This window comes from Halohasta salina (assembly GCF_024178165.1).
Taxonomy (GTDB): domain Archaea; phylum Halobacteriota; class Halobacteria; order Halobacteriales; family Haloferacaceae; genus Halohasta; species Halohasta salina.
In genome coordinates, this window is record NZ_JAMZIE010000002.1 from 334103 (window position 1) to 388811 (window position 54709).

The following is a 54709-nucleotide window of genomic DNA, read 5'->3' on the forward strand; positions in this document are numbered from 1 at the left end:
ACGCCGATGCTGGTGAGCTCACAGACCTCTGGGTCGCCGGTGTGGATCCGGAGCCGGCCGAACCCCACCCGCTCGTTTGACTCCTCGTCGACCGCGAGCACGTAGTCGCGCGACCGAAACGCCTCGGCGTCGACGCCTAGCGCGTCGATCCGGTCCAATAGCCACGCCTCGTCCCGGTTTTTGGCATCGCGGACGTACATGTGGTACTCGTAGACACCCCCGGACAATAAACCTCTCCGGTGGGTAAAACCGGCCCGTCCGGGCCGGCATACGACGGCCGCGAAACTGGCGGAATACTGTGGTAACATTTATCATGGATGGTGACGTACGCCCAACTGGATGGCCCCTGTTACCATACCACCGACCGAAGCGGCCAGGACCGTGTTCCGACGGCTCGGCTACGCCATCAGCGAGGAGGGCAGCGAGTTCGTCGCCGAGCGAAAGTGGCGTCGCGTCCGAGTCACACCGCTGTGTGTCGACGACGCCGTCGACCCCGAATCGGCCCTCGACGACGAGGACGACGACGGGCTTCGACTGCGATGTTTCGTCACTTGGATGGAGTGTACAGGGGAGTTGCGCGAGTATCTCCGGTCGGCCAAACCGCCGTACGACTGGGCGATTATCGGCATCGAGGAGGACGACGACGAGACGTTCGAGGTCGTCCATCCCGACACGACACTCGCACCGGCATAGCTGTCAGTAGCGGGTGATTTTTTGAGGGCGTGCGTCGAAGGAATAGCTGCGATGGTACACAAAAAGGTCACACTGATCGGGAAGAGTACCGAGAGCTTCGATGCAGCCGTCGACGACGCCATCGACCGTGCCCAGGCCACCCTCGATAACGTCCACTGGATCGAAGTCGAGGAGCTTGGCGTCGAGTTGGCGACCGTCGACGACCGGGAGTATCAGGCGGAAGTCGAGGTCGCCTTCCAGCTCGAAGAGTAGCCGAACCGCCGCCGCGGACCCCTCTCGCGGCTTGCAGCCTCCGTTTTATTGGAACGATACTCTCTTTGCCCGGAGCCGTCGATACCGAGACAGATGACGCTCGTCGTGGTCCCGGTCCGGTACCCGCTTACTGCCCACTCGAAGGCGACACTCCGCGAGGCGATCCGCATCAGCGACGACCGCGGTGGGGAGCTGTCGGTGCTCCACGTCGACCTCTATCAGGATAGCAACCACGTCAGCCGGACCGAACTGAAACGGGCGGTCGAACGCGAGTTCGGCGACCTCCAGCAGGCCCGTTACGTCGTCCGCCGTGGCTTCCTGGTCGAGGAGACGATCCTCGAAGAGATCGCCGCCGAGAATGCCGATATCGTCGTGATCGGCTCCGGACAGGCCAGCCAGTGGAAGCGGATGGTCCGCAAACTCCTTTCGGACCCCGACATCGGATCCTACCTCCGCGAGAAACTCGACTGTACGGTGATCACGGTCGACGCGGACGGACACACCGACGAGTAGCCACCAGCTACGGCGGCGGTAGCCGCCGCCTACTTATATACCGTCTTCAGACGCCGAACGTCGCCCGGAGCATGTCACGGGTGCCGGGGCCGAGGCCGACCGCGACGACCGCGACCAACAGGAGGTAGGTGTACCGCGGACTCTCCTCGAACAGTTCCTCGTTGAACACCCACACGAGGACGGCTGCCGCCGCCAGCTTCACCAGCAGGAACGGCCACGCGTCGCCGGTTACCTCAAGCACTGACGCCGGGAGCACCAGTCCAGTAATGTCGACGACGGCGGCGTTGACCGGGTGTTTCGGCACGAGGTTCGCGCCCGCACCGAGGGCTGGCATCCAGTCGAGGCCGACGACGTTGGCCACCCCGTCGACCGCGTGGGCCCAGATGACGACGAAGCCGATGAATCCGGTGCCGGCGTGGAGTGCTGGCCGGCCGATATCGATGGCGTACCAGACGGCCACCGTCGAGAGCGTCGCCCCGACGAGGACGACCGCCGCGACCTGTGGGTAGATCGTCACGTACGTGGTTGTGACGCCGAGGAAGGCCAGATAGCCGACCGAACCCGCCACCAGCGCAGTGCCGATAGCAGCAAGCGGATAGGGGTAGGCGTCGACGAGACCGGCCGATTCGAGTCGGACGCTCACCAGTACCGCCGCGAGGGTGAGCACGAACACCGTGACGTAGATGAACGGGCTGATGATCAGCGCGCTCCACGGAAAGGCGACGAGCGGTTCGGCGCCGGCCCGGACCGCCGCGACGCCGGCGTCCTCGATGGTCCGGAGCGCGCCGCCGAACAGCATGAACGGGAACAGCGCGTAGAAGAACCGCCGGTCGGTGGCGAGATCGAGTCGGCGGAGCAGCAGGATGACGCCGAACAGCGCGAACAGCAGGGCGACGATGTAGCCGACCTCCGAGACCAGCGTGTAGCCCGGATAGGCGACGATCTCGCCGGCGGCCTCGGCCCGCGAGCAGGCGGCCGCACTCCCGGCGAACTCGACAGTGCCGCCCGAGCGGATCGCACACTGTGCGCCGTTGCCGTCGGCGACGACCGGTCCCCAGAAGTACTGCCAGAGGAACCGACCGTAGAAGAGGTCCCGGAACAGCAGCGACCCCAACACCAGCAGGGCGACGAGGGTGCCCGTGGCACCGATCCACAGGCGTTCAGGGGAGGAATCGAGTCGATCGGAGACAGTAGCCATTGGGTTTCCCTGTGGCCGTCAGTAAATTGAGCGTTCCGGTCGACTGTACGTTGGGTGGCCGACAGGCTCGATCGTCCTAGTCGCCCGCACCGTCGACGATCCCGTCGGTGGCCGCCTGCACCGCCTCGTGGACCTCGCCGTTCGAGATGACCAGTCCCGTCGAGTCGTGTCGCCACCGATCGCCGTTGACGTCGGTCACCCGGCCGCCGGCCTGCCGAACCAGATGGACGCCGGCGACGCTGTCCCACGGATGGGCCTGCAGATCGGTGATCCCGCCCTCGATCGAGCCGTCGGCGATCAGTGCGAGGGTGGCCTGTGCGGAGCCGAACCGACGGAGGTCGTCGAACCGCTCGACGATCTCGCGGGTCGCGGCGGCATAGGCCCCGCGGCTGTCGGTGTCCCACCACAGCATCGGTGCGACCGTCGACAGCGCGGCCTCGTTCGTCTCGCTTACTGCTATCTCGGTGCCGTTCCGATAGGCGGCCGTCCGGTCGGCGGTGTAGCTGTCGTCGAGCGCCGGCAAGACGACCGCCGAGCCGACGGGCTCGCCGTCGATCACCGCCGCGACCGCGGTGCCCCACACCCGGATCCCGTCGACGAAGTTGTTGGTGCCGTCGATCGGGTCGACGATCCACGCCGGCCCCTCGTCGGGCACCGTTTTGGCGGCGTCCTCCTCCTCGCCGACGACCGGTTCGGCCGCGAACTGCGATTCGATCACCTCGATCACCCGGCGCTGGGCCGCCCGGTCGGCCTCGGTGACGAGATCGGTCGCCGAGGTCTTCGTCTCGACGGCGATCCCGGTTCGGAACTGCTCGTAGGCGAGGGTCGCACCAGCGGTCGCGGCCCGCTCGGCGACGGCTGCCCGCGTCTCGTTGTCACTCACAGTAGCTACCCTGGACCGACCGCCCCTATAGCCGTCGGTCGACCCGCCACGATCCGACAGCCGGCTGCAACGCTCGTCAAAATTTACTCGATTACGAATTCGAGTAACTATTTAACCCCGTCTCCTGTACGTCGTCGTGTATGCAACCCGAAGACGCCGTCAAACAGGTCCAGTGTGTCGCCAACGCATCGCTTGCCGAAACCGGTCAGCGGGTTGCGCCGCTGTACGAGCCGACCTTCCAGCGGGTCGCCGACGAGGGAACGGGGACGGACGTGACCCAGCTGGCCGATCGACTGTGTACGGCGATCAGTTCCGGCGACCGACCGAACGTCGACGAGGCCGAGGGGATGGCCACCGACCTGCTCAGCCAACAGCGCGCACTGACTGACGGCGGCCGACAGTAGTCCGTATCTACTCGAGTCGGTCGTCGACCGCGGTCGCGGTCCTTTTTATCCTACGGCACCGGTGTGTAGCTATGCGCATCGGCCTCGTCGTCAATCCGATCGCCGGGATGGGTGGTCGCGTCGGCCTCAAAGGCACCGACGGGAAGGTCGACGAGGCTCGTGATCGCGGGGCCGAACCGCGAGCCCCCGACCGTGCCGCCCGGATGCTCGATCGGCTGGCCGACCTCGCAGACGGGATCGAACTGCTGGCCGCCGGCGAGCCGATGGGGGCGGTGCTGGCCCGCGAGGCCGGTTTCGAGCCGACTGTCGTCTCCGAGCCGGCCGGGACCGAGACGACCGCCGCGGACACGGCGGCGGCGGTGGCGGCGTTCGTCCGCGAGGCCGTCGACCTCGTCTGCTTCGTCGGCGGCGACGGGACCGCCGCGGACGTGGCCGAGGCCCTTTCGGAGACGGAGATTCCGATGCTCGGCGTGCCTGCGGGTGTCAAGGTCTACTCGTCGGTGTTCGCGGTCTCGCCGGAGGACGCCGCCGACGTCATCGTCGGCTTCGACCGGACCGAGCGCCGGGAAGTGATGGACATCGACGAGGACGACTACCGCGAAGGCGAGGTCAATCCGCGACTCCGGGCGGTCGCCCGCGTCCCCGTCACCGACGAGCTCCAGTCGTCAAAACAGTTGGGGGGCGGTACCGTCGACGCGCTTGCGGCGGCGGTCGCCGACGGCGTCGACCCCGGTCGGACTTACGTGCTCGGGCCGGGGTCGACGGTCGGAGCGATCAAGGCCGCCTTGGGCTTCGAGGGGTCGCCAATCGGCGTGGATGTCTGGCGCGACGGCGAGGTCCTCGCGCTGGACGCCAGCGAAACCGACATTCTCGACGCGCTCGGCGAGGACAATGTGATCGTGGTCTCGCCGATCGGCGGGCAGGGGTTCGTCTTCGGCCGCGGGAACCCACAGCTCTCGCCGGCGGTCATTCGGCGATGCGAGGTCGAGATCGTCGCCTCCCGCTCGAAACTCGACGGGCTGTCGGTGCTCCGGGTCGACACCGACGACCCCGATCTCGACGCGGCGCTTCGAGGGTGGCGGAAGGTCCGGGTCGGCCGGTTCGAGCGACGGATGATGAAGGTGGTTTAGGTCACCGCGGGGCGGCGGGCGGCTATACAATCACATACCCATCGCGCGGGTCGGGTGGTCGTCTGTTCTGTTTTTCGCCCGAAATACTATGTGTATGAACAAGATTAAGGAGATACAAAGCCCACAGCAGGTATGGAAACGCGGAAAGTCCAACGGCTCGGTCCCTCGACGCTGGCGATGACGCTCCCGGCGGCGTGGGCCAAGGAGCACAACGTCGAGAAGGGAGACGAGGTCTCGATTCGCATGGGCGGTAAGGGAACGCTCACCGTGTTGCCGGAGTCCGCCAGCACCGAGGAAAGCGAGGCGATCATCCGCGCCGACAACCTCGATGCCGGCGCGCTCGAACGCGCGATCGTCGCCCAGTACGTGTTGGGCCGACGCGTGATCCACGTCGAGAAATCCGAGGGCGCACTCGACTCCGAACACATCAACGCCGTCTACAAGGCCGAAACCCAGCTGATGGGACTGGGCGTGATCGAGGAGACCCCCGAGTCGATCGCGATCCGGTGTTCGGTCGACCCCGAGGACTTCACCCTCGACAACCTCTTAGAGCGACTGGAAAATACCGGCAGCACGATGCGCGGGGAGGCGGTCAAGGCGCTGGCCCACGGGAACACGGATCTCGCCCAGCGGTCGCTCAACCGCGAGCGGCAGGCCAACAAGATCTTCGTGCTCCTGTTGCGGCTGATCTTCTCGGCCTACCAGAACCCCAACCTCTGCCGGGCGGTCGGTTTGGAGTCGAGTTTCCCGCTGATCGGCTACCGGTCGGTGGCCAAGAACCTCGAACTCACCGCCGACAACGCCGAGGATATCGCCGACATCGTAATGGAGACCGGCGGCGAGGAGCTCGACATCGACTCCTCGACGATGCGACGGATCCGGGAGTTCACCGATCAGGTCGACGAGATGACCAGCCTGGCGGTGCGGGCGGTCGTCGAGCGGGACTACGACCTGACGATCAAATGCCGGTACATGTTCCACGAGATCAAGGACCGCGAACAGGAGATCCTCGACGATCTACCGGAGCTGTCGAACACCAACCTCCTCCGTGTTCGAGAGGTACTCGTGAGCCTCCAGCAGACCGCCGAGTACGCCGTCCGGAACGCCGAGATCGCCGCCAACCTCGCGCTCGACGAGGCCTCCGAACACGTCGAGATCATCTAGCCGGTCGACGAATGAGTTAAGTGGTCGCCGTCGAAGCCTTCGGTATGGAAACCGGCTCTGTCAGCTCCGACAAGGCGATCGGCGTCTCGATGGCCTTCGGCGCGCTCGCGGTGATCGGCGCACTGCTCATGTTCGGCGGCTCCTCACAGCTCATGAAAGCCTGGGGGTTCGCCGCCGCGATGATCACGGCAGCGCTCTGTGTGGTCGCCGTTCAACTGTACGAGTAGGCTCCTGTCGCCGGCTGTGGGACGCAATCGTTAAGCCCGTCACAGCCCAACATGGGAGCAATGACATCCTACACCGACGAGGAACAACGGATCGTCGCCTACCTCCGTGACAGCGTCGCGCGTGGCGAGCGCTACTTTCGGGCGAAGACGATCGCCGAGGCCATCGGCCTCTCCTCGAAGCAGGTCGGTGTGCGGCTGCCGCAGCTCGCCGAGAAGTCCGACGACGTCCAGATCGAAAAGTGGAGCCGCGCGAAGTCGACGACCTGGCGTGTTACCCCGGAGTAGCCGCGTGGCGACGTTTCCGCGCCCTTTTTACCCCCACCAGTCGACCAGTTACCAATGACAGTCCGTGTATCACGGACCTTCGAGTTCGACGTGCCCGGCGATCGGATCTGGGCGTTCATCTCCGACCCCGAAAAGCGGGCCGGCGCGATCAGCGTCGTCGACTCCTACGAGCTTCGCGGCGACAATCGGGCGGTCTGGCAGGTCAAGCTACCGATCCCGCTGATCAACTCCACGGTACAGGTCAAAACCGAGGACGTCAGCCGGGAGCCACCCACCCGCGTCAAGTTCTCCGGGCGCTCGAAGGCCCTCGATGTGACCGGCGAACACACCATCACCGAGACCGACACCGGCTGTACGCTCACAAACGAGTTCGTCGTCGACGGTAAACTGCCGGGGGTCGAACGCTTCTTCAAGCGGAACCTCGATACCGAGATGGACAACCTCGAAACCGCCCTCCGAGCGGATCTCGCTGAGAACTGAGGATGGAACTCGCTCTCGCACAGCTCGCGATCGAGCCGGGCGACGTCGACGGAAACCTCACTCGGGCCCAGGAAGCTGTCGCGGCCGCCGCGGCCGACGGCGCGGATCTGGTCGTCCTCCCCGAACAGTTCGTGGTCGGTTTTTTCGCCTTCGACGACTACCCGACCCACGCTGCGGGACTCGACGACCAGCTTTTCGACCGCCTCGCGAAGATGGCCGCCGACAACGACGTCGGGTTGGTCGCCGGTACCACCGTCGAGGACCTCGCCGCCAGCGCGGCGGCGGGCTACGAGGTCCCGGCCGACGACGGCTACGCGAACACGGCCGCCTTTTTCGACCGCGAGGGGAGCCGGCGCGGCATCTACCGTAAACACCACCTGTTCGGCTACGAGTCGGCGGAATCCGAGCTGTTGGTCGCCGGCGATCGGCTCCCGACCGTCGACTTCGAGGGGCTCACCGTCGGGATAACGACCTGCTACGACCTGCGGTTTCCCGCGCTCTACCGCCGGCTGGTCGACCGGGGTGCGGAACTGATCGTCGTCCCGAGCGCGTGGCCCTACCCGCGGATCGAACACTGGCGGACCCTCGGCCGGGCCCGTGCCATCGAGAACCTCTGTTATGTGGCGACTACTAACGGGGCTGGAACGTTTCCCGACGCCGACGCCACCCTCTGTGGCCGGTCGACCGTCTACGACCCGTGGGGGACGACACTGGCCAGCACCGGCGACGAGCCCGGCCGGCTCACTGCCACCGTCGAGGCCGACCGCGTTCGATCGGTCCGGGAGGGGTTCCCCGCCCTGCGGGACCGCCGCAACTGACCACCGTTGCCGGAGGACGGTGGGTTTATTAATGGCAGCGGTTAATATCGAGTGCCGACGAACCGACGCTTTTCTCGTCGACGTCGGCACGAACGCTGCCGCGCCCACCCCACTCGCTGTCGGGTTTGGTCGGACCTGACGTAACGGGTCGAGGGATCGGGGGCCACCTCGGCTCGTTCTCGCCCATCGAACTGTACTCCACTCCCGTAGCGTTCGCCGTCGACATCCGAAACTATTGTTTACATTTGTCTATCTAAACACAGTATATATTGTTTAATGTAGTTCACAACAGGTTATAACCCAGAGTATATATTGCAGAATGCCGTGATACCATACAACATCGACACAAGGAGGTGAGAACACGACGAAACACGTTCGGTACGACAGTACCACTACTGGGTCACCGGCACCCCAGACGATGCGTCATACTGTTGTAGATGGTCGTTTCCGACCCCCCACCATCAGTGGCCGTTCGACGGGGTCGGTCGTCCGTCCTGCGGCGGTCGACCGGACCCGCGTCCGGCGGCCACCGTCGGATCCACCGTCGACGTGGCCCCTCCGGGCGGTTCTCCCGGCGGCGGAACCGTCCCGTACCGCGTCACCGACCCGACCGCCGCCGCCCACCCCTGACTTTCGGCCCGCGGCTCGTTTTCGGCTACCACCTGACCTCGAACCCCTCGACTCCCTCGGGCGGTTCGGTCGTCACGTCGACGGCCTCGACCTCGGCGGCCCGGCTACCGGTCTCACACCACTCGATCATCGCCTCGACTGCCTGCTGGGGGCCCTCGAAGACGGCTTCGACGCGGCCGTCGTCGAGGTTGCGGACCCAGCCGTCGACGCCCGTCTCGCGGGCCTCGTCGCGCGTACTGGCTCGGTAGTAGACGCCCTGTACGCGGCCACTAACAAAGACATGCGCACGAACGCGGTCTTCGTCGCTCATCGCCACCGGGTTCGGCCGCCGATTACATAAACGGTCGACACCCGTGGCGGTCGCACACGCCCCCAATCGAGCGGGAACCCGGCAGTCGACCGGCGGCTTCTAAACCCGGCCCCCGAATGGTAGCGTATGGTTCAGTTCGGAACGGCGGGTGTGCGAGGGAGCGTCGTCGACCGCGTCACCCCCGCGGTGGCGCTCGCAGTCGGGCAGGCAGTGGGGCGACTCGTCGTCGAAAGCCAGTCTGCGGAGTCCTCGGTTCCACAGGTGGTCATCGGCCGTGACGGCCGAACGACTGGCCCGGCGCTGGCCGCAGCCGTCGAGGCCGGGGTGGCGTCGACGGGCGCGCGGCCGGTCCGGATCGGTCAGGTCCCGACGCCGACGCTCGCGTTCGCCTCCCGCGGTCGACATGGGGTGATGCTGACCGCCTCCCACAACCCACCGACCGACAACGGGATCAAGTGTTTCGCCGACGGCTCGGAGTTCGACCGCGAACAGGAGCGCCAAATCGAGGCGTTCGTCGAAACCGAGGCCCCACCCGCCGACTGGGATCGGTGGCAGTCGCCGACACGGAGCGATCCGCTGCCGGAGTACCGTGAGGCCGTCATCGACTACGCCAGCCGGTTCGGAGCCGCCCTCACCGAGCTGCGGATCGCGGTCGACTGCGGGACGGGGATGGCTTCGGTGGCCACACCCGCAGTACTCGATAGGCTCGGTGCATCCGTGACGGCGGTCAACGCCAGCGTCGACGGCCACTTCCCGGCCCGCCCGAGCAAGCCGACCCCCGAGACACTCACCGAGTTCCGGTCGTTCCTCGGGGACGGCGCGTTCGACCTCGGCATCGCTCACGACGGCGACGCCGACCGGATCGTGATCCTCGACGGCGACGGCGAAATCGTCCACGAGGATACGATCGTTGCGATCCTTGCGGGCTACTACACGCGTCGATACGTCGACGAACACGGCGAGGACGCACCGACGCCGGTCGTCGTCACCACGCCGAACGCCTCGGGCCGGATCGACGAGCAGGTGACCGCCGCGGGAGGACGGGTCGACCGCGTCCACCTCGGCGGGCTCCACGAGGGGATCGCCGCGGTCGAAGCGGGACCGGTCGTCTTCGCCGCCGAACCGTGGAAACACATCCACCCCGAGTTCGGTGGCTGGATCGATGGTGTCGTCAGCGCGGCCCTCCTCTCGCGGCTGGTCGCCGCCGAGGGGCTGGCCGCACTCCGCGAACCGATCACCGAACGCCCCTACCGGAAGGTGAGCGTCGACTGTCCCGACGAACGGAAATCACCCGCAATGGAACAGCTCGAAGACACTCTTCCCGAGACGTTCCCCAAGGCCGACGTCTCGCTCGACCACGGCGTTCGGCTGACGTTCCCCGACGACTCGTGGCTTCTCGTTCGCCCGTCGGGGACCGAGCCCTACGTTCGGCTCTACGCCGAAAGCGACGATGTCGACGCACTCGTCGCCGAGGCCGAAACCGTGATCCGATCAGTAGTCGACGCCTAACGGCGATTAGAAAGCGTCTACGATGTCGACCGCCGCATCGAGATCCGCGGCCGTGATATCGCCGTGCCGGAGGATGGTCGGCTCCGGCGAGGTGAGGTCGACGATGGTACTCGACTGTGTCGTCCCCGCTGGTTCGGCCTCAAGCACGTAGTCGACCCGGTCGCCGACCTGTTCGGTAGCGAGATCGAGGTCGACCAGTTGGTCGTCGGCCTGACCCGTGAGATTGGCGGAGGTCATACAGAGCGGCTGGTCGACGGCTGTCGACAGTTTGCGCCACGTAGGGTTGCCCAGACAACCGAGCGCGACCGTCTCACCACCGGCAACGACGCGGTCCGGTACAGCCGCAGTCTTCTCGACGATGATGTTGAGCGGACCGGGCCAGAAGGCATCGATGAGCGCGTCGACGATGTCGGATCGCTCGGTCGTTCCCCACGCGGTCCAGTCGTCGGGATCGCGGATGAACAGCGTCAGAGGGTCGACCGGCTCGCGGTTCTTGATCCGAAAGGCGCGTTCGATGGCCGCCTCGTCCCACGGATCGATCGTCAACGCGAGGTTGGTGTCGCTGGGGGCGACGATCACGCCACCACCGCGGATACAGTCGGCGGCCGTTTCGATCCCCTTCGGCGTCGGCTCCAACAGTGTGGCCTCCATCGCCTCCCATATCTGGCTGACTGGTAATATGAGTTTGCTGTCAGCTTCGCAGTCCCAACACGGTCGAGTCGGGACATCGTCCCGTTTTCAGAACCAGCATCGAGTCCAAACAGTCAAGAAACCCGATCTGACAGTATCTGTATGGGGGGCGAAACCACCAGCCAGCAGGGCGACGCGGCGGGCTCGGAGTCGACCACGTTCTCGCTCGCGGGGGCTTGGAAGGGCTTTATTGCCTGTGTACCGGTCGCGCTCGGCGTCGCGGGCTACGGCGTACTGTTCGGCGTGCTCGCCCGGCAGGCGGGGTTGAGCGTCGCCGAGTCGACGCTGATGAGCGCCACCGTCGTGGCGGGCGCGGCCCAAGTGATCGCCATCGGGGTGTGGGACCAGCCGATTCCCGTCGCTGTGGTCGTCGGCACGGTGTTCGTCGTGAACCTCCGATACCTGTTGATGGGCGCGTCGCTCCGCCCGTGGTTCGAGGAGCTGTCGCCACTGCAGGCCTACGGCAGCGTGTTCGTCATGGCCGACGAGAACTGGGCGCTGACGATGCAGGAGCTCCGATCCGGGAACTCGGCCGGCGCGTTCCTGCTGGGCTCGGGAATCGCGATCTGGCTGTTCTGGGTCCTTTCGACGGTGCTGGGTGCGGCCGCCGGCGGCGTGATCGACGAGCCCGCGACCTACGGGCTCGACTTCATGCTGACGGCGGTGTTCGTCACCATCGCGGTCGGGCTCTGGGAAGGGCGGTCGGATCTCGTCCCGTGGCTCGTCGCCGCTGGCGTCGCGGGTGGGACCGCACACCTGCTCGGCGGTCAGTGGTACATCCTGTTCGGCGGGCTCGCGGGAGCGGGCGTGGAGATGATCCGGTATGATGGGTGAGCTGGATCCGTTTGTCGTCGCGGTCATCGCCGCGATGGGCGTCGCTACCTACGTGACGAAAGCCGGGGGGCTGTGGCTGCTTGGACGCGTCGACCTCTCGCCGCGGGTCGAATCCGGGCTGGAAATCCTGCCCGGTGCGATCATCGTCTCGATTCTGGCTCCCGAACTGATCGGCGGCACGCTCGCGACGTGGATCGCCGCCGGGATCGTCTTCCTTGTCGCGTGGCGAACCGACAGCATCACGATCTCACTGGGGACTGGTGTCGTCGCGATCCTCGCGCTTCGGGCGATGCTGTAGGTCGACGCAGCAGTGGCCGCGGCACGGAGCAGTCTGTTACGATTCGAGACGCCCAAAGACGAACTCGCTGCTGGAGCCGAGTGGATCGGCCGCGGTCTCGGTGCGGAGATCGGTGAACCCAGCCTCGCGGAGTTGGGCGAGCGTTTCCTGCCGGCCCGGCGCGGCAAAGAACATCTGGCCGCCCATCCAGCCACGGCGGACGGTCTGGAACCGGCCCGATGGCAGCGTCATCAGCAGCGTGCCGCCGGGCTGGAGTATCCTCGCAAACTCCCGGTAGACGGCCGGCTGGCGGTCTCGGGGAACGTGAAACACCGCATAGTAGGCGGTGATCCCGTCGACCGACCCCTCAGCCAGCGGGATCGCCGTCATGTCGGCCTGCAAAAGTCGACTGTCAGGGACGGTCTCGGCCGCAAGCGAGAGTCCCTCGCGAGCGAAATCGAGTCCGAGACTGCCGGACGGGAGGTTGGCGAGCGTCCGCGCGCCGTCGCCACAGCCCACGTCGAGGACAAGCGGATCGGGCGGCAGTGCCGCCAGTAGGTCGTCGATCAGGTCGGCGTCGGTCCCGGTCGGATCCCGGCGCTCGGCGTACGTCTGCGAGAGTTCTTCCCACGCCTCGCGGCGCTGGTTGCGGTCCATGTCGACCCGACGACCCCCACAGCAATCAGTGTGTTTGCGACCGGATATGCGTCGGATAGGAGACGACTAATTTCGAGATAAAGAGTTTTCGCCACGGAGTGTGGATTTGGGCCAATGACTACCCACGAGTACGATATCGCCGTTGTCGGCGCTGGGACCTCCGGCTGTTATGCCGCGGCGACCGCCGCCAACGCCGGCCTCGATGTCGTCGTCGTCGAGCGGAAAGACGCCGAGGAAGCCGGCCACATCGCCTGTGGCGACGCCCTCAAAGGCGCCAACGACTTCCCCGAGTCGATCCCGAAATCCAAGATCGAACCCGCCTTCACCAACACCGACGTCGACCACGGCCGCTTCGAGATCCCGAGCCACGACACGGTGCTGGAGATCCCGGTGCCCGGCGAACTCGCCGTGATCGACCGGCTGAAGTACGGGAAGCTTCTCATCGAGGGGGCGGAGGAATCCGGCGTCGAGTTCCACTACGACACCGTCGTGCAGGACGTCACGCAGGCCGACGACGGCACCGTGACGGGCGTGACGGGAATTCACAAGGGCGAGCCCGTGGAGTACGACGCCGAAATCGTCATCGACGGCGCGGGGGCGCTGTCGCTGCTGCAGGACAAAGTCGACTTCGAGGGGTCGACCTTCGACACCAACGTCCAGTACTCGCAGTTCTGTTCGGCCTACCGGGAGATCGTCGAAGTCGAAGAGGAGGTCGAGTGGGACGACGCCCTCGTCTTCAAGCCGACCAAGCGGGCGGCGGGCTATCTCTGGTACTTCCCGCGGACGTCGACCACGATCAACGCCGGCCTCGGCTTCCAGATGTACGAAGAGCCGATGCAGATGATCGACGATCTCAAAGAGGATCTCAAGAACCGCGAGGAGTTCGAGGGCGCGGAGGTCACCGACAAACTCGGGGCGGCCCTCCCCACACGGCGGGTCTACGACTCGGCGGTCGCGCCGGGCTACATGGCGGTCGGCGACGCCGCCGCCCACGTCAACCCCACTACCGGCGGCGGGATCGCTGGGGCGGCCTACGCCGGCCAGTACGCCGCCGAGCAGGCCATCGAGGCCATCGACGCCGGCGACGTCAGCGAGGACGCGCTGTGGCACTACAACGAGCGCGTGATGGACCACTTCGGGGCCAAGTACGCCGCCCTCGATGTCTACAACATCCTCTCGACGGCGGTCGACATCGACGATTTGATGGGGCTGTTGGCTGCGCTGCCGGGTGAAAAACTCGCCGAGGCGCTCTACACCGGCAAAACCTCGATGGGGCCACTCCTCGCAGCGCGGACCGCCATCGACAGCTTCGGCTACTGGCGGCAGATCCTCGATTTCTACCGGATCAAACAGCTCGCCGAGAAACTGATCAACCACTACCACCGGTATCCGTCGACGCCCGCAGCGCTCGAAGCGTGGCAGCGCCAGCGCGACGAACTGATGGACGAAATCTACGAGACGACCGGCGCAGAGCCGAAATACTGATTTTCGAGATACGGGCAGGTTGCACCCCGTCTCCGAAGCCCCTCGGGTGTGATCCCGAGTGGGTCACACGGGGAGAACAGTAGCGAACGAGTGTGGCTCGTCGACCGAGTGCCGGGAGCCGGCTACGGGCCGGGAATCTGTTCGAGCGCGTGGGTCAACTCGTTGCGATCCGGCAGCACGTAGATCCGACACTGTGTCTCGCGGCCCCCGATTTCGATGGCGGAGTCGATCGTAAACGCGGACTCTTGGCTGCCGTCCAGCCGGTCGACGATGTCGTGGATCACCGCGGCTCCCTCGTCGCGGACGTACTCCGGCGGCGAGTGTTCGATGGTCGTCTTGAGCGTGTTCGCCCAGCCGTCGACGAACCCGCTGGTGAGGATGTTGCCGAGCTCCTCGATCGCCGGCTTCATCGCCGACTCGTCGACCGCGCCGTCGCCGGGCATCATCGCCGAGGCGACGGATTTGGCCGACCCCAGATCGAACAGCAACAGGAAGTAGCCGCTCGGGAGGCCGTCCATCTCGAAGACCGAGCCGACGTGGGTCTCGGTGCCGATGTTGTCGGCCATCTCCGATAACGACATGAACCGCAACTGGCTCACGTCGACGTCGGTGGCGAGCCCGGTGAGCATCGCGATCTGCTCGGAGGCGCGGTTCGCGCTCTGCTCGGCGAAGTCGTTGAAGATGGTGAGTTTTTCGGCCGGCACTGACGGGCCGTTCGACCGCCCGGCGAGCAGACTGACGAACTCGTCGTACTCCGGGATCAGGTACATCGGCACCGAGAGATCGGTGTCTTTCGCCTCGAGTTGGCTCTGGAAGAGGAACACGCCCTCGTCGGCGGCCTCCCGCCGGGTCAGCCGCGGGAGGATCCGCGTGCCGGTCGCTTCGAGGTACGTCGGCGGCGTGATATCGACCGTGACGCCGAGATGGTTGGCCCAGCCGTCGACGAAGCCGCCGATCATGATGTTGCCGATCTCGGCGAACGCGCTGCCGGTCATCGAGCCGGCGGCCGACGCGCCGGGGATCTGTTGTTTGATCTGGGCCGCCGAGTCGGGTTCCAGAATCAGCACGGTTTCCCCCGAGAGCCCTCCATCGAGTCCGACCTGTACCCCGACGTACTGCTGGCCGGTGAAGATCTCCTGCAGCGCCGACTCCGTGACGAGGCTGACGCTGGTCATCTCGTCGCGAATCGTGAGACCGGTGAGCTGTGTGAGCGACGACGCGGCCTGACTGGCTCCGCGGGAGGCGAGGTGGTTGAACTGTTCGAGTTGGTTGATTTCGATTCTCATCGGTAAGCGCCTCCCCCAAGCGGTTGCCAGCTACCGACCGGCGGGAAACCCACGGTAGATCGGGAGTAACGACTCCGCCTCCGCAGACGAGAACGGCCGATGTAGCCAATTTGCATGATCGTCCGTTACGCCGGAGGGTAAATCAACATATTGGTCGCCACACACACTCCACCCATACAGCGGAAACCGGGAGGCCGCCCGGTATCCCACGGGAACCGGCCGGAAACGGCCACCTGAGGACCTTCCGAGACGCGTAACGACGCTGGCACGGCACTCCGCCGTCAGCAACCGTCGACCGGATCACGTCGTCCGGTGCTCCCACTACTCGTCGTCGGCATCGAACAGCCCGGCGACGTCCTGCCGCTTCCGTCGTCGACGCTCGACCTGCGCGGCCAACCGGTCGTAGACGATCCCTCGATGGGTCGACTCGTCGACGAACGTCGTCAGCAGCCCGGCAAAGCGGGTTCGCCCGCTGTCGACCTCCCGTCGTGCGTAGTCGGCCGCGGTGTCGACGACGCTCGCGTCGTATTCCTCGCCGTTCGCGGCGACCACGTCCGCCGCGACGACGATCCCGTCGAGTTCTAGGTCGGCCGCCGACAACGATCGGCCCCGGTACCTGAGCGCGGGCGGCGAGGCGCGTTCGATCCGCTCGGGATCGTTTTGGAGCGCTTGTAAGTAGTCGGTGACTACCGACAGGTCGACGCCGCGGTAGGTAGGGGGTAACTCGGCGAGATACCCCCGTCCGCTCTCGGAGAGGCCGACCGCTCCGCTCCAGTTGCGCTGCTGGGCGTGGAAGACGGCAGCGGTGAACTGGATCAGGCCGTGGAGCAGTCGCTCGTCGTCCGATCCGGTGGGGAGATCGAGCCAGCGGTCCTCCCAGGCGTCGTGAGCCGCGTGGGTAGCCCCCGCGTTGTAGACGGCGACCCCGGCCCGGAGGTGTGTCTCCATACCGACAGGGGGCTGTCGGCGGGGAAAAAGCCGTGGACTCCGCACGGCGATAGTAACGCTGATAGCGCCGTCGGCCCTCCAGTCGACCGTGACTACGTGGGTCGAGACGCCGGGCGGCGGCCGTGACCGTGGCCCGAGCGGCATGGTTCGGGCGTGGGTCGAGGTTCTCGTTCGCCCGCGTCGATTTTTCCAAAACGGCGTCGCGCCGGGCGATCAGGCACCGGGGCTGAGTTTCGCCATCGCGATCGCACTGATCTACGTCGGCGGCCTGCTGTCGACCCAGCCCGCCAGAGTGCTCGGCGACGACCGGATCCCGGTGTTGGCCGACAGCGTCGGGCTCACCGCCGTCTTTATCGGTCTGGTGACAGCGGTCGTCGCCGCGCCAGCCATGCTGCATCTCGTGTCGGCGATCCAAACCGTGCTGTTGATGTTCACCGTCGACGACCGGGCGGGCGTCAGCGAGACGGTCCAGGTGGTCGGCTACGCCACCGCGCCCTGTGTGTTCGCGTGGCTGCCGATACCGGGCGTGGCGGCGGTCTGTGGGCTGTATGCCACCGGACTGCTGATCGTCGGGCTCGCGGTCGTCCACCGGACGACGCTGCTACGGGCCGGTCTCGCCGGGGTGCTGCCGGCGGTGCTGGTGTTCGGCGTCGTCTTCGGCGGCCTCGTCGACGCCAGCGCGGTCGCCGAGCTGGTGGCCGGCTAACACCTGAGCGCGTTTCGACAACCGTTAAAGGGTGGCCCCATATCGTTCTACCAAATGGGTTCGTGTATCATTTGTGGCATCCCTGTCGATGGCGGTCACGTCTGTGACAGCCACCAAGAGGACGTCCTCTTCGAGTTCCGCGGCAACCACGCATCGCAGCTTATCGACAACCGGTTCTACGAGGGAACGGTCGACGGCTACGCCGATTTCGGCGTCTTCATCGACCTCGCGCCCGGCGTTACCGGACTCCTGCACCGCAGCGAGTTGGACCGCCGCCTCGAGAGCCTCGACTGGGAGCCCGGCGACACCGTCTGTGTCCGGGTGAACAACGTCCGTGACAACGGGAACATCGATCTCGGCAAGTCGATCCGCCAGTCCGACCGCGAGTTCCGCGGCAAACTGATCCTCGACGGCAGCGAGGAGAAACTCCCCGCCGAACTCGACGGCGACGACGAGGCCGTCGACACAGGGTCCGAGACCCCCGACGAGGCGACGGACGGTTCGGACGAGCCGAGCGAGACCGCAACCGAGCCGACTGACTCCGAACCAGCCGACTCCGAGGAGGCCGACACAGAGACGGACGCGGCACCGGCCGACGACTCGGTGACCCCGAGCCACGGTGCCGACACCGCAAGCGAGACCGAAGCCGCCGTCAGCGAGACAGTCGACGCCGGCGGCTCGGGCGGCAGCGCGGGCGCAGTCACCGTTACCGAACGCGACGCCGACTCCGAGACCGCAGAGGCGTACGCCGACGCCGAGATCGGGAGCCTCGAGGACCGCGTCGACGAGCGCGTCCGGCTCGACGGCGAGATCGTCTCGATCCGCCAGACCGGCGGCCCGACCGTCTTCGAACTCCGCGACGAAACCGGCGTCGTCGACTGCGCAGCGTTCGTCGAGGCCGGCGTTCGGGCCTATCCCGAGGTCGAACTCGGCGATATCGTCCGGCTCGACGGCGAGGTCGAACGCCGCCGCGGCGAACTGCAGGTCGAAACCGACGACCTGGTCGTCCTCGAAGCCGACGACCGCGAGGCAGTCGAACAGCGACTCGCCGACGCGTTGACCGACCGCGCCCGACCGGACGGCGTCGACCCGATCGGCGACCACGACGCCGTCGCGGCGATGGAGGAGTCGCTGCTCGACGTGGCCGAGGCGATCCGCCGCGCAGTGCTGGAATCCCGGCCGGTGGTCATCCGCCACCCCGCGACCGCCGACGGCTACGTCGCCGGCGCGGCCATCGAGCGCGCCGTCCTCCCGCTGGTCCGTGAGGAACACGCCCGCTCGGACGCGGAGTACCACTACATCGTCCGTCGACCGCTCGACGACGCCGTCTACGGGATGGATGCGGCGACCAAGGACGCCACCCGAATGCTGCAGGACCGCGATCGGCACGACGAGAAACTGCCGCTGTTCTGCTTCGTTGGGGCCGCAAGCACCGCCGATTCGGCCGACGGACTCGGCCTGCTGGGCGTCTATGGGGCCGAGCGGATCGTCCTCGATTCGATCGCTGCCGAGACGGACGTCGACGACGCCGCCGAACAGGTCGTCACCGCCGGCGGGGACGCCGCGGATCTCTCGGTCGGCGCGTTGACGGCGACGCTCGCCGCGGCGCTCAACCCCGAGGTTAGCGAGGACATGCAACATCTCCCCGCAGTGAGCTACTGGGAGGACACGCCCGAAGCCTACACTGCGGCGGCCGAGGCGGCGGGTTACGACGCCGAGCAGGTGACGAACATCCGTGAGGCGGTCGCCCTTGAGGCCTACTACCAGTCGTATCAGGACAAACGCGAACTCATCACAGATCTGTTGTTCGACGACGCCGGCGGCGTCGCGGGCCACATCGCCGAGCAGTTCCGCGAGAAGCTCGATACGGAGCTGTCGACGGCCCAAGCCAACCTCGAAACCGAGGAACGGGACGGCGTCGGGATGGCGGTGCTCGACACCGAGCAGTTCAGCCATCGCTTCGACTTCCCGTCGACCGAACTCCTGTTGGACGAACTCCATTTCACCGAACGCGAGGGTGAGGCGTTCGTCACCGCCGGCGTCGGGATGGACGAGCTCTATCTCCGGAGCAGCCGGCCGCTCGATATCCGTGCGGTCGCCGAGGCTGCCGCCGAAGCCGTTCCGGAGGCCGGTATCGCCGCCCGCGGGATCCGCGAGGGCCGCATCGAGTTCCTCGCCGGCAGACGCGAGGCCGCGCGTGATGCGGTGCTCGATGCCGCCGCCGAACAGTTCGACTGAGCGACCCGACGCGGTTCTCTTCGTCCGTCGACCGGCGAGCGACAGCGCCGACACGATCGACCGACCGCCGAGCGGGAGCGCTAGCCGAGCCGAGAGAGCAGAGACGACGGCCGTCGACCGCCCGCCCATCCATCGGGGTATCTACCGCAATTTATTAATAATAATTCCAATAATACATTGGCGTAATACAGTACGGTAGACATGTATGGCTTCACGTAATCTACGGGCCGCCGAGCCAGCCGCGGCGTCGATCCGGCCGGCTGCGGCGCTCGAACCGTCGGCGTTCTACAGCGTGTATCGGGGCGGGCTGTCGTTGCCCGACGATCAACAGCGGCTCCGGGCCAGCGCCGTGGTGCTGTTGAGCGGGCGACTCGGGCTGTATCCGGGCGAGATCCAGCATCTCCACGAGGCGTGGGTCGACTGGGGTCGCGGTGAGCTGGTCGTGCCGGAGCGTGATCCCTGTGCCTGCCAGCAGTGTTGGGAGGCCGCCCGACGCGCCCAGCGGCTGGGCGACGGCCGGTCGCTGCTGGAGATCATCGGCGAGTCGACGTGGTCGCCGCCGGGCGGTGGCCGAACGATCCCCTTCGGCTGGTCGGAGCGGCTGACCGCAGTGATCGGGGCGTTGGTCGAAGAGGCCGACCCGCTGGCGCTCTCGGCGGAGGCGATGACCCGGCTGGTCGACCGGAGCGCCCGGCGGGCCGAAGGGGTCGACCACGAGGCGGTCGGCTTCGACAGCCTGCGGGCGACGGCGATCTCGTTTTTCGCCGACGCGGGGTTCCCGGCCGCACGGATCGCCCACCTCGCTGGCACCGACCCCGAGACGGCCCGGGCGTTCACCGGCCGGGAGGGTGGCGACGCCCGCGAACGGCTGTCCGAACTGTTCGACGGCGGGATCGCCGACCCCGGCGGGAGCTACGGGCTCGTGGCCGACCCCGAGCCGTTCGACGCCGAACCGGTCGATCCACGGGAGTACGACGACGAGTGGCGACAGCGGCGGATGCGACAGCGAGCCAACGCCCCCGAGGCGCTACAGAACCCCCGGCCGGTCGCCGACGCACTGAACCGGCGGCTCGATCCGAGCGACCTCGGCACGCGGCGGGCGCTCGACGCCGACAGCGACCTCGTCGACCCCGACAGCGCCACCGCGCGGCTCGACGAATGGGTCCACCGACGGGAGGCCGACCGCCGGGGGACCGCGGGAACCGCCCACACAGCGGAGGCGTCGGCCACCCCATCGACGGGAAAGGAGTCGGGCGGTTCCAGTGGGACCACCGGCGAGCCGGCCGGTGTCGGCGCACGCAGTGCCGGAGCGGCCGATAACGCTGCGGCCGCCGACACAACGGCCGCCGCAACGGGTGGAAGCGGTGCGGCCGGGTCGACCGCCGATTTGGGAGCCAACGCGGAGGAGACGGCCGTCGAGGAGGCGGCGGTGTTCAACCCACGGGAGGAACTCAGCGGCCCGCCGGAGCTGACCGTCGAGACCACCGTCGCCTGCTCGGAGTTCGCCGGCGGTCGGCCGACCGAAACGCGGGTGTTCCTCGGACCAGAGGAGCTGCTGTTGGTTCAGGCTGACGACTCGATGGCCCCCGAGTACACCCGGATCGAGCTGTCGGGGGTCGTCGACCTCTCGCCGGACTACATCCCCGAAGAGCTTGCCGACAGCATCGAGTCGGCGGTCACCGTCGCCTACGAACGGGGCGGCGACCAGCGGCTCGCGGTGGTCGAACTCCGGGGCAACAGGCGGGTCGGCTTCGCCAACGCCGTCTTCAAGGCGATCCTCACGGGATGTGACGCCATCGTCACCCACCCCGCCCGGCGTGGGGGTCGCGTGCTGAACACCGAGCCGGTCGAGGCGCGGCTCTCGGTCGACGACCGGTCGGTGTCGATCACCCCCGACGACGGCGAGCGGCTCGGGATCACGCTCTCGGAGATCATCCATTTCGAACTTGAAAAACAGGACTTCGAGGACAAACGGTATCGGGGGCTCTCCGTCCGTCACCTTGGCGACGGCGGGATGGCGACCAAGACGACGATCGCGCTCGAAGACGACCGGAAACACAAGCTCTTCCAGCGGTTCGTCCGGCGTGGCTACCGGGAGCGGAAGGCGAAGATCGAGGAGATCAGCCTCGAAGACGCACACAAGGAGGTGTTGGTCGCACTCTACTCGGCGGGCGATCAGTTCGACATCTCGATGATCGTCGACAAGTCGGCCGACAAACTCCAGCAGCTGTTGGGCTCGCTGGGCGAGATGGGACTGGTCCGAATCGGCGACAGTGGAGCCACTCTGACCGGGCTCGGCCGGATCGTCGTCAACGAGAAACTCGACGACGTCAATATGTAGCTCGCCGCCGGTTCAGTCGTGAACTGTGGGGGTCAGACCGCCAGTCCGACGTCGACGCCGACCATGATCCCGAAGCCGAGGATGAAGGTGATCGTCGCCGTATCGGCGTAACCGTGACTGTGACTTTCGGGGATGAGTTCGCGGAAGACGACCGCCATCATCGCGCCGGCAGCGAACCCCGCGGCGACGGGGAAGATCCCGGTGACAACGGCGACCAAGGCGAACCCCGCCGCCGCGGCGATCGGTTCGGGAACTGCCCCCGAAAGCGTCGTATAGAGGATCGTTTTGGCCTTCGAGAGCCCGGTCTGGCTCGCGGGGACCGCCATCGCAAAGCCGTCGGGGACGTTCTGGACGGCGATCGCCCCCGCGAGTGCGATGCCGACCTCCTCGAAGCCGCTGGCGAAGGCGATACCGATGGCGAGTCCCTCTGGCACGTTGTGGATCGTGATCGAACTGCCGATGAGGACCGCCTGCCGGAGATCGTCGTCGACGGCTTCGACCGGGCTCGATTCCGGAAACTCGTCGCCGTTGGAGCCGCCGAACAGCATGTGGGCGTGGGGGATCGCCCAGTTCGCTGCGAGCAGAAAGCCGCCGCCGACCAGCAGTCCACCGGTGACCTCCGGGAGCGTCCCGAGTTCGAGACCGGGGACCACGAGCGCGAAGACGGCCGCCCCGACCATGATCCCCGCCGCGAGGCCGAGCGCGCCGTCGTAGAGCCGGTGGCTCACCCGACCGGTCACGAGGATCGGCAGCGCGCCGATACCGGTGGCCGCGCCGGCCAACAGGGCGATGAGCGTCACGTCGACCACCGTTACCATCTATACTCCGACTGGCGTATTCACGTGGTAAAAAACGTCTGATACAGCCTGTCGGAGCCGGCTCACACTCGACCGCCCGACGGTGTCAGCCGAGCCGAGACCCGTCCGAGACGGCGACCGGAGCGACACCCCTTTTGTACGCCGTGGTGAAGCCACGCCATGGACCCCAAGCGGGAGCTTTCGAGCATCGACCTCGCCGCACTCGTCACCGAGTTGGGCCGGTACGAGGGCGCGAAGGTCGACAAGGCGTATCTCTACGGCGAGGATCTGTTGCGGCTCAAGATGCGGGATTACGACCGAGGCCGAGTCGAGTTGATGATCGAGGTCGGCGACGTCAAGCGCGCCCACATGGCCGACCCCGACCACGTCTCGGACGCGCCGGGTCGACCGCCCAACTTCGCCAAGATGCTGCGGAACCGCCTCGGCGGCGCGGATTTCGCCGGCGTCTCCCAGTACGAGTTCGACCGCATCCTCGTCTTCGAGTTCGAGCGCCCCGACGCCAACACGACGATCGTCGCCGAATTGTTTGGTCAAGGGAATATCGCGGTGCTCGACGAACACGGCGAGGTCGTCCAGAGCCTCGAGACGGTCCGGCTCAAATCCCGGACGGTCGCCCCCGGAGCCCAATACGAGTTCCCGGATTCGCGGGTCGACCCCTTGACTGTCGGCTACGAGGCCTTCGAGCGGGAGATGGCCGCCTCGACCACCGACGTGGTGCGGACCCTCGCAACGCAACTCAACCTCGGCGGGCTGTACGCCGAGGAGGTCTGTACCCGCGCGGGCGTCGACAAGGAACTCGACATCGAGGAAGCCGACGAGTCGACCTTCCGCGATATCTACGACGCGCTCGACGATCTCGCCACTCGTGTTCGCGCCGGCGACTTCGACCCGCGGCTGTATCTCGACGACGAGCGGGTGGTCGACGTCACGCCCTTCCCGCTGGCCGAACGCGAGGCCGAAGGGCTCGACGAAGAGGGGTACGACAGCTTCAACGACGCCGTCGACGAGTACTTCTACCGCTTCGACCGCTCCGACGACGAGACCGACGACACCGAACCCACCACGAGCAAGCCCGATTTCGAAAGCGAGATCGCCAAACAGAAGCGGATCATCGAACAGCAACAGCAGGCCATCGAGGGGTTCGACGAGCAGGCCGACGCAGAGCGCGCGAAGGCCGAGGCGCTGTATGCCAACTACGATCTGGTCGACGAGATCCTGACGACGATCCAAAGCGCGAGAAGTGAGGGCGTTCCGTGGGACGAGATCGGCGAGACCCTGCAGGCTGGAGCCGAACAGGGGATCGAGGCGGCCGCGGCCGTCGTCGACGTCGACGGCTCCAATGGAACGGTGACGATCGATCTCGGCGAGACGCGGGCGACGGTCGACGCGACCACCGGCGTCGAGAAGAACGCCGACGAACTCTACAAGGAGGCCAAACGCGTCGAAGAGAAGAAAGAGGGCGCGAAGGCGGCTATCGAGAACACCCGCGAGGATCTCGAAGCCGTCAAAGCCCGCCGGGAGGCGTGGGAGGCCGACGACGACGAGGGCGAGGGCGACGGCGACGAGGATGCGGAGGCCGACGGCGAAGACGAGTACGAGGAGGTCGACTGGACGGCCCGTCAGTCGGTCCCGATCAAGCGCAACGAGCAGTGGTACGAGCGGTTCCGCTGGTTCCACACCACCGATGGCTTTCTGGTCATCGGCGGCCGGAACGCCGACCAGAACGAGGAACTGGTCAAGAAGTACATGAGCCGCGGAGACAAGTTCTTCCACGCACAGGCTCACGGCGCGCCGGTGACGATCCTCAAGGCCACGGGGCCCAGCGAAGCGGCCAAGGAGATCGACTTCCCCGAGTCGACCTTACAGCAGGCTGCGACCTTTGCGGTCTCACATTCGTCGGTCTGGAAGGCCGGCCAGTATTCGGGCGACGTCTACATGGTCGACCCCGATCAGGTCTCGAAGACCCCAGAGAGCGGCGAGTACATCGAAAAGGGGAGCTTCGTGATTCGGGGCGACCGAACCTACTTCGACGACACGGCGGTCGACCTCGCGGTCGGCATCCAGTGTGAGCCTCAGACGCGTGTGGTCGGCGGACCGACCCCGGCGGTCGAGGAGAACGCCGCGACGCATCTCCGGCTCCAACCCGGCAAGTTCGCCCAAAACGATGCCGCAAAGCGGTGTTACCGCGAGCTCAAAGCACGGTTCGCCGACGAAGGGTTCGTCCGAAAGGTCGCCAGCGCCGACCTGATTCAGGAACATCTGCCGGCCGGCGGCAGCGAACTGGTCGACTAGTCGCCAGCGGTGTCGACCGAGTGGTGACAGGATGGGGTTTATTTCCGTCCACAATAATCCTTACAGAGTATGACGTTCCGTGGCGGTTCCGACCTGGCGACGGTGTACGACGACGCCCTCGAAGAGGGGTTCGGTCTGATCGCAAGCAACATCGCCGAACCGAACGTGCTGATCGGCCTGATCAAGGGGGCGGCACGCGTCGACTCCGATCTCCTCCTCCAGATGAGCAATGGGGCCTGTAGCTTCGCGGGCAACGGCGATCCGATCGCTGGACTGCGAGTGATGGGCACCTATATCGAACGCATTGCCGCCCCCTACGATATCGGGGTGTTCCTGAACATGGACCATCAGACCGATCTCAACACCATCGAGCGACAGATCGAGCTCGAAATCCCCTCCTCGATCATGATCGACGCCTCCCACGACTCCTTCGAGGAGAACGTCGAAAAGAGCAAACAGGTCGTCGACTGGGTCGAAGCCGCCGACGCCGACATCCTCGTTGAGGCCGAACTCGGGACGATCAAGGGGGTCGAAGACGAGATCGTCGCCGAGGAGGCCTTCTACACCGACCCCGAGCAGGCCGTCGAGTTCGTCGACCGGACGGGCTGTGATCTGCTGGCGATCTCGGTCGGCACCCAGCACGGCGTCGCCAAGGGGAAGGATCTCGAACTCCGGCCGGATCTGACCGAGGAGATCCGGGACGCCCTGCGGGACCACGGGCTCGACACGCCACTGGTCCTCCATGGCTCGTCGGGTGTCCAGTCCGACCAGCTTCAGGAGATGTTACAGCACGGCATCTGCAAGGTCAACAAGGACACCCGGTATCAGTACGAGTACACCCGGACGGCCTTCGACCGCTACCGCGAGGCGGCCGACGAGATCGTCCCGCCGGAGGGGATCGAAGACCACCGCGACAGCTTCTTCAACGACGTCGACTGGGCCCCCAACAAGGACCGGTTCGATCCCCGTGTGGCCGGCCGTGACATCCGCGAGCGCATCGCCGACGTCTACGCCGCCCTCGCCGAAGTCGCCGGGAGCGCCGGTCGGAGCGAATTTAGCTAGCTGGGATCGGCGCTCGCTGCCGGTGTGTCGGTCGACTCGGGTTCGGTTCCCCCGGATTCGGCTGCCAGCGGTTCGGTGCGGAACGCCGTTCGTTCCCGATAGACGAAGTAGACGTACGGCGTCTTGGCGACCACGTCAAGATAGGCGATGATCATCGCAGTGCCGGTGACCGAAACGTACCCAACCCCGGCAGGACTGGCTATCCAGATCACCGGGTAGGCGATCCACAGCAGTCCAACGTGGTTCTGAAGGATGCGGAACAGCCGCCGCCGGCTGGGATTGTCCTGAACGTACCTCGGGAAGACGAGATAGAGGATGGCCAGCAACACGAGGTGGAACGCCGCCGAGATGCCGAACCCGATCCACGTCCCGATCCCGGTCGCGAGCGTCGCAGCGAGTCCCGTGGCGATCATCAGCGCGTCGGCGAGCCCGACGCCGACGACCCACTTTCTGGGTGCGCCGGCGACGTAACCGGCGTAGCCGACCAGGATCGGCGTCGTCACGATCCAGTCGATGTATCTGAACAGGTACACCTCGTTTTCGCCGACCGTGATCACGCCGACCTCCAAGACCATCAACAGGTAGGAGATCGCCGCGAAGCCGGGGATGACCAAGAGCCACTTGAACTGGCCGGTGGCGTTGTCGACCGTCTCTTCGCGGAGCAACTTGAGGGCGATCCAGATCCCCACGAGCAGGCCGACGAAGCTCGTCGTGTAGGCGGCGGTCACTGCCGGATCGGCCATCAGAACCCGCCTCCCCTGGTCGCGCCCGTCGAACGACGTCTCCCGAGGTCGAACGTGTCGAGTTCACCGACCAGCTCGCGGGCGTTGCTATCGAACTCCTGGATGCGGCTCTCGATCCGCATGAACCCATCGCGCTGGTCGGTGATCGCGTCGGCGACGCTGGTCGCGGTCGACTCCAGTTCCCGACTCATCTCGGAGACGTCGTTGGTACCGGCCGCAATCGTCTGGACGGTCTCGGCCTGATCGCCGGTCGCATCGCTGATCTCGGCGACCCCGTTGTCGATCTCCTCGACGGCGTCGCCGATCCGGTGGAGGTTCTCGACGGCCTCCTCGACGGTGTCGGTCCCCCGAGTCACGCGCTCGCGGGTCGACCGCACCGAGTCGGCGGCGTCGTCGGTCTGCTCGCGGAGGTCGGCGATCATCGTGGCGATCTCGTCGGCCCGCGTGCGGGTCTCCTCGGAAAGGCTCTTGACCTCGTTGGCAACGACCGCGAAGCTCTCGCCGGCGTTCCCGCTGCCGCTGGCGCGGGCGGCCTCCGTCGAGGCGTTGAGCGCGAGCATGTTGGTCTGGTCGGCGATGTCGTCGATTACCTCGACGATATCGGTGATCTCCGCGGTGGTCTCGGTGAGCGATTCGATCGTCTCGACGGTCTCGGTCGTCTCCCGTTCGATGGCCTCCATCTCCTCGATCGCTTCGGTCGCGGCCTCGCGTGCGTCGGCACTCGCCGTCGTCGTATCGTCGGTGATCTCCGAGAGATCGTCGGTCGTCGCGGCGATCTGTTCGGCCGCCGCCGACATGTTGTCGGTGTCCATCGCGATCTCTTCGAGCCGCTCGCGCTGTCGGTTGGCGTTGTCGGTGATCTCGTCGGTCGTCTCGACGGCTTGGTCGATCGAGCGCCGCATCTCGTCGCTCAGCCCGGCGATCTCGTCGGTGTCCCGCTGGATCTCGGTGGCGAACTCGTCGACCGCTCGCAGTGCCGTCGTGAGATCCTCGATAGCGCGGTTGAACTCCCGGCCGATGGTCGCCATCGCGGCGCGGTCTTCGTCGACGTCGACGCGCTGTGTCAGATCACCGCCGGCGACCTGCTGCATCGTCTCGGCGTAGCGTTCGGCCGTCTGCTGGTAGGCCGTCGCCAGCTGCTTTGCGTCCTGTTCAGCCTCTCTGGCCTCCTGTTGGGCCTGTTCTGCGGCCGACCGAGCCTCGCTTGCCCGGTCGATCTCCTCGGCCAGTGACCCACGCATCGTGTCGATAGCCGAGAACAGCCGCCCGAACTCGTCGTAGCGGTTCGACTCGATCTCGGTGTCGAGTTCGCCCTCGGCGATCGCTATCGCCCGGGTTTCGAGCTCCTCGATCGACGCGATCGTGTTCGTTCCCGTAATAGATCCCAACGCCAGCAGCCCGGCCCACGTCATCATGACCGCCGCCGCCACGCTCCCGGTGACGACCCCCACGACGGTTGTCATGCTCCCGGTGATGACGTACCCCAGAACCAGCTTCGTCCCGTACGAACCTCGCAACGCATGCCCCATGTGTGGGCCCTACTCGATGTCGGTAAATATCCGTATTGATCATTATCGTTGTTGATAACTATCCTGTCAGTAGTCTGTTTTTGATTCGAGCCATACCCGTACTGCGATTTTTGCGATACTCTCGCACACAATTACCAAAGTAAAATCACTTTTCGATGATGTTTGACAGGAGCTATCGATCGAGTGGTGCCGCCGTGCGGGTCGATTCCGGGAACGGCATCGGCTCTGCCGACTCAGCTTTGGGGGGGTCTGCACCAGTAGCTACCGACGAGCAAGACTCCTCTGAGCATAGCCCTCACGTGGATCCCGTCGTCGACGCAGTCGTCCGGGTGTAGCCAGCGGTTACTGGTCGGGATGTCCGGCCCGAACCCGGCTGACGATGAGGTGGTGACCGGGGACGATGTCTCTCGTGGCGGTGTACTCGACCGGTCGACGGGTGCCGTCGGCACCGACAACCGCTACGGTATCACGTTCGGACTGGTTGGCTCGGAACCGCTCCCAAGCGGCTTCGAAATCGAACTCCTCGGGGAGGAACTCGGCGATCGATCGCCCCAACAGTTCCCGGTGGTCGAGGCCGAAAATGTCGGCCGCCGCCGGGTTCGCCTCGACGATTCGGCTGTCGGCGTCGACAATGACCATGGCATCGGAGCAGGCTTCGAAGGCGGCCTGATACTGGTCGTGGGCGCTGGCGAGTTCGGTGACTTTCGCGTCGACCGCCTGATCGACCGCCTGCGGCAGCCGGACGGTCATCGTCGTCCCGGTTTCGGCAGTCGTCGCCTCGATCGAGCCGCCGTGACCGGTGACGATCCAGTGAGCGAGCCACAACCCCAGCCCGCTGCCGTGGATCAGCGGCGTTTCGGCACCCGATTCGAGCACTGCCACCTCGTGGTCGGCGATCCCCGGACCGTCGTCGCTGATCTGTATCTCGATGTCGTTGGAGACGATCCGGAGCCGCACCGTTACCGTGGGGGCCTCGCCGCCGTGTTTGGCAGCGTTTTCGACCAACTCGGTCAGCGCCCGTTCGAGACTCGGCACCACCTGTCCGGTGACCGATTCCTCGCCGTCGACCCTGACGGTCGCCGCGGGATACTGGGCGTCGACGGTCTCGGCAACCGAGGTGACGAGCGCCGACAGATCGATCGGTTCGGGGTCGGTCTCGGAGCCGACGATCCGGTCGAGTTTCCGGGCCTTCTCACAGAGTTCAATGAGGTCGTCGACGGTGTCGATGGCGGTCCCGCTGGCGGCGGCGAGGTCCTCGTCGCCGGTCCGGTCGGCCAGCAGTTGGGTGTAGCCGCGGACGACCGAGAGCTTGTTCCGGAGGTTATGCCGCAACACCCGGTTGAGCACGGTCGAGAGGTTGGTCTGTCTGGTCAGTTCGGTCTCGTAGGTGTGGCGCTCGAGTTCGCGTTCGAGTAGCCGAGCGACCAGTTCGGCGAACAGGCTCTCGCACTCGGAGAACTGCTCGCGGGGGGCTTCGGCCACGAAACACACCGTTCCGTACGGCTCGCCGTCGACGACGATCCGCGTTCCGTGGTAACAGTGCAATCCCTGTGCCTCGAAGGCCGGATCGTCGGCCCACCCCTGCGTGGGCGCGTCGTGGAGGACGACGGTCCCCTCCGTGAGGGTGCGCCGGCAGTAGCTCATCTCGTAGTCCAGCCCCGACTCCGGCTGGCTAGCGTCGCCCGGTCCCGCGGTGGCCAACACCTCCCAGTACTCGGTATCGGCGTCGACGCGGGCGAGATAGCCACGGTCGGCGTCCAGAAACGCCCGCCCGACATCGAGGGCCTGTCGGGCCTTCGACTCGAAGGGATCATCGCTCCGAATGATCTCGTAGAGGGTCTCTCTGGCCGCCGCAGCGGTGTCGGGCTCCGGGGTCATGTCAGGCCTCCACAACCGGCGCTACTCGACGGGACTGTTCGGGGACTGCCCGGAGGGAGAGTGTCTATGGAGGGACGGAGCACAATCATAGTTGGTTACTAGTCGATAAATATGTACATCCTGTTTGTCCCCAATCGTTAGTGGAATTCGTTACAGTCGGTAGATTGCTGTCGGCGGCGGATGGCTGTCGACAGCGCGTGGGTGGCGGTGGCGGATGGCTGTCGACAGCATGTAGGTGTCGGCAGTGGGCAGCCACCGGGGCATCGGCCCCACCCAAGTACCTAATACCGGTGGGGTACTGGATACAGTCGATGCTGAGTGAGTCGCTCCGGGTGCCCTACCGGACCGACGACGCTATCGGAACGACCGCCGTCGGCTCGGTGTTGACCGCGCTGGTCGGCATCGGGAGTGTGGTCTGGATCGTCTTGCTAGCGGTGTGGCTTCCAGTCGGTCTCGCGGTCACGCCGGTCGTGGCGCTGCCGAGTCTGGTGTTGCGAGGGTATCTGCTCGACGTCGTCGACGGCGGTGTTCGCGGGCAGATCACCGCTCCCTCCTTCGTCCGGTGGGGCTCGCTGGCCCGCCGGGGGGCGGGTTCGGCGTTGCTTTCGGCGGTCTACCTGCTGCCGGCGGCGGTGTGTGTCGGCCTCGTCATCGGCGCAGGCGTCGCGACCGTGGTGTCGCCACCGGGGTTCGAGGGCGCGCTGCAGGCGCTGACCGGTGTCGTGATCATGGTCGCCGGCTTCGGGTTGCTCGTCTACGGGCTCGTCTACCTCTACGTCCGGCCGGCAGCCCGGGCGGTCTTCGCCACGACGGGGTCGGTTCGGGCGGCCCTCGGCGTCCGACGCGTCGCCCGAGTGGCCGTGACTGCCGACTACCTCACCGGCTGGCTGATCGCCATGGGGGTGTTGGCGGTCGGGCCGGCCCTCCTCCTGCCGCTCTTCGTCGTCGCCGGCGTCGTCGGCGTCGTCTCGCCGCCGGCCGGAGCGCTGCTGGTGGTGGCGACGCTGCTGTTGGGCGTCGTCTCGGGGTTCGTCTTCCGGGTGTCGGCGGCGTGGTCGACCGGCCGAGGAGCCGCGACCGGCCTCGAAACGCAGTTTCCGGCCGCGACTGCGACCGACGACGAGCCGGGTGTGACTCCCCGCGGTCGACCGACCCCCGACGGCGACACGCCCGGCGAGGCCATCGCGCCGGTCCAAACTGGCCGCACCGTCGGGAAGCGGGCAACCCCCGAGCCCGAACCCGAAATCCCGGCACACGATGCCGAACCGACGGCCGACGAGACAGCCGACAGCGACGCCGAGTCGACCTCGAAACACGACACCGAAGCGACCTCGGAATCCGACACCGAGACCGACGCCGAAGCGACCTCGGAATCCGACACCGAGACCGACGCCGAAGCGACCTCGAAATCCGACGCCGAGTCGACGGCCGACGAGGACGACTCGGCGTTCGTCTGGGGTGTCGATGACGCCGACCCGCGGTAGTCGCCCGGCGATCCAAACGGAAGGGTTGTTAGCCGGCCGGCTGAAGGGCAGGTATGCGAATCGCGAGCCGCGGTCGCGGCGAGGCGGGGCGAGAGCGGCTGACGCTCGTTCCCGAAACCGTCGACGACCTCTGGCATCTCTCCTACGTCCTCGAACCCGGCGATCTCGTCTCCGGCGACACCACCCGGCGGATCCAGCGCAACGACGACCAGATGCGGGACACCGGCGGCCAGCGGGAACACCTCTCGGTCACCCTCGAAGTCGAGAGCGTCGAGTTCGCCCGCTTCGCCAACCGACTGCGCGTCGGCGGCGTCATCACCGGCTGCTCGCGGGAGGACCAACTCGGCCTCCATCACACGCTCAACGTCGAGCCGCACGAGGAGCTGACGATCGAAAAACGGTTCAAGCCGGACCAGATCGAACGCATCGAGGACGCCGAAGCGGCGGCCGACAACCCCGAGGTCGCGGTCGCCACCGTCGAGGAGGGCGAAGCCTACATCCACCTCGTCAAGGAGTACGGCGTCGAGGAGTACGCCTCGTTCACCAAACCCACCGGGAAAGGCGAGTACTCCCGCCCCCGCGCGGAACTGTTCGGGGAACTCGGCGACGCGCTGAGCCACCTTGAGGTGGCGGCGATCATCCTTGCCGGCCCCGGCTTCACCAAACAGGACGCCCACGACTACATCGCCGAGGAGTACCGGGATCTCGCGGACCTCATCACCGTGGTCGACACCTCGGCGGCAGGGGGCCGAGGGGTCCACGAGGTGCTCAAACGCGGGGCGGTCGAGGAGGTCCAGGACGAAACCCGGATCGCCCGCGAGGCCGAGACGATCGACGAGCTGATGGAACGGATCGCCGACGGCGCGAAGGCGGCCTACGGGATCGAGGCGGTCGCCGAGGCCACGGAGTTCGGCGCGGTCGAGGAGCTACTGGTGCTCGACGAGCGGCTCCGGGAGGAGCGACAGGGTGACGGCGAATGGACGGTCGACGTCAACGAGGTCATCAAAACAGTCGAACAGAAGGGCGGCGAGATTACGGTGTTCTCCAAGGAGTTCCAGCCCGGCCAGCAGTTGAAAAACCTCGGCGGGATCGCCGCGCTGCTCCGCTACCGCCTGCAGTGACTGTCGGAACGGTTTAATCGCCGGCCCGTCTGGCTCCGGTCGTGAGCGATACCGCGACACCGGGCCGGAGCCTGATCGGACGGGTCGAACGCTGGCTGGAGTACATCTTCTACAGCGGCGTCGAACTCGCCGTCCTCGCCAGCCCAGCGCTGCTCGCCCTGCTGTACTGGCCGGCCTACGACATCGACGCGAGTTCGATCGCCGGCCTGTCGACGGTCGCCTTCGGGACGGCGTGGCTGGCGCTGTTCCGCGGTGGCTACCTCCCGGTCGGCGAGTTCCCTCGGTTCGGCAACCTCGGCTCGCTGCCGCTGCGACTCGGCTACTACTCCGCGACTGTCCTCGGAGCGACGTGGCTCGGCGGCCTCGGCTGGCGGCTCTCGGGGTCGCTGGCGGCCGCCGCCCTGCTGCCGATCGGGGCGACGTGGCTCGCCTTCGCGGCGTTTCCCCGTCTCCACCGGCGCCTGCAGTAGCCCGGAGTAATCACTTCCTACCGCCCGGTTAGGGACTCACTAGCCGGCGCGAACTGGATCGTCGACCCCAGACCCTGCTCGGTGGCTCGCTCGTAGAGCATGCCGGCGGCCGCGACGGTCTCGATTCCCGTCCCGCCGCTGTCGAAGACCGTGATCTCCGCGTCGGTTTCCCGGCCGGCGGCGGAGCCGGCGACGACCTCGCCGAGTTCGGCGTGGACGTGGCGCTCGTCGACGACCCCCTCGTCGACCGCGTGGATGAACGAGCCGGCGTCCTGCATGACCCGCTTGCGGAGGTCCGGCACGTATTTCGATCGCTTGATCGTCGTCGTATCGAGTTCCCGTTTGTTTGGGGAGTACTGCCCCATCGCAGTGACGTGGGTGCCGGGAGCCAGCCGGTCGCCGTCGAACACCGGTTCGGCGGCGTTCGTGGCCGTGATGACGATATCCGCATCGGAGACGGCGGCGGCGCTGTCGTCGACGGCCCGCACCTCGCAGTCGAGGGTGGCGTCCATTTCGGCGGCGAAGGACTCGCGGTGCTCCCGTGTCGGCGAGTAGACCCGAACGTCGGAGAGATCCCGAACCGTGGCAGTCGACCGAAGCTGGCCGCGGGCCTGCGGCCCCGAGCCGATGAGTCCGACCGTCTCCGCGTCGGCGCGGGCGAGGTAGTCGACGCCGACGGCCCCAGCCGCCCCCGTCTTAAACGGGTTCATGCTCGCGCCGTCGAGGAGGGCCAGCGGCTCGCCGGTCTCGGCATCGAACAGCGGCGTCACGAACCACGCATCCCGCTCGCCGAAGCCGGCCGCGTAGGTGTAGCCGCCCATGTAGCCCGACTCGGGGAGGATCGCCGCGTACGTCGTGAGCATACCGGGTGGCGACTCGTTGACGAGCTTGGTTCGCGGCTCGGCGGTCCCGCCCGCACCGTGCTGGCGGTAGCCCGCCTCGACCGCCGCAACGTAGTCGACCGGCTCGGCGAGGTCCGCGATCTCGTCGCTCCGCAAAAACAGGGTGTCGGTCATCGTGGCTCACTCCACGGCGTGAGCCACAAAAAGCCCTCCCGGTCGACGCCGAACGGCACCGCTAGTCGCTGGTGGGTGGCCGAACGGTCGACCGCTGGTCGGCCATCGGATCGGTCTCGCCGGGAACGTTGACGAACAGCGCGTGTCCGATCACCAACACCGATGCCCCGGCTCCGACCGGCACGGCCAGTGTCAACTGTACGCCCGCCAGAAACAGGAGGGCGGTCAGTCCGAACAGCACAGCCGGAATCAGGCCAAGCACGTAGTCGTAGTACCGGGTCATAATACATGACATACTATGGATGGGTGGCATATAATTTTTTCCAGTGGGCAACACACAGCCACGAGAGCTCATCGTCAAATGCGACTCATAACTTATGAGATGCAGCCGGCCGGAAACCGGCCAACGGAGCGGATTTCGTCGGGACTGAGTCACTGACCAGCCGGGAATACTCGGTCGGACGGCTCCCGACGGTAGCTGGTCGGCACGGAGAGTCGACGAAACGTGGAGATTATAATCACAAAGAAATAGATTAGAAATATCTAATAGTCGCATGCACCGACGAGTCGACCGACGCTGGCACTGGAGGAACCCATGGCTGGCTGGGTAGAGGTTCTGACCGTCGCGTTCGTCCTCCAACTGTCGGTGTTGCCCGGCGAGAAGGTCCAGTTCATCATCGCGGGGCTGTCGACGCAATACGATCCGTGGCTCGTGGTTGCAGCCGCGGGGACTGCGTTTGCCGGCTGGACCGGTCTGGAGATCCTCCTCGGGGAGGCGCTGAACACCGCACTTGAGCCCGTCTATCTCGACGCCATCACCGCCGCTTTCTTCGTGCTCTTCGCGGTACAGCTTCTCCGGTCGACCCCCGACCCGAACGGGCCGTCGGTCGATGACGGCGCGGTCGCTGACCCCACCGAAATCGACGTCTCGATTCGGGGCTACGAGGTGCCGGCGGCGCTTCGGGGGTTCCTCCCGATCTTCGCGCTGATGGCCGCCGGGGAGTTCGGTGACAAGACCCAACTCGTCACGATCGGGCTCGCCGCACAGTACGGGGCCCATCCGGCGATCTGGGCGGGCGAGATGCTCGCCATTATTCCAGTGAGTGCCACCAACGCGCTGTTTTTCCACCGGTTTTCCGGCCGATTCGACCGCCGGAAAGCCCATTTCGTGGGGGCAGGAATATTCGGACTGTTCGCCGTCGATACGATCCTCCAGATCGCCACGGGCTTTTCGATCTGGGAGACTGTCGTCGACCGGATTACAGCCGTCGTCTCGACACTCGTATGAACTGCTGTCGACCCGCAGGCCTCAGGCGTCGGCGAGCCAGTGTCCCCTTCGCAGCCGCGCGATGAGATTGATCGTAACGACCGCGGTGACGAACACGACCGTCGTCAACACGCCGACCAGTATCGATTCCCACTCTAATGGTGCCGACACAGGTGCCCAGTCGACGAGCGTTGCTCCGATCACCCCGGCAAGCCCGCCGAATACAGCAGTATACAACCGGTTCGGGAGATAGAACAGTTGGTACAGCTTCATACCGAATTCGTATCAGAATCTCAGTATAACTGGTACCGGATTACCCACCGGTTGGTCGACTCAGGCGTTCAGCACGCCGCGGAGGATCTCGGGGGCGTCGTCGAGAGCATCGTCGAGGGCGTCGACGTTCGGTCCCCCTCCTTGGGCGAAGTCCGGCGGGCCGCCACCGCCGCCGCCGACCTTGCCCGCGAGTTCGCCGACGACCTCGCCGGCGTTGATGCCCGCATCGTCCGGGACACCGACGACGAACACCGCGCTGCCGCCCTCGCCGCTGCCGAGGACCGCAATCGTGCCGTCGTCGACGAGGGCGTTGGCAGTCGCGCGGAGTTCACTCACGTCGGCGTCGAGCCGCTGGACGACTGCCGACTGGTCGCCGACCGCGATTTCGTCGGCCTCTGCGGCGGCGCGGGCCTCCGCGAGTTCGTCCTTCAGTCGGTCGATCTGCTTGCCGCGTTCCTTCCACTCGGTGAAGAACCGCTCGGCGGTCTCGGGAACCTCTTGTGGGTTCACATCGAGCACGTCGGCGGCCTCGTACAGCGCGTCCTCGGTGCGCTGGGTCGACTCGATGGCCGCCGCGCCCGCCGCGAAGACGAGCCGTTCGACGCCGTCCTGAACGGGCTCGGTTTTCAGCACCTTGATCGCACCGACCTTGCCGGTCCGGGCGACGTGGGTGCCTCCGCAGGCCTGCACGTCGTCGCCGATGTGAATGAGCCGGATGTTGGTTCCCGGCGGAATCCCGCCCTGATAGAGGTCGAAGCCGTGTTCCTCCTGAGCGTCGTTGCGGTGTGGCCACTCCTGTCGGACCGAGATATCTTCCCGTACCATCTCGTTGGCGATGCGTTCGATCTCCCGGACGTCCTCGCGGGTGATCCGCTCGTAGTGGCGCACGTCGAGCCGCGAGGAGTCGACGCCCTTCTGGGCGCCGGCCTGCCGGATGTGGTCGCCCAACACCTGCCGGGTCGCGTGGCCGATGATGTGGGTCGCCGTGTGGTGGGCCATCAGTCGGCGGCGGCGCTCGGCGTCGACCTGCCCGCGGACGAACTCGCCTTTGCCGGGGTCCCGATCCGTCCGGTGGAGGACGATGCCGTCTTCGATCTGGACGTCGGTCACCTCGGCGGTGGTCTCCTCGCTGGCCAGCGTCCCGTGGTCGGCGGGCTGACCGCCGCCTTCGGGGTAGAACATCGTCTGATCGAGCACGACGTCGTACCCCTCCTCGGCCTCGAAGACGTCGAGAACGACCGCCTCGAACTCCATGCGGTCTTGGTTCTCGTAGTAGAGTTTGTCCGTCTCGGGGAGGTCACCGAGTCGCTCGTCACGCTCGGCGTCGACCGCCGCCCCGCCGGCGTCGTCGTGGCGCGCGGCGACGAGCGAGTAGAAGTCGTCGGGGATCTCGACAGCGGCGTCGCGTTCGGCGGCGATCTCGGCGACCATATCCGGCTGGATGCCGTGGGAGTCGTAGAGTTCGATCAGCTGGTCGACCGGGATCGGCTCGTCAGTGTCGGCGTACTCCGCGGCCAACTGTTCGACCTTTCGGGAGCCTCGTTCGAGCGTCTCGCGGTATTTGGCCTCCTCAGTCCGGACGATGTCGCGGATCGTATCGCGGTTGTCGTACTCTAGTCGTTTGGCCTGCATGTCGACGAGTTCGTCGAGCGGCGCGTCGACGCCGACGTTGTCGACGAGTCGCTTGGTGCGCCGGAGCACCATCCGGGCGAGGTAGCCCGTCCCGACGTTCGAAGGGACGATCCCGTCGCCGAACATGTAGGCGAGGGCTCGGCAGTGGTCGGCAATCGCGTAGATGTCCTCCAGTGGCTCCATGAGGTCGGTGAGGTGGTCGACCGAGACATCGAGTCGGTCGGCGATTTCGCCTCGCGCCGTCTCCATGTCCTCGGCCTCGTCGATATCCATGTGGCCCGCGAGTTTGGCGGTCCGGTGGATCAACTCGGCCTCCTCGTCTGTGTGCTCGATTCCGGCGTGTTCTTTGAGGAAGGCGATCATCTCGGGGTAGACCGCCTCGTAGACCGTTGGGGTCCCTTGGCTCATCCACGTCCAGCGTTCGAGCCCGTAGCCGGTGTCGACGATGTAGGTGTCCATCGGGCTGTACCGGTTGCCGTCCTTCATTTCGTACTCGCCGTCGGGGTCCTGCTCCATCGACATGAAGACGAGCGTGGCCAACTCCGCGCCCTTGTAGATGACCTCGATGGCGGGCCCGGCGTTGCCGCCGCCGACCCACGGATCCTCGATGTAGGTGATCTCCTCTAAGTCGGCGCCGAGGGACTCGAAGAGGCCGTCGCAGTATTCGACGGTTTCGTCCTTCCAGTAGACCTCGCCCTCGTAGGCGTACTCCTCGTCGGCGTCCTCGCGAGTGTTGAACGCGTGGTGGGCCATCATCTCGAAGGCCATCGTGTGTCGACCGGTCTTGCCGACGTTGTCGATGTCCTGCATCCGGATACAGGGCTGGCTGATCGTCAGTGGGTTGGCCGGCGGCGGCGTCTGACCGCTGGTGACCAGCGGCTGGAAGTCGTAGATAGAGGCTTGGGTCAACAGCACGTCGTCCCGCCAGCGGTTGGCAGCGACCGGGTAGGGGTCGATGCGCTCGTGGTCGTGGTCTTCGAAGTACGAGAGGAACGCCTCGCGCATCTCTTCGAGGGTGTACTCCTCGTCGAAGCTTTGGTCGTCGATAAAGCGATAGTCCTCGCACGGCGGCTCACCGCAGAGTTCGCGGTCGTGGTCGCGCGTCCAGAAGTGGGCTCCGCACGACGAACACTCCCGGCGCACGAAGTCCTCGGCCTCGAAGTAGTCGAGACGGTACTCCTGCTCTAGGCTACTCATTACTTTCTTGTGGCCCATGACGCTCTAAAAGCGTTCCGACGACGGGCTGACGCCGGTCGACAAACCTCCGTTAGACAACGCCTATTTCAGCCAGCAACCCGCCACACAGGGTATGGACCCACGAATCCGCGAACACGCCGAGACGATCGTCGACCACTCGGTCGACATCGAGGAAGGGGATCGCGTCGTCATTCAGATGCCGGGGGAAGCCGAGGATCTGGCGGTCGCACTCCACGAACTGTGCGGCGAACGCGGCGCGATCCCGATCTGGATTGCCCACTCCGACCGGGCCTCGCGGGCGTATCTCCGCGCGGGTGGCGAGGAGTACGAAACCCCCGACCACCAGCAGGCGCTCTACGAGGAGACCGACGCGTTCATTATCGCCCGCGGCGGCGCGAACATCACCGAGACCAGCGACGTCCCGCCCGAAAACAACGCCGCCTACCGCCGAGCCGTGAAGCCGGTCCAGGAGGAACGGCTCTCGAAACGCTGGTGTCTGACCCAGTTCCCGACCAGCGGTCACGCCCAGCTGGCAGGCATGAGCACCGAGGGCTACGAGAACTTCGTCTGGGACGCCGTGGGCCTCGACTGGGATGCCCAGCGGGAGTTTCAGGCCCAGATGGTCGACCATCTCGATGCGGCGAGCGAGATTCGGATCGTCGCCGGCGAGGAGACCGACCTGACGTTCTCTATCGAAGGCAACGAGACGCTGAACGACTACGGCGAGAAGAACTTGCCGGGTGGCGAGGTCTTCACCGCACCGGTCGCCGACAGCGTCGACGGAACGGTCTTTTTCGACGTGCCGCGCTACCGCCAAGGCCGGGAGATCGACGACGTGCGACTCGACTTCGAGGACGGCGAAGTGGTCGACTACAGCGCGGGTCGCGGCGAGGACCTCGTCGGCGAGATCCTCGAAACCGACGAGGGGGCCCGCCGCATCGGCGAGTTCGGCGTCGGGATGAACCGCGCGATCGACCAGCCGACCTACAACATGCTGTTCGACGAAAAGATGGGTGACACGATCCACCTCGCGGTGGGGTCGGCCTACGAGGAGACCGTCGGCGAGGACAACGAGCGCAACGAGTCGGCCGAACACGTCGACATGATCGTCGACATGAGCCGGGATTCGAAAATCGAACTCGACGGCGAGATCGTGCAGGAAAACGGGCGGTTCGTCTTCGAAGACGACTGATCGCAGTGGCTACTGGTCGGTCGGCGTGTGCCGAGAAGGGTCCGGCCGGCTACTCCTCGTCGTTGAGGTCGAGTTCGAACTGCTCGTTTTCGGTGACCGCGTTGAGCACGACGCTCGTGTTCGATTCGCGGATGTCGACGTCGGTCAACAGCTCCTTGATCTGGCTGTTCATCCCATCGGTGTCGGTGAACTTCCCGATGGCGATGATGTCGTAGTCGCCGGTGACCTCGTAGACGCTGATCATCTGTTTCTGCTCGCGCAGCCGGTCGGTGATCTCGGGGAGGGCACTCCCCTCGACTTTGAGGTGGATGACTGCGGTGACGTCGTACCCCAGCGCGTCGTAGTCGACGACGGGGGTGTAGCCGTTGACGACCCCTTCGGCTTCGAGGTCACGCAGGTGATTCGAGACCGTCGTGACCGAGACATCGAGTTCCTCGCCGAGGCTTCGTAGACTGGCCCGACCGTTGCCGAGTAGTGCATTGATCAACTTGGCGTCCAAGTTTTCGTACGTCATTACAGTTCACCACACACCGGGGGGATTAGAATTTTACGAATATCCAGTTTCTCAGAGCCCGCGGCGTAATTGCACTAAGCGACAAGATCTTTATACTGGCAGCGAATGGGATAGATGTCCACAACATGACGGAAAAAAACGTTGCCACTGATGGTGGATTGACGGAGAAGGAACAGGCAGTTATTGACGAAATCGAAGAAGAAGGAATCGACTTCCTTCGACTACAGTTCACGGATATCCTCGGTGTCGTAAAGAACGTTTCAGTTCCGGCCCGGCAGGCCGAAAAGGCCTTTACCGACGGGATCTACTTCGACGGCTCCTCGATCGAGGGGTTCGTCCGGATTCAGGAGTCCGACATGCGGCTGAAGCCCGATCCGGACACCTTCGCCGTGCTCCCATGGAGACAGAAGGAAGAGAGCAGTTCGGCACGACTCATCTGTGACATCATCAACACCTCTACCGGTGAGCCTTTCGAGGGCGACCCACGCTATGTGCTCCAGCAGGCCATCGACCGGGCCGAGGAACACGGCTACGACGTCAACGTCGCTCCCGAACCGGAGTTCTTCCTGTTCAAGCAGGACGAAGACGGCTATGCGACCACCGACTTCGCCGACCAGGGTGGCTACTTCGACCTCGCACCGAAGGACCTCGCCAGCGACGTCCGGCGTGACATCATCTTCGCGCTCGAAGACATGGGCTTCGAGATCGAAGCCAGCCACCACGAGGTCGCCGAGGGTCAGTACGAGATCAACTTCGAGTACGACGACGCGCTGACCACCGCCGACAACGTGGCGACGTTCCGGACGGTCGTCCGTGCGGTCGCCGCACAGCACGACCTGCACGCAACGTTCATGCCCAAGCCCGTGCCGCGGATCAACGGCTCGGGGATGCACACCCACATGTCGCTGTTCGAGGACGGCGAGAACGCCTTCCACGACAGCTCCGACGAGTTCGACCTGAGCGACACCGCTCACTCGTTCCTCGCCGGCATCCTCGACCACGCGCCCGCCATCTGTGCGGTCACCGACCCGACGGTCAACTCCTACAAGCGTCTCGTCCCCGGCTACGAGGCACCCGTCTACGTCGCGTGGTCCGACCGCAACCGCTCGGCGCTGATCCGCAAGCCGGCCGCGCGCATCCCGGCGGCCAGCCGTATCGAGGCTCGCTTCCCCGATCCGTCCTGTAACCCGTACCTCGCCTTCGCCGCGCTGCTCAACGCCGGTATCGACGGCATCGAGCGTGATCTCGATGCCCCGGACCCGATCCGCGAGAACATCTACGAGTTCGACGAAGAGAAACGTGAAGAGTACGGTATCGAGACGCTGCCGACCAACCTCGGCGAGGCCATCGAGGCCCTCGAAAACGACGAAGTCATCTACAGCGGACTCGGCGAGCACGCCGGTCCCAAGTTCGTCGAAGCCAAGAAGGCCGAGTTCAAGGACTACCTCGTCGACGTCTCCCAGTGGGAGCTCGACGAGTACCTCGAAAAGTTCTAAGCCTCGACCGGCTCCGATTTCCCGCTTTTTTCGCGTCGCTCCGTGAGCAGTGGCAACAGCAGGATCGTCCCGACAGCGCCGCCGCTCGCCACTACCGCCCCGACCGCCGGGAGCAGACCCGCGTACGCCGCGATCCAAAGGCCACCAGCGACCGCGAGCCCCGCGGCCGCGAGCGGCGTCGACACCGGCGGGGCGTCGACGAGTCGGTCGCCGAACCGTCGCCACGCCACGACGCCGCCAATGGCGGTGCCGATCCCGATGGCGCCCTGAAGAACCTCCTCGGCGTGGCCGCCCTGTAGCGCAACCGCGAGACCGACCACTGATACCACGCCGCCGAGTGCGAAGATTCGCTCGGGATAGAACTGGCCGTCGTCGCGGCCCACCGCGAGCCCCACGGCGATCAGGGTCGACCCCAAAACGATCCCGGCGACGATATCACGGACGTAGTGAACGTCGAGGACGACCCGCGAGAGGCTGATCAGGACGATCAGACTGCCGGCGAGAAGATACCGGACCCGTTTCCGGCCGACCGACAGCAGGAGCCCCAGCCCGCCGTAGACGACCGTTGCGGCGGTCGCGTGGCCGCTGGGGAACGTAAAGCCGTCCGAGTCGATCTCGCCGGCGACAAACGAGTCGACGACGAGCGGGAGACCCGCGGGGTCGACCGGCGTTACCGCCGGTCGGGGAATCGCGGTCGCGCTTTTCAATGCCAACACCGCGGCCAGCCCCAGCGTCGCAAACCCGATACAGACGGCCGCGACTGCTCGGGCATCGTCGACGTACCGGGGACCGATCCAGTAGAGCGCCGACAGGCCGACGAGAACGAACCACGCGTCGCCAAGCAGCGTGATAAACGCGAAGACGACGACGAGGAGTTCCGCAGCCGAGACCGCGGCGATCGGGGAAGACAGAGGGAGCATCGAGCGGCGCTACAGCAGCCACCGGTTAAGCAGGTGTGGTTTCGGTCGCGGCGCGCGACCCGTTTCAGTTCCGCCGGTCCCGAGCCATATCGATGGCCTTCCCCGGCACACCGAGCAGGTTCAAACCGAAGCCGACGACGACGAAGACGACATAGAGGCCGAGCGTCGACAGGAAGATGATGAGCATGGCGACGATAGCCAGCAGATCGCTGTTGAACAGGTAGAACGCCCCCAGCGTCAGGGCCGTCCCGTACAGCAACACGAGGTAGGGCCCCCAGCCGCGGGCGTGGCCGCGGCGCATCCGCGAGCGGACGTAGCGTTTGAGTTCGGACTCGACACTGGGTTTGTCGACCGTCCGCGCTTGGATATCTGACTCGAAGGCGTCGAACTCCGCCCGGAGCCGGTCGACCCGCTCGTCGATCTCGCTGATATCGGGGGCTCCTTGGGGCTCGGTTCGGCTCCCGTCCTCGGCAACACCAGTCTCCGCAGCGTCGGCGTCGGTGTCGGTCGACGCCTCGCTTCCCTCACGCGCCATATGTCCCGACTCATGGCCGCCGCCCTGTTGTAACTGCCGGTCGGCTGACGCGGTCTCGGGTCCGTCGCCGCCGTCGGTTTCGGGGCTGAACGGCGGCCCCCTCGCGGCGGCACCGGCTCGGACCGCGTTCACGACGGCCCCGAGAATCACGATCACGGCGGCGAAATACAGCCACGTCACGAGCAGCAGGATCCCGCCGAGGACGCCGTAGGCCTCGTACTGGCCCGCATTGGCGGCGTAGACCTGAAACCCCGCCTGCAGCAGCGTCCAGCCGACCCCGGCAAACACCGCCCCCGGAAGCGCCTCCCGAAACGGGATCGGCGGGTTCGGGAACTGCCGATAGATCGGCAACAGCACCACCGTGAGGATGGCCGGCAGCGCGAGGATGCCGACGAGCTGATCGGCCGGACCGAGCGGGAGTGCCGTCAGCACGGTTCCGGCACCGACCATGACACCGACGCCGACGCCGATGGATACGACGGCAACCATTCCGTCGACGAGTTGGCCGACGAAGCTCGCGGACTCGACTTGGCCGTAGACGGCGAGGAACGCGGTGTTCAGTGCACGAAATACCTTGAGCGTACTCCACACGAGGACGACGACGCCGACGACGGTCGCCCCGCCGCGGCCGGACGTGCCTGCGATCGCCCCCGCAATGGCATCCGCACCCGCTGGCGTCAGGAACTCCTGTGTCCGGCCGACCAGTTGGTCGGCGATTTCCTCGCCGGCGAGCGTCGTGGCGACGACCAACAGCAGCAGCAACGACGGCAAAAGCGAGACGAACGCGTAGTAGGCGATACTGGCGGCTAGAAACGTGATCTGTTGCTCGCGGGCCGTCTCGACGACTGCCCTAGCCGTCGACACGCCGGATCGGGCACGGGAACTCACACCATCCCCTACCGGCGAATTACCCAAAAGCATCCGGATATTCCAGCCATACAAACCGTCTGTAGCTGAGGAACACCTATCGAAGAAACGGTCGCCCCAGCGGTCAGTCGACCGGCTCGGGGGCGGCGGCCGCGCGGATCTCATCGACCGTCGCCGTCGTCTTGAACGCCGTCCCGCTGTAGTGGGCTTTCGAGGCCTCGTACCCCGCCGCCCGCAGGTCCGCGACGAACTCGTCCATCGCGTTGGCGGGGACGCCCCACGTCTTACAGAGCCGGTGTTGGTCGTAGTGGGTCGGGGTGTCGATCTCGGCGGCGACCGTCGACAACAGCCGTTCGGCGCGGGCGGCAGTGTCGAGTTCCGGCGTTAGGTGGTCGATAACCGACTCGGTGAACGCGCTGTCGGCGACCGGCCCGAGCCACACCGGGCCCGCCGTTAGGGTCCGACTACTCCCACAGTTCGGACACTCCTCGGGGACCGATTCGGGGTAGTGACCGAACTCGTGGGTGCGGGCGAGACAGTCCTCGCAGTGGTGGATGAACCCGAGGGATTCGAGCAGCGAGTCGGCTGCCGTCGCCCGGTGGTCGAGTTCGAGGTAGGTCCGGGCGTAGTGCCGCGAGACGTGCGAACAGATCGGTTCGGCGGCGACGTCGTAGCGGGCGGCGGTCCGAACCAGCGCCGACAGCAGCGTCCGCAATCCCATTTCGGGATGATAATCCGTATTCTGCGGGACGGCGCTGTACTTCCGGATCCCGCTCTGGAGGTGGGCCCCACACAGCGGCGCGGTGTCGGTCGCGGTGACACACACCACGTTCCGGGTGGTCGCGAACGCCGCGTCGGCGAAGGGGATCGGCGTCCCGAAGGGGTCGAGGTCGACCACGTCGAACATCGACTCGTGGAGCAGGGCGTTGACGTTCCGGTTTTTCACCTCGCCATCGAGATCGTTGCGAGCGAGGTTCTCGCGGGCCAACTCGGCGGCTTCGCTGTCGATATCACAGCAGGTGACGCTGTAGCCCTCGTTTGCCGCCCGCACCCCGCGGATGCCGGAAGCGGCCATCGCATCGAGATAGGTGTCGACCCGCGGCTCTCGCTGTTGGTAGGCCCGCAGGACCGCGACCGTGATATCGCGGTTCAGTTCCATCGTCGGGTTGAAGAAGACGCCGTCGCCGCTTCCCTCGCGGGTCCCGTCCCGTGGCTGGTCGACGGTGACGGTGAGGCCCCCTTCGGTGAGTTCCATACCGGGGGTGGAACCGGTGTGTCAAAAAAGGATGCGAAGCCAGCACCGAACCTGTTTTGATGGCGGTGTGAGTAGGACCGCTGTGGCAGAGATCGACGACTGGCGGGGGGCGCTTGCGGCGGCCGGCGAGCTACAGCCGGCGATCGTCGAGGCCATCCTCTCGGTCCACGGCGACCGCGGCCAGCGGGCCATCGAAGCGGTCTCCGAGCGACGGGTCAAGCGCTACCGCGATTTCACGGTCGTCGTCGGCTACGACGACGAGTACGTGATCGAGGACGGACGCTGTACCTGCAAGGACAGTCAGTACAACCTCGATCCGGCCGACCCGACCCAGCGGTGCTGGCACGTGCTCGCGGCCGCCATCGCCGACCGGATCGACGCCGTCGACGAACACGACATGTGGTATTCGGACGTCCGTGAGTTCGTCTGACCGACAGTAAGAACCGATTACTCAAGTATCGAGTCGAACTCTTCGAGGAGTTTCGTCTCCGAGACGGGTTTGGTCACGTAGCCGTCGGCCCCGGCTTTGGCGGCCTGTCGCATCTTCTCTTCCTGTTCGACGCTGGTACACATGACGACGATCGTCTCCGGCGAGCGGGTTTTGATCTCCCGGAGCGCTTCGATCCCGGTCATCTCCGGCATCACGATATCCAGTGTGATCACCTCGGGCTCGTACTCTTCGAACTTCTCGACGGCCTCCTGCCCGTTTTCGGCGGTGTCGACGACGTCGAACCGCTCGTCCAGCGTGTCGGAAACGACGGTCCGCTGAAACGACGAGTCGTCTACGACAAGCGTCCGGAATGCCATGGTTCCACTGCGAGGGTTCTCCATATAGGTGTTATCCATCCGAGGGACACCGCAGCCTCGCTACGTGGTATTCGCCCCGATCGGTGCGGAGAGTGCGACGACGAGCAGCGGCCCGAAGACGGCCGCCAGCGCTGCGGTCACCCACGGATCCGGCAGACCTGCCGTCGTAACCCCGACGATCACGAGCCCCGCCGCCGCCACCAGACCGGCGACGAGCCGGCGACGCTGGTGGCGACGACTGGGCGGGGCCGACCGCACCGCGAACACGCCTCCGGCGACGTACACCAAGAGGGCACTGACCGCGCCGGAGACGCCCGCTCCCGCGGCGATCCCCGCGGCCAGCAGGCCGGCAGCACCCACGGTACATGCCCACTCGACCCGGCGCGGCGAGAGCCACGCTGGCGGCGAGCCGTACCGTGCGGCGTAGGCCGCCAGTGGAAGGACGACGCCCAGTGCGAACGGTAGACCGAACAGTAGCGCCGCGGTGGGCGGCGAGAACAGCCGGACGACATCGACGAGGATGCCACCCCCCAGTAGTCCGCCGACAGCCACGACCGGTCGGGGCGGAAGCACCGTCGTCGGATCGGTGTCGGTGTGGACCGCGTAGGCCACAAACGGGTAGCCGAAGGCGGCCCCGACGACGACCGCGGAGTAGAATTCGCCGACCGAAAACAGCACGAAGCCGCCGAAGACGACGCCGAGCAACGCCCCAGCCACCAGTGCCAACTCCGGCGCGTACCGGTTCATACTCACCGCTAGGCCGCCGTGAGCAAGAGTCGCTCGATTCGCGGCCTCACCAGCGGAAGCGTTTAGACGACCCCCTGATTACGAGGTGATATGGCGAACTGTCCACTGGCGGACGACTGCCCGGAGTTCTCCGAGCGGATCCAGGGTATGGGGTGTCAGCACTACGGCGACCGCGGCGGGGCTGAGTGGTGCCAACACTACGAGCGGCCGATCAGCGAGCTGAAACAGCAGCCGATCCAGCCCGGCGACGAGGTCGTCGTCGACGTCACCGACATGCACGAAAGCGGGGCCGGCGTCGGCCGCACCGACGACGGCTTCATCGTCTTCGTCGACGGGCTCCTGCCGGAGTCTCGTGCGAAGGTTCGGATCGACCGCGTGCTGTCGAACCACGCGAAAGCCAAGGAGATCGTCGAACGCCTCCCGATGGAGGACGACGAGGAGTCGGCCGACGACGCCGCGGCCGACGGTGACGACGACGAACCGACCCGCGGCGGGGCCGACCGGGACGACCGCCTCGGTAGCCGCGAGAACTTCTGGGGCGGGTAACCCCATACGACTGGGCGTCGCCCCGGTGGACAGTCAGTGCTGTATCTTTTTCCGCACCGCCCGCAAAGCCGCTGCCATGAGCGACGAGACCGACCAGTCGGCGTCCGAAGCCGAGCCCGACGTCGACGCGCTGCTCGAACGAGCGGGGTTCGATCCGGACACGAGCGTGTTGACCCGTCGGCAGGCCGAGGTGTTGGCCCTCCGCGAACAGGGGATGCGCCAGCGGGATATCGCCGAGTTACTCGGGACCTCCCGGGCGAACGTCTCGAACGTCGAGGCCAGCGCACGAGAAAACATCGACCGCGCCCGCGAGACGATCGCCTTCGCCGACGCCGTCGCCGCCCCGGTCCGGGTCGAGATCCCGGCCGGGACCGACCTCTTCGACGTCCCGACGCTGGTGTTCGACGCCTGCGACGACGCCGGCCTAAAGGTCAAACACACCGCTCCGGAGCTGATGAACGTCGTCAGCGACGGTGCCGACGACGCAGTCGAGGGGCGGGCGATCCACGAACGGCTCCTCGTCGGTGTCACCGAAAGCGGTGCAGTCCGGGTCCGCCAGTCCGGCGAGTAGCTGCCGACTACCGGACGGTAGCTACCGGCTACCAGGTCTCGATCCGGCCGGCGTCGATGTCCTCGACACAGCCGATACAGTCGGTGTGGTCCGGGTCGAAGCAGACCGGCACACCGTCGTCGACGTCGATCGCGCGTCGCTCGGCGTAGCGCCGACAGACGAGTTTGGCGCGGCCGTTGTCGTCGGTCGGCAGCGAGTCGGCTGCGGGGGCGGCCTCGTCTTTGCCAGCGGAGTAGGCCCGGCGCGTGCGCTCGTACTCCCGGCCGAGTTCGCGGAGCCGGTCGCGCACGAACGCCTCGAAACGCTCGTCCATGGGCCGGCTACGGTCGCAGATCCTATAGCTCCGTTGGCGGTGGTCGCCCGGTAGTTTTTATATTATGAGGGTCCAACCCCCGCTTGTCTCCCATTGAAAACAGCGCGGAGACAGAGATACCATGAGTGAGTTGCAGAAACACGCAGCCGAGATTGCGGCACAGTTTTCGGACCACACCGACGTCGACGCCGAGGAGATCGAACAGCGGCTCGACCAGTTGGTCAGCGAATACAAAGTCCCGGTCGACGAGGCCCGACGGAGCGTCACCAACAGCCTCCTCGAGGAGGCCGACATGGACCGCGAGGAGTTGGGCCGCGGCGGCGCGGAGGCCGTCCTCGTCGGCGAGATCGATCAGGACGAACAGTGGGTCGACGTCACGGTACAGGTCGTCGACCTCTGGGAGCCCCGGAGCGACTCGATCGCGCAGGTCGGTCTCGTAGGCGACGAGTCCGGCCGGACCAAATTCGTCGCCTTCGAGACCTCCGACCTCCCCGAACTGGAGGAGGGCGCGAGCTACAAACTGGCCAACGTCGTCACCGACGAGTATCAGGGCGACTACTCGATCAAACTCAACCGGACGACGACGATCACCGAACTCGACGAGACGGTCGAGGTCGGCGACGACACGACAACCGTCGACGGCGCGCTGGTCGACGTCCAGTCCGGCTCGGGGCTGATCAAGCGCTGTCCCGAGGAGGGCTGTACCCGCGTCCTCCAGAACGGCCGCTGTTCGGAACACGGCGAGGTCGACGGCGAGTTCGATCTCCGGATCAAGGCCGTCCTCGACGACGGCCGGCAGGTACAGGACGTGATCTTCAACCGCGAGGCCACCGAGGAGCTCACCGGCATCGGACTCGAAGACGCCAAACAGCAGGCCCAAGACGCCCTCGACACCTCGGTCGTCGCCGAGGGCATCCGGACCGATATCGTGGGGCGCTACTACCGGGTGACCGGCCCGACGCTGGGTCGATACGTGCTGGCAAACGAGTTCGAGCGGCTGGAACGGCCGACAGATACGGCTGCGATCCGCGCCGCAGCGGGGGTCGACCGATGAGCGCCGACCAGTCGGTGCCGACCCGCGAGGTCGCCCAACGCGTCTTCGCCGCCGAGTTCAACGACGCCAGCTACACGTTCAAGGAGTCCGACGACGACCGTGCGCCTGTGTACGCCCTGTTACCGACGGGTGAACGCGCCAACCGCGTCTTTTTCGTCGGCACGCTGACCGAGACCGACGACGTCGGCGACGACAGCGAGTACTGGCAGGGGCGAATCGTCGACCCGACGGGGACGTTCTTCGTCTACGCGGGGCAGTACCAGCCCGAGGCCGCCAGCACGCTGCGGGAACTCGAACCGCCCGCCTATGTGGCCGTGGTCGGCAAGCCCCGAACCTACGAGACCGACGACGGCTCGATCACAGTCTCGGTGCGGCCCGAATCGATCACGCCGGTCGACGCCGCCACCCGCGATCGGTGGGTCGCCGAGACCGCCGAACGAACCCTCGACCGCATCGAGGCCTTCGACGACGAGGCCAACGAGTACGCCCGGATGGCCCGCGAGGAGTACGGCGAAGACCTCTCGGCCCACCGTGAGGCCGTCGTCGAAGCGCTCGACAGCCTCGACGACGATGGCGCGTCGGACGACGCTGCCGAGCCGCCGGTCGACGGCGAACCATAGGCCTACCCACCGCCCACCGTTTCACCTTTTTGCCGCGACCGAGCCGTGTGGCTGTCTGACAAATACTTAAATATCCGGCGTGTGCAGAGTCACGCAGAGAGGACGCAGGAATGGGAAACAAAAACAAGACGATCTCGTTCCGTGTCAACGAGGACGCCTTCGAGACGCTTCGTGAGATCGCCGAGGAGCGGGACATTTCGCTGTCGGCGGTGTTCCGGGACTACGTCGACATGCTGGTCGACTACGACGGCCGCGTCGAGGTCGTCCCCGAGAACGAACTCGACGAGCGCCGGGAGTCGGGGGAGTTCCCGCCGACCGTCGAGGTGCCCAAGAGCTTCGTCCGGGAGCACGAACGGCTCGAACTCGAAGCCGAACACCTCCGCGAGCAGTTGGAAGAGCACAAACAGTACGTCAACCACCTCCGACAACAGGTCGACGCCGAAGACGAGGAGGACGTCGTCTATCTCGAAGACCTCGACGGCGAGTCCGACGAGCCGTCGTTCCAGATCGGGTAGTCGCTGTCTACCGGTGTTAGCCGTTGGTTAACTCGCGTTTTGCGTCGTGGAGTTCGTCTCGGCGGTCCCGACTGGCTTCGATTTCGGCCAGCGCCTCGGCGGCTTCGAGCGTCCGGACCGACTGATCGAGAAACGAGAGGATGTCGCCGGAGTAGGCATACAGCATGTAGTCGTCGCCCATCACGTCGACGATGGCGTCGGGGCCGAACCCTTGAGCGCGGAGCTCCAGCAGGTACTGGATGAACTTGCGTTCGGCACAGCCACAGTAGGGGTGAGACTCGCAGTCACAATCGAGGAAGTCCTCGGCGAAATCCAACACGCGGTCCTGAGTGGTCGAATCGAGGTTCGCGAGGCTGTCGCCGGTAAACAGCAGGTCCAGCGTCGCCCCGGCGAAGGCACTTTTGGGAAAGCTCGTCTCCAACTGGGAAGCGAGCTGGCGGTGGTTTTTGACGTAGATCTTGTCCGTGATGGCCACAGCTACCCGAAGATTGCGGTGGGAGCCTCAAAAGCATCGCGTTCGTGGCCCTCGATGGGGTGTGAGAGTCGACCTCGCGGGGAACCCCGAGTCGTAACGTATTTCTTTACGAGTAGTGTACCGACGAGTGCGTGTCCGGGGTAGGGTAGTGGACTATCCTTCAGCCTTGTGGAGGCTGAGACGCGGGTTCGATTCTCGCCCCTGGACCTTTTTGCTCCGAGCACTAACGCGAGGAGCTGAACGTCTATCTGAAGAGAATCGAACCCTGCCAGTCGCGCGCAGCGAAGCGAGCACGTCTGGCTTCGGTTCGATTCTCGCCCCTGGACCTTCTCCTGAACGTTACCCTTTGAGCGTGTGCTCCGTTCGGAGCAGACGGGAGACCGATATCGAATGGTGGGAGACTATGATTCTTGGCTCGCCGCGTCGACCGACCCTACACAGTTAGGGTCAATCGTTTAGTTATCGATCCCCCTACAGGAAGATGCAGATACGGGGTGCAGCGCCGTCGGCTCGGTCCCCCTACTGCCGACGGTGATGCCCTTGGATACGTCTGCCCTCCCACAGGCCGCTGGCCGCGTGCTCGCAGGTGGCGTTGCCCTCCCTCTCCCCCTACGCCTGTCAGACCCCCCGCTGACGACACAGCCACCCCTCGCGGCCAGCCGGTTTCGAATCTACTCCTGGGAGCGTCCCGTTTCGACCGCGTCGACGGGTTTTTCTCAGTGCTTCCGCATCGAACAGCGCCGGCAGCGGAGCGACCGATTGGGGTCAGGAATCGGAGCCGCCGTCGGTGGCGGCCGGCCCTCCGAAGCGGCTCGACCACGCCGACGCGGACACCGACGGGCCGCCACGCTCGCCGTCGACGACCGTCCCGACCGTGTCACCGCCCGCAGCACCGGCCTCGGTGTCCGTCTCGAAGGTCCCGAGCAGTTCGCCGAGTTGGTGGGCCTGCGCCGACAGACTGTCGACGGTGGCGGTCACCGTCTGCATCCGTTCGGCCTGTTCGGTAGCGTCGCTGGCGGCGGCGTCGGCGGCGTTCGCGGTCTCGGTGCTCACTTCCGAGACCTCAATCAGCTCGCTCATCACCGCCTGCGTGGAGTCGGCCTGCTGGGAGACCGCCCGATCGATCTCGGCGATCCCGGTGGCCGTCTCCTCGATATCGTCGACGATGGTGTCGAACGCCGCCAGCGCCTCGTCGATGGTCTCGGCTCCGTCGTCGACCTTGCCGCGGGCGTGTTCCATCTCGGCGGCGGTCTCGTCGGTCTGGGTTTTGAGCTCCGCGATGGTCGACTCGATGTCGCCGGTCGCCGCTTGGGTCTCCTCGGCGAGGCTCTTGACCTCCGTGGCGACCGCGCCGAACCCGTCGCTGTCGGCCCGTGCGGCCTCGATGGCGGCGTTGAGTGCGAGGATGTTGGTCTGGTCGGCGATCTCGGTGATGAGTTCGGTCACGTCCTCGATGTCGTCGACCAGCGCCGCCAGTTGATCGACCTGTTCGGCCGCCGCGACCGTTCGGTGCTCGATGGCATCGAGTTCGTCCTGGGCCGCGCGGGCGGCCTCCCGGCCTGCCGCCCCGTTGTCGAGGACCTCGTCGGCGGCGGTGGCGACCTCGGCGGCCGCCGAGGAGGCCTCCTCGACGCTGGCCGACAGCGACTCGGTCTCCTCGCGGACCGTCTGCAGGCTGCTGGCCTGTCCCGTCGACTCCTCGGCGATCGTCGCCATCCCATCGGCCAGCGTCTCGCTGGTGTGGTGGGCGCTGACGACGCTGTCGGCGACCATCGCCGTTTCCGCCTCGACAGCATCACCGAACTGCCGGACCTCCTGGATCGTCTCGGCCCACTCGTCGACCATCGCGTTGAACGCCGCGGCGATCTCGGCCATCGCGTCGCTGTCGGTGTCGGTCGAGAGCCGGCGGGTGAGATCACCCTCGGCGCAGGCGTCCATCGTCTCGCCGAAGGCGGCGGCGGTCGACTCCAGTCGGTCGTTGAGCGCTTCGGCTTCCTCGCGGGCGGTTTGGGCCCGCTGGCGTTCGGCCTCGGCCTGCTGATGGGCGGCCTCGGCCTCGGCGATCTCCTCGCGGAGCGAACACCGCATCGAATCGAGCGCCCGATAGACGTCGCCGAACTCGTCGCGCCGATCGGTTTCGATCGACGTTTCGAGGTCCCCATCCCGGAGCCTGTTGGCCCGTGCGGCGAGATCCGTGACCGACCGCACGGTGTTGCGGCCGATCGTGAGCCCGATCCCGCCGAGGCCGGCGACGAGCACGCCGAGCAACAGGAGGATCTGTTTCGAGACGGTGTCTCGGAGCCCGTAGGCCGCGTCGATCGGGACCTGCGTGGTCATCGTCCAGCCGTCGGCCCCGGTGGCCGCGTAGCCGACCGCCAACTGCTGGCCCGCCGTCGTCGTGGTCGTGCCCGTGTCGTCACCGACGCCACGGCCGTCGACCGGTGCCTCTGCCAGCAGCGCGCTCTGGTTGCTCGAGAGGACGACCGTCCCGGAGTCGTTGACGACCGCCGACGTCCGGTCTCCTTTGGTGCCCGTGCCGAACAGTTCGAAAGAGAGTTTCGAGAGGTCGACCACCGAGACGAGCACGCGGTCGTCGCCGCTCGGCGGCGTGGTCACCGCGAGGACGACCGGCCGCTCGTCGTCGATGCGGAACGGTTCGGAGTAGCTCGTCCGGCCGTTGGGCCCGTCGGCCAGCCGCTGGACGCGCTCGGCGACCGAGGGCCGCAGACGGCCGTCGCCGTCGTCGATCTCGACCTGTCCTGCCTCCACTGCCACGGCCGCCGCCGAGGGGTCGACCAGCGACGCGCCGACGATCTCCCGCTGGGTCGACACGCGAGTGAGTTGGCTGTGGGCCCCGAGGTCGTCGCCGGACCGGACCGGCGTCGACCGCATCACCGAGACGAACTGTTGGTTGGTCAATCGCTGCCAGTTGTCGATCTGTGCCGCGTCGCTCGTCGCCCGCGACTCCAGTTGGGCCTCGGTACTCTCGGTGAGTTCGTCGTCGACCGTGGTATAAATAGCCACGCCGACACCCCCGACGAGCACCGCGATCACGAGCAATGACAACGCAAGCTTTGCTCCGTACCGCTCCCGGATCTCGAAGCCACCCATTGGTGCCGTTCTACGACGTACCCACTAGTACATTGATATGAACACACTGTATCCGAACGTACTGCCTGCGTCCGGTCTAGTTGGATCTTGTGGCATATTGTGTCATAAATACCGATACGTAAATCGGGTTTCAGTCACCACAAACTATACGCCACATCGTTCGTATCGGATTATAAGTCGACAATGAAAAGTCTGCTCCCGCTGAAATCCCGCGTCGAACCCACCGACGACGGGGCCACTGTCGTCTCTATTGCCGATGATGCTGCCGACGAAGTCTTCGAGACGCTGTCGTCGTCGACGGCGCGGCAGATTCTGGCGGCACTCTACGAGGAGCCCCGCCCGGCGAGCGAACTCGCCGCCGAGACCGACACCACCGTCCAAAACGTGCGCTACCATCTCGAAAACCTCCAGGACGCCGAGTTGATCGCCGC

Annotated in this window: 58 protein-coding genes and 1 tRNA gene (2 of these 59 cut by a window edge); 33 read left to right on the plus strand and 26 right to left on the minus strand. The window is 66.0% G+C overall.

The annotated features are described in order from the left end of the window. On the minus strand, nucleotides 1–200 hold the beginning of the coding sequence (locus tag NKJ34_RS05710; RefSeq protein WP_253737313.1) for a GNAT family N-acetyltransferase. It extends 379 nt beyond the left edge of the window; only the first 200 of its 579 coding nucleotides appear in the window; its start codon is at nucleotides 198–200; the stop codon falls past the left edge of the window. 139 nt (nucleotides 201–339) lie between these two features. Between NKJ34_RS05710 and NKJ34_RS05715 the strand changes: the two genes are divergently transcribed. From NKJ34_RS05715 to NKJ34_RS05725, 3 genes are all read left to right on the plus strand, one after another. After that, nucleotides 340–693, plus strand: coding sequence for a DUF7116 family protein (locus tag NKJ34_RS05715; protein WP_253737314.1), 354 nt, complete (start codon nucleotides 340–342; stop codon nucleotides 691–693). Nucleotides 694–744: 51 nt separating this feature from the next. Further along, nucleotides 745–945: a dodecin gene (locus NKJ34_RS05720; RefSeq protein ID WP_253737315.1), complete on the plus strand. Its 201-nt coding sequence runs from the start codon at nucleotides 745–747 to the stop codon at nucleotides 943–945. 93 nt (nucleotides 946–1038) lie between these two features. Further along, the gene (locus tag NKJ34_RS05725) at nucleotides 1039–1458 is read left to right on the plus strand and encodes a universal stress protein (protein ID WP_253737316.1); all 420 of its coding nucleotides are present in this window, start codon (nucleotides 1039–1041) and stop codon (nucleotides 1456–1458) included. A 46-nt stretch (nucleotides 1459–1504) separates the two neighbouring features. On the opposite strand, the gene NKJ34_RS05730 is transcribed toward NKJ34_RS05725, so the two are convergent. Next, on the minus strand, nucleotides 1505–2656 hold the full coding sequence (locus NKJ34_RS05730) for a DUF63 family protein (RefSeq protein WP_253737317.1): 1152 nt from the start codon (nucleotides 2654–2656) through the stop codon (nucleotides 1505–1507). 76 nt (nucleotides 2657–2732) lie between these two features. Further along, the gene (locus NKJ34_RS05735) at nucleotides 2733–3539 is read right to left on the minus strand and encodes an inositol monophosphatase family protein (protein WP_253737318.1); all 807 of its coding nucleotides are present in this window, start codon (nucleotides 3537–3539) and stop codon (nucleotides 2733–2735) included. 140 nt (nucleotides 3540–3679) lie between these two features. Here NKJ34_RS05735 and NKJ34_RS05740 point away from each other — a divergent pair, with 140 nt between their 5' ends. The 7 genes from NKJ34_RS05740 to NKJ34_RS05770 all read left to right on the plus strand — a co-directional run bounded on the left by NKJ34_RS05740 (nucleotide 3680) and on the right by NKJ34_RS05770 (nucleotide 8047). Next, entirely contained in the window at nucleotides 3680–3943 is a 264-nt protein-coding gene (locus NKJ34_RS05740) for a hypothetical protein (protein WP_253737319.1), read from the plus strand. Between the two features lie 71 nt (nucleotides 3944–4014). Next, nucleotides 4015–5073 (plus strand): ATP-NAD kinase family protein, encoded by a 1059-nt coding sequence (locus NKJ34_RS05745; protein WP_253737320.1) that lies wholly within the window; start codon nucleotides 4015–4017, stop codon nucleotides 5071–5073. Between the two features lie 132 nt (nucleotides 5074–5205). Continuing rightward, nucleotides 5206–6237 carry a phosphate signaling complex PhoU family protein gene (locus tag NKJ34_RS05750; protein ID WP_253737321.1) on the plus strand — a complete coding sequence of 344 codons (1032 nt, stop codon included), beginning with the start codon at nucleotides 5206–5208 and terminating at the stop codon, nucleotides 6235–6237. Between the two features lie 44 nt (nucleotides 6238–6281). Next, a complete protein-coding gene (locus NKJ34_RS05755) occupies nucleotides 6282–6464 on the plus strand; it encodes a DUF7525 family protein (protein WP_253737322.1) in 183 nt (60 codons plus the stop codon). A 60-nt stretch (nucleotides 6465–6524) separates the two neighbouring features. After that, nucleotides 6525–6749 (plus strand): DUF7123 family protein, encoded by a 225-nt coding sequence (locus NKJ34_RS05760; RefSeq protein WP_253737323.1) that lies wholly within the window; start codon nucleotides 6525–6527, stop codon nucleotides 6747–6749. A gap of 54 nt (nucleotides 6750–6803) precedes the next feature. After that, nucleotides 6804–7229 carry an SRPBCC family protein gene (locus NKJ34_RS05765; RefSeq protein WP_253737325.1) on the plus strand — a complete coding sequence of 142 codons (426 nt, stop codon included), beginning with the start codon at nucleotides 6804–6806 and terminating at the stop codon, nucleotides 7227–7229. Nucleotides 7230–7231: 2 nt separating this feature from the next. Next, nucleotides 7232–8047: a nitrilase-related carbon-nitrogen hydrolase gene (locus tag NKJ34_RS05770; RefSeq protein ID WP_253737326.1), complete on the plus strand. Its 816-nt coding sequence runs from the start codon at nucleotides 7232–7234 to the stop codon at nucleotides 8045–8047. 461 nt (nucleotides 8048–8508) lie between these two features. Here NKJ34_RS05770 and NKJ34_RS05775 read toward each other — a convergent pair whose 3' ends face one another. Next, nucleotides 8509–8709, minus strand: coding sequence for a hypothetical protein (locus NKJ34_RS05775; protein ID WP_253737327.1), 201 nt, complete (start codon nucleotides 8707–8709; stop codon nucleotides 8509–8511). Continuing rightward, complete coding sequence (locus NKJ34_RS05780) at nucleotides 8703–8987, minus strand: acylphosphatase (protein ID WP_253737328.1); 285 nt, start codon at nucleotides 8985–8987, stop codon at nucleotides 8703–8705. Before NKJ34_RS05780 ends, NKJ34_RS05775 begins: the two co-directional genes overlap by 7 nt. Nucleotides 8988–9113: 126 nt before the next feature. Between NKJ34_RS05780 and NKJ34_RS05785 the strand changes: the two genes are divergently transcribed. Then, nucleotides 9114–10496 (plus strand): phosphohexomutase domain-containing protein, encoded by a 1383-nt coding sequence (locus NKJ34_RS05785; protein ID WP_253737329.1) that lies wholly within the window; start codon nucleotides 9114–9116, stop codon nucleotides 10494–10496. Between the two features lie 6 nt (nucleotides 10497–10502). Here NKJ34_RS05785 and NKJ34_RS05790 read toward each other — a convergent pair whose 3' ends face one another. Further along, nucleotides 10503–11147 (minus strand): L-threonylcarbamoyladenylate synthase, encoded by a 645-nt coding sequence (locus NKJ34_RS05790; protein WP_253737330.1) that lies wholly within the window; start codon nucleotides 11145–11147, stop codon nucleotides 10503–10505. 141 nt (nucleotides 11148–11288) lie between these two features. Between NKJ34_RS05790 and NKJ34_RS05795 the strand changes: the two genes are divergently transcribed. Together NKJ34_RS05795 and NKJ34_RS05800 are read left to right on the plus strand one after the other, a co-directional pair. Then, on the plus strand, nucleotides 11289–12020 hold the full coding sequence (locus NKJ34_RS05795; RefSeq protein WP_253737331.1) for an AzlC family ABC transporter permease: 732 nt from the start codon (nucleotides 11289–11291) through the stop codon (nucleotides 12018–12020). Next, nucleotides 12010–12318, plus strand: coding sequence for an AzlD family protein (locus NKJ34_RS05800; protein WP_253737332.1), 309 nt, complete (start codon nucleotides 12010–12012; stop codon nucleotides 12316–12318). The genes NKJ34_RS05795 and NKJ34_RS05800 overlap by 11 nt, the downstream gene beginning before the upstream one ends. 36 nt (nucleotides 12319–12354) lie before the next feature. On the opposite strand, the gene NKJ34_RS05805 is transcribed toward NKJ34_RS05800, so the two are convergent. Beyond that, entirely contained in the window at nucleotides 12355–12954 is a 600-nt protein-coding gene (locus tag NKJ34_RS05805) for a class I SAM-dependent methyltransferase (RefSeq protein WP_253737333.1), read from the minus strand. A 114-nt stretch (nucleotides 12955–13068) separates the two neighbouring features. Here NKJ34_RS05805 and NKJ34_RS05810 point away from each other — a divergent pair, with 114 nt between their 5' ends. Beyond that, a complete protein-coding gene (locus NKJ34_RS05810) occupies nucleotides 13069–14439 on the plus strand; it encodes a geranylgeranyl reductase family protein (RefSeq protein WP_253737334.1) in 1371 nt (456 codons plus the stop codon). 122 nt (nucleotides 14440–14561) lie between these two features. Here NKJ34_RS05810 and NKJ34_RS05815 read toward each other — a convergent pair whose 3' ends face one another. Together NKJ34_RS05815 and NKJ34_RS05820 are read right to left on the minus strand one after the other, a co-directional pair. After that, entirely contained in the window at nucleotides 14562–15725 is a 1164-nt protein-coding gene (locus NKJ34_RS05815; RefSeq protein ID WP_253737336.1) for a chemotaxis protein CheC, read from the minus strand. Nucleotides 15726–16046: 321 nt separating this feature from the next. Continuing rightward, nucleotides 16047–16673, minus strand: coding sequence for a DUF309 domain-containing protein (locus NKJ34_RS05820; protein WP_253737337.1), 627 nt, complete (start codon nucleotides 16671–16673; stop codon nucleotides 16047–16049). Between the two features lie 88 nt (nucleotides 16674–16761). On the opposite strand from NKJ34_RS05820, the gene NKJ34_RS05825 reads away from it, so the two are divergent. The 3 genes from NKJ34_RS05825 (at nucleotide 16762) to NKJ34_RS05835 (ending at nucleotide 21958) form a co-directional block, all read left to right on the plus strand. After that, nucleotides 16762–17379: a YIP1 family protein gene (locus tag NKJ34_RS05825; protein ID WP_253737338.1), complete on the plus strand. Its 618-nt coding sequence runs from the start codon at nucleotides 16762–16764 to the stop codon at nucleotides 17377–17379. Nucleotides 17380–17433: 54 nt separating this feature from the next. Next, nucleotides 17434–19617 carry a DHH family phosphoesterase gene (locus tag NKJ34_RS05830; protein ID WP_253737339.1) on the plus strand — a complete coding sequence of 728 codons (2184 nt, stop codon included), beginning with the start codon at nucleotides 17434–17436 and terminating at the stop codon, nucleotides 19615–19617. Nucleotides 19618–19822: 205 nt separating this feature from the next. Then, nucleotides 19823–21958: a CheF family chemotaxis protein gene (locus NKJ34_RS05835; RefSeq protein WP_253737340.1), complete on the plus strand. Its 2136-nt coding sequence runs from the start codon at nucleotides 19823–19825 to the stop codon at nucleotides 21956–21958. Nucleotides 21959–21990: 32 nt separating this feature from the next. On the opposite strand, the gene NKJ34_RS05840 is transcribed toward NKJ34_RS05835, so the two are convergent. Then, on the minus strand, nucleotides 21991–22776 hold the full coding sequence (locus NKJ34_RS05840) for a ZIP family metal transporter (protein ID WP_253737341.1): 786 nt from the start codon (nucleotides 22774–22776) through the stop codon (nucleotides 21991–21993). Nucleotides 22777–22935: 159 nt separating this feature from the next. Here NKJ34_RS05840 and rqcH point away from each other — a divergent pair, with 159 nt between their 5' ends. Together rqcH and fba are read left to right on the plus strand one after the other, a co-directional pair. Then, entirely contained in the window at nucleotides 22936–25068 is a 2133-nt protein-coding gene (gene rqcH, locus NKJ34_RS05845; RefSeq protein ID WP_253737342.1) for a ribosome rescue protein RqcH, read from the plus strand. A 69-nt stretch (nucleotides 25069–25137) separates the two neighbouring features. After that, on the plus strand, nucleotides 25138–26130 hold the full coding sequence (gene fba, locus NKJ34_RS05850) for a class II fructose-bisphosphate aldolase (RefSeq protein ID WP_253737343.1): 993 nt from the start codon (nucleotides 25138–25140) through the stop codon (nucleotides 26128–26130). Here fba and NKJ34_RS05855 read toward each other — a convergent pair. The 3 genes from NKJ34_RS05855 to NKJ34_RS05865 all read right to left on the minus strand — a co-directional run bounded on the left by NKJ34_RS05855 (nucleotide 26127) and on the right by NKJ34_RS05865 (nucleotide 30280). Continuing rightward, nucleotides 26127–26873, minus strand: coding sequence for a bacteriorhodopsin (locus tag NKJ34_RS05855; RefSeq protein ID WP_253737344.1), 747 nt, complete (start codon nucleotides 26871–26873; stop codon nucleotides 26127–26129). The genes fba and NKJ34_RS05855 overlap by 4 nt on opposite strands. Continuing rightward, complete coding sequence (locus tag NKJ34_RS05860; RefSeq protein ID WP_253737345.1) at nucleotides 26873–28336, minus strand: methyl-accepting chemotaxis protein; 1464 nt, start codon at nucleotides 28334–28336, stop codon at nucleotides 26873–26875. Before NKJ34_RS05860 ends, NKJ34_RS05855 begins: the two co-directional genes overlap by 1 nt. Before the next feature lie 408 nt (nucleotides 28337–28744). Next, nucleotides 28745–30280 carry an ATP-binding protein gene (locus tag NKJ34_RS05865; RefSeq protein ID WP_253737346.1) on the minus strand — a complete coding sequence of 512 codons (1536 nt, stop codon included), beginning with the start codon at nucleotides 30278–30280 and terminating at the stop codon, nucleotides 28745–28747. Nucleotides 30281–30591: 311 nt separating this feature from the next. Between NKJ34_RS05865 and NKJ34_RS05870 the strand changes: the two genes are divergently transcribed. From NKJ34_RS05870 to NKJ34_RS05880, 3 genes are read left to right on the plus strand one after another with little or no spacing between them, the layout of a single operon-like run. Then, nucleotides 30592–31764 carry a DUF4013 domain-containing protein gene (locus tag NKJ34_RS05870; RefSeq protein ID WP_253737347.1) on the plus strand — a complete coding sequence of 391 codons (1173 nt, stop codon included), beginning with the start codon at nucleotides 30592–30594 and terminating at the stop codon, nucleotides 31762–31764. 53 nt (nucleotides 31765–31817) lie between these two features. Further along, on the plus strand, nucleotides 31818–32885 hold the full coding sequence (locus tag NKJ34_RS05875) for an mRNA surveillance protein pelota (protein WP_253737348.1): 1068 nt from the start codon (nucleotides 31818–31820) through the stop codon (nucleotides 32883–32885). Nucleotides 32886–32926: 41 nt separating this feature from the next. Then, complete coding sequence (locus NKJ34_RS05880) at nucleotides 32927–33355, plus strand: DUF8215 family protein (RefSeq protein ID WP_253737349.1); 429 nt, start codon at nucleotides 32927–32929, stop codon at nucleotides 33353–33355. Nucleotides 33356–33372: 17 nt separating this feature from the next. Here the strand turns inward: NKJ34_RS05880 and NKJ34_RS05885 are convergent, their stop codons facing one another. Beyond that, nucleotides 33373–34371: an ornithine cyclodeaminase family protein gene (locus tag NKJ34_RS05885; protein ID WP_253737350.1), complete on the minus strand. Its 999-nt coding sequence runs from the start codon at nucleotides 34369–34371 to the stop codon at nucleotides 33373–33375. A 61-nt stretch (nucleotides 34372–34432) separates the two neighbouring features. Further along, nucleotides 34433–34654, minus strand: a complete 222-nt coding sequence (locus tag NKJ34_RS05890; protein WP_253737351.1) for a DUF8015 family protein — start codon at nucleotides 34652–34654, stop codon at nucleotides 34433–34435. 312 nt (nucleotides 34655–34966) lie between these two features. On the opposite strand from NKJ34_RS05890, the gene NKJ34_RS05895 reads away from it, so the two are divergent. Beyond that, on the plus strand, nucleotides 34967–35659 hold the full coding sequence (locus tag NKJ34_RS05895; RefSeq protein ID WP_253737352.1) for a TMEM165/GDT1 family protein: 693 nt from the start codon (nucleotides 34967–34969) through the stop codon (nucleotides 35657–35659). Between the two features lie 21 nt (nucleotides 35660–35680). On the opposite strand, the gene NKJ34_RS05900 is transcribed toward NKJ34_RS05895, so the two are convergent. After that, nucleotides 35681–35911 carry a hypothetical protein gene (locus tag NKJ34_RS05900; RefSeq protein ID WP_253737353.1) on the minus strand — a complete coding sequence of 77 codons (231 nt, stop codon included), beginning with the start codon at nucleotides 35909–35911 and terminating at the stop codon, nucleotides 35681–35683. Between the two features lie 60 nt (nucleotides 35912–35971). After that, entirely contained in the window at nucleotides 35972–38740 is a 2769-nt protein-coding gene (gene alaS, locus NKJ34_RS05905; RefSeq protein ID WP_253737354.1) for an alanine--tRNA ligase, read from the minus strand. Nucleotides 38741–38852: 112 nt separating this feature from the next. Between alaS and NKJ34_RS05910 the strand changes: the two genes are divergently transcribed. Continuing rightward, nucleotides 38853–39932, plus strand: coding sequence for an aminopeptidase (locus NKJ34_RS05910; protein ID WP_253737356.1), 1080 nt, complete (start codon nucleotides 38853–38855; stop codon nucleotides 39930–39932). Between the two features lie 49 nt (nucleotides 39933–39981). Here the strand turns inward: NKJ34_RS05910 and lrp are convergent, their stop codons facing one another. After that, nucleotides 39982–40446 carry an HTH-type transcriptional regulator Lrp gene (gene lrp / locus NKJ34_RS05915; protein WP_253737357.1) on the minus strand — a complete coding sequence of 155 codons (465 nt, stop codon included), beginning with the start codon at nucleotides 40444–40446 and terminating at the stop codon, nucleotides 39982–39984. A 125-nt stretch (nucleotides 40447–40571) separates the two neighbouring features. On the opposite strand from lrp, the gene glnA reads away from it, so the two are divergent. After that, nucleotides 40572–41942 carry a type I glutamate--ammonia ligase gene (glnA, locus tag NKJ34_RS05920; protein WP_253737358.1) on the plus strand — a complete coding sequence of 457 codons (1371 nt, stop codon included), beginning with the start codon at nucleotides 40572–40574 and terminating at the stop codon, nucleotides 41940–41942. Here the strand turns inward: glnA and NKJ34_RS05925 are convergent. The 3 genes from NKJ34_RS05925 to NKJ34_RS05935 form a co-directional block, all read right to left on the minus strand. Then, nucleotides 41939–42862, minus strand: a complete 924-nt coding sequence (locus NKJ34_RS05925; RefSeq protein WP_253737359.1) for a phosphatase PAP2 family protein — start codon at nucleotides 42860–42862, stop codon at nucleotides 41939–41941. The two genes, glnA and NKJ34_RS05925, sit on opposite strands and share 4 nt — an antisense overlap. A 64-nt stretch (nucleotides 42863–42926) precedes the next feature. Beyond that, nucleotides 42927–44285, minus strand: a complete 1359-nt coding sequence (locus NKJ34_RS05930; protein ID WP_253737360.1) for a YihY/virulence factor BrkB family protein — start codon at nucleotides 44283–44285, stop codon at nucleotides 42927–42929. A 103-nt stretch (nucleotides 44286–44388) separates the two neighbouring features. Next, nucleotides 44389–45519: a tRNA (guanine(26)-N(2))-dimethyltransferase gene (locus tag NKJ34_RS05935; protein WP_253737361.1), complete on the minus strand. Its 1131-nt coding sequence runs from the start codon at nucleotides 45517–45519 to the stop codon at nucleotides 44389–44391. Between the two features lie 31 nt (nucleotides 45520–45550). Here NKJ34_RS05935 and NKJ34_RS05940 point away from each other — a divergent pair, with 31 nt between their 5' ends. After that, nucleotides 45551–45949, plus strand: coding sequence for a hypothetical protein (locus NKJ34_RS05940; protein WP_256488597.1), 399 nt, complete (start codon nucleotides 45551–45553; stop codon nucleotides 45947–45949). Between the two features lie 17 nt (nucleotides 45950–45966). Here the strand turns inward: NKJ34_RS05940 and NKJ34_RS05945 are convergent, their stop codons facing one another. Then, the gene (locus tag NKJ34_RS05945) at nucleotides 45967–46326 is read right to left on the minus strand and encodes a response regulator (protein WP_253737363.1); all 360 of its coding nucleotides are present in this window, start codon (nucleotides 46324–46326) and stop codon (nucleotides 45967–45969) included. A gap of 60 nt (nucleotides 46327–46386) precedes the next feature. After that, nucleotides 46387–47073 (minus strand): hypothetical protein, encoded by a 687-nt coding sequence (locus NKJ34_RS05950; protein WP_253737364.1) that lies wholly within the window; start codon nucleotides 47071–47073, stop codon nucleotides 46387–46389. Nucleotides 47074–47163: 90 nt separating this feature from the next. Here NKJ34_RS05950 and NKJ34_RS05955 point away from each other — a divergent pair, with 90 nt between their 5' ends. Next, complete coding sequence (locus tag NKJ34_RS05955; RefSeq protein ID WP_253737365.1) at nucleotides 47164–47619, plus strand: TRAM domain-containing protein; 456 nt, start codon at nucleotides 47164–47166, stop codon at nucleotides 47617–47619. Between the two features lie 76 nt (nucleotides 47620–47695). Next, nucleotides 47696–48190 (plus strand): Tfx family DNA-binding protein, encoded by a 495-nt coding sequence (locus tag NKJ34_RS05960; protein WP_253737367.1) that lies wholly within the window; start codon nucleotides 47696–47698, stop codon nucleotides 48188–48190. 28 nt (nucleotides 48191–48218) lie between these two features. Here NKJ34_RS05960 and NKJ34_RS05965 read toward each other — a convergent pair whose 3' ends face one another. Then, nucleotides 48219–48503 carry a DUF7091 family protein gene (locus NKJ34_RS05965; RefSeq protein ID WP_253737369.1) on the minus strand — a complete coding sequence of 95 codons (285 nt, stop codon included), beginning with the start codon at nucleotides 48501–48503 and terminating at the stop codon, nucleotides 48219–48221. Between the two features lie 121 nt (nucleotides 48504–48624). On the opposite strand from NKJ34_RS05965, the gene NKJ34_RS05970 reads away from it, so the two are divergent. The 3 genes from NKJ34_RS05970 to NKJ34_RS05980 all read left to right on the plus strand — a co-directional run bounded on the left by NKJ34_RS05970 (nucleotide 48625) and on the right by NKJ34_RS05980 (nucleotide 50692). After that, nucleotides 48625–49557, plus strand: coding sequence for a replication factor A (locus NKJ34_RS05970; protein ID WP_253737370.1), 933 nt, complete (start codon nucleotides 48625–48627; stop codon nucleotides 49555–49557). After that, entirely contained in the window at nucleotides 49554–50177 is a 624-nt protein-coding gene (locus NKJ34_RS05975) for an RPA family protein (RefSeq protein ID WP_253737371.1), read from the plus strand. Before NKJ34_RS05970 ends, NKJ34_RS05975 begins: the two co-directional genes overlap by 4 nt. Before the next feature lie 110 nt (nucleotides 50178–50287). After that, the gene (locus tag NKJ34_RS05980; protein ID WP_253737372.1) at nucleotides 50288–50692 is read left to right on the plus strand and encodes a DUF8146 domain-containing protein; all 405 of its coding nucleotides are present in this window, start codon (nucleotides 50288–50290) and stop codon (nucleotides 50690–50692) included. A 16-nt stretch (nucleotides 50693–50708) separates the two neighbouring features. On the opposite strand, the gene NKJ34_RS05985 is transcribed toward NKJ34_RS05980, so the two are convergent. Further along, nucleotides 50709–51167 carry a DUF5814 domain-containing protein gene (locus NKJ34_RS05985; protein WP_253737373.1) on the minus strand — a complete coding sequence of 153 codons (459 nt, stop codon included), beginning with the start codon at nucleotides 51165–51167 and terminating at the stop codon, nucleotides 50709–50711. Nucleotides 51168–51301: 134 nt separating this feature from the next. Between NKJ34_RS05985 and NKJ34_RS05990 the strand changes: the two genes are divergently transcribed. Next, a tRNA-His gene (locus tag NKJ34_RS05990) sits at nucleotides 51302–51374 on the plus strand. Nucleotides 51375–51932: 558 nt separating this feature from the next. On the opposite strand, the gene NKJ34_RS05995 is transcribed toward NKJ34_RS05990, so the two are convergent. Next, the gene (locus NKJ34_RS05995; protein ID WP_253737374.1) at nucleotides 51933–54278 is read right to left on the minus strand and encodes a methyl-accepting chemotaxis protein; all 2346 of its coding nucleotides are present in this window, start codon (nucleotides 54276–54278) and stop codon (nucleotides 51933–51935) included. A 183-nt stretch (nucleotides 54279–54461) separates the two neighbouring features. Between NKJ34_RS05995 and NKJ34_RS06000 the strand changes: the two genes are divergently transcribed. Then, nucleotides 54462–54709 carry the beginning of an ArsR/SmtB family transcription factor gene (locus NKJ34_RS06000; protein ID WP_253737375.1) on the plus strand. 388 nt of this gene lie beyond the right edge of the window, so 248 of the gene's 636 nt are visible here — the first part of the coding sequence; the start codon lies at nucleotides 54462–54464; its stop codon lies off the right edge, out of view.

Excerpts from the sequence above, each read along its gene's own strand:
- NKJ34_RS05780 (WP_253737328.1), bottom strand. The coding sequence starts at position 8,987 with ATGAGCGACGAAGACCGCGTTCGTGCGCATGTCTTTGTTAGTGGCCGC.
- NKJ34_RS05810 (WP_253737334.1), top strand. The coding sequence starts at position 13,069 with ATGACTACCCACGAGTACGATATCGCCGTTGTCGGCGCTGGGACCTCC.
- NKJ34_RS05945 (WP_253737363.1), bottom strand. The coding sequence starts at position 46,326 with ATGGCATTCCGGACGCTTGTCGTAGACGACTCGTCGTTTCAGCGGACC.
- NKJ34_RS05800 (WP_253737332.1), top strand. The coding sequence starts at position 12,010 with ATGATGGGTGAGCTGGATCCGTTTGTCGTCGCGGTCATCGCCGCGATG.
- NKJ34_RS05785 (WP_253737329.1), top strand. The coding sequence starts at position 9,114 with ATGGTTCAGTTCGGAACGGCGGGTGTGCGAGGGAGCGTCGTCGACCGC.
- NKJ34_RS05855 (WP_253737344.1), bottom strand. The coding sequence starts at position 26,873 with ATGGCCGATCCGGCAGTGACCGCCGCCTACACGACGAGCTTCGTCGGC.
- NKJ34_RS05815 (WP_253737336.1), bottom strand. The coding sequence starts at position 15,725 with ATGAGAATCGAAATCAACCAACTCGAACAGTTCAACCACCTCGCCTCC.
- NKJ34_RS05875 (WP_253737348.1), top strand. The coding sequence starts at position 31,818 with ATGCGAATCGCGAGCCGCGGTCGCGGCGAGGCGGGGCGAGAGCGGCTG.
- NKJ34_RS05840 (WP_253737341.1), bottom strand. The coding sequence starts at position 22,776 with ATGGTAACGGTGGTCGACGTGACGCTCATCGCCCTGTTGGCCGGCGCG.
- NKJ34_RS05955 (WP_253737365.1), top strand. The coding sequence starts at position 47,164 with ATGGCGAACTGTCCACTGGCGGACGACTGCCCGGAGTTCTCCGAGCGG.
- NKJ34_RS05890 (WP_253737351.1), bottom strand. The coding sequence starts at position 34,654 with ATGACCCGGTACTACGACTACGTGCTTGGCCTGATTCCGGCTGTGCTG.
- NKJ34_RS05790 (WP_253737330.1), bottom strand. The coding sequence starts at position 11,147 with ATGGAGGCCACACTGTTGGAGCCGACGCCGAAGGGGATCGAAACGGCC.
- NKJ34_RS05965 (WP_253737369.1), bottom strand. The coding sequence starts at position 48,503 with ATGGACGAGCGTTTCGAGGCGTTCGTGCGCGACCGGCTCCGCGAACTC.
- NKJ34_RS05820 (WP_253737337.1), bottom strand. The coding sequence starts at position 16,673 with ATGGAGACACACCTCCGGGCCGGGGTCGCCGTCTACAACGCGGGGGCT.
- NKJ34_RS05765 (WP_253737325.1), top strand. The coding sequence starts at position 6,804 with ATGACAGTCCGTGTATCACGGACCTTCGAGTTCGACGTGCCCGGCGAT.
- NKJ34_RS05925 (WP_253737359.1), bottom strand. The coding sequence starts at position 42,862 with ATGCTCCCTCTGTCTTCCCCGATCGCCGCGGTCTCGGCTGCGGAACTC.
- NKJ34_RS05895 (WP_253737352.1), top strand. The coding sequence starts at position 34,967 with ATGGCTGGCTGGGTAGAGGTTCTGACCGTCGCGTTCGTCCTCCAACTG.
- NKJ34_RS05975 (WP_253737371.1), top strand. The coding sequence starts at position 49,554 with ATGAGCGCCGACCAGTCGGTGCCGACCCGCGAGGTCGCCCAACGCGTC.
- NKJ34_RS05755 (WP_253737322.1), top strand. The coding sequence starts at position 6,282 with ATGGAAACCGGCTCTGTCAGCTCCGACAAGGCGATCGGCGTCTCGATG.
- NKJ34_RS05740 (WP_253737319.1), top strand. The coding sequence starts at position 3,680 with ATGCAACCCGAAGACGCCGTCAAACAGGTCCAGTGTGTCGCCAACGCA.
- NKJ34_RS05935 (WP_253737361.1), bottom strand. The coding sequence starts at position 45,519 with ATGGAACTCACCGAAGGGGGCCTCACCGTCACCGTCGACCAGCCACGG.
- NKJ34_RS05760 (WP_253737323.1), top strand. The coding sequence starts at position 6,525 with ATGACATCCTACACCGACGAGGAACAACGGATCGTCGCCTACCTCCGT.
- NKJ34_RS05865 (WP_253737346.1), bottom strand. The coding sequence starts at position 30,280 with ATGACCCCGGAGCCCGACACCGCTGCGGCGGCCAGAGAGACCCTCTAC.
- NKJ34_RS05720 (WP_253737315.1), top strand. The coding sequence starts at position 745 with ATGGTACACAAAAAGGTCACACTGATCGGGAAGAGTACCGAGAGCTTC.
- NKJ34_RS05980 (WP_253737372.1), top strand. The coding sequence starts at position 50,288 with ATGGGAAACAAAAACAAGACGATCTCGTTCCGTGTCAACGAGGACGCC.
- NKJ34_RS05730 (WP_253737317.1), bottom strand. The coding sequence starts at position 2,656 with ATGGCTACTGTCTCCGATCGACTCGATTCCTCCCCTGAACGCCTGTGG.
- NKJ34_RS05870 (WP_253737347.1), top strand. The coding sequence starts at position 30,592 with ATGCTGAGTGAGTCGCTCCGGGTGCCCTACCGGACCGACGACGCTATC.
- NKJ34_RS05970 (WP_253737370.1), top strand. The coding sequence starts at position 48,625 with ATGAGTGAGTTGCAGAAACACGCAGCCGAGATTGCGGCACAGTTTTCG.
- lrp (WP_253737357.1), bottom strand. The coding sequence starts at position 40,446 with ATGACGTACGAAAACTTGGACGCCAAGTTGATCAATGCACTACTCGGC.
- NKJ34_RS05910 (WP_253737356.1), top strand. The coding sequence starts at position 38,853 with ATGGACCCACGAATCCGCGAACACGCCGAGACGATCGTCGACCACTCG.
- NKJ34_RS05860 (WP_253737345.1), bottom strand. The coding sequence starts at position 28,336 with ATGACAACCGTCGTGGGGGTCGTCACCGGGAGCGTGGCGGCGGCGGTC.
- NKJ34_RS05795 (WP_253737331.1), top strand. The coding sequence starts at position 11,289 with ATGGGGGGCGAAACCACCAGCCAGCAGGGCGACGCGGCGGGCTCGGAG.
- NKJ34_RS05900 (WP_253737353.1), bottom strand. The coding sequence starts at position 35,911 with ATGAAGCTGTACCAACTGTTCTATCTCCCGAACCGGTTGTATACTGCT.
- fba (WP_253737343.1), top strand. The coding sequence starts at position 25,138 with ATGACGTTCCGTGGCGGTTCCGACCTGGCGACGGTGTACGACGACGCC.
- NKJ34_RS05960 (WP_253737367.1), top strand. The coding sequence starts at position 47,696 with ATGAGCGACGAGACCGACCAGTCGGCGTCCGAAGCCGAGCCCGACGTC.
- rqcH (WP_253737342.1), top strand. The coding sequence starts at position 22,936 with ATGGACCCCAAGCGGGAGCTTTCGAGCATCGACCTCGCCGCACTCGTC.
- NKJ34_RS05830 (WP_253737339.1), top strand. The coding sequence starts at position 17,434 with ATGGGTTCGTGTATCATTTGTGGCATCCCTGTCGATGGCGGTCACGTC.
- NKJ34_RS05835 (WP_253737340.1), top strand. The coding sequence starts at position 19,823 with ATGGCTTCACGTAATCTACGGGCCGCCGAGCCAGCCGCGGCGTCGATC.
- NKJ34_RS05995 (WP_253737374.1), bottom strand. The coding sequence starts at position 54,278 with ATGGGTGGCTTCGAGATCCGGGAGCGGTACGGAGCAAAGCTTGCGTTG.
- NKJ34_RS05745 (WP_253737320.1), top strand. The coding sequence starts at position 4,015 with ATGCGCATCGGCCTCGTCGTCAATCCGATCGCCGGGATGGGTGGTCGC.
- NKJ34_RS05950 (WP_253737364.1), bottom strand. The coding sequence starts at position 47,073 with ATGAACCGGTACGCGCCGGAGTTGGCACTGGTGGCTGGGGCGTTGCTC.
- glnA (WP_253737358.1), top strand. The coding sequence starts at position 40,572 with ATGACGGAAAAAAACGTTGCCACTGATGGTGGATTGACGGAGAAGGAA.
- NKJ34_RS05805 (WP_253737333.1), bottom strand. The coding sequence starts at position 12,954 with ATGGACCGCAACCAGCGCCGCGAGGCGTGGGAAGAACTCTCGCAGACG.
- NKJ34_RS05715 (WP_253737314.1), top strand. The coding sequence starts at position 340 with ATGGCCCCTGTTACCATACCACCGACCGAAGCGGCCAGGACCGTGTTC.
- NKJ34_RS05885 (WP_253737350.1), bottom strand. The coding sequence starts at position 34,371 with ATGACCGACACCCTGTTTTTGCGGAGCGACGAGATCGCGGACCTCGCC.
- NKJ34_RS05770 (WP_253737326.1), top strand. The coding sequence starts at position 7,232 with ATGGAACTCGCTCTCGCACAGCTCGCGATCGAGCCGGGCGACGTCGAC.
- NKJ34_RS05750 (WP_253737321.1), top strand. The coding sequence starts at position 5,206 with ATGGAAACGCGGAAAGTCCAACGGCTCGGTCCCTCGACGCTGGCGATG.
- NKJ34_RS05940 (WP_256488597.1), top strand. The coding sequence starts at position 45,551 with ATGCGAAGCCAGCACCGAACCTGTTTTGATGGCGGTGTGAGTAGGACC.
- NKJ34_RS05725 (WP_253737316.1), top strand. The coding sequence starts at position 1,039 with ATGACGCTCGTCGTGGTCCCGGTCCGGTACCCGCTTACTGCCCACTCG.
- alaS (WP_253737354.1), bottom strand. The coding sequence starts at position 38,740 with ATGAGTAGCCTAGAGCAGGAGTACCGTCTCGACTACTTCGAGGCCGAG.